Here is a 57,531-nt window from a genome sequence, read left to right on the forward strand (position 1 = left end):
TGTCGCTCGCCAAGCGCTACACGGGCCGCGGCATGCCGCTGCTGGACCTGATCCAGGAGGGCAACCTGGGCCTGATCCGCGCGGTGGAGAAGTTCGACTACACCAAGGGCTTCAAGTTCTCGACCTACGCGACGTGGTGGATCCGCCAGGCCATCACCCGCGGCATGGCCGACCAGGGCCGCACCATCCGCCTCCCCGTCCACCTCGTCGAGCAGGTGAACAAGCTCGCGCGGATCAAGCGCGACCTGCACCAGACGCTCGGCCGCGAGGCGACGAACGAGGAGCTGGCGAAGGAGTCGGGCCTGTCCGTCGACAAGGTCGCCGACCTGCTCGACCACGCGCGTGACCCGGTATCGCTGGACATGCCGGTCGGCACGGAGGAGGACGCTCCCCTCGGTGACTTCATCGAGGACTCGGACGCGACCGACGCCGAGAGCGCCGTCATCTCCGGCCTGCTGCAGGACGACCTGCGCCGCGTGCTGGCGACCCTCGAACCGCGCGAGCAGGCCGTGATCCGGCTGCGCTACGGCCTCGAGGACGGTCAGCCCCGCACGCTGGACCAGATCGGCAAGCGGTTCGGGTTGTCGCGGGAACGGGTGCGGCAGATCGAGCGCGAGGTCATGTCGAAGCTCCGCCAGGGCGAGCGGGCGGCGAAGCTGCGGGCGTACGCCTCGTAACTCACCCGTCCGGCAGTATTGACTTGTGACTCAACTCACGGCACGGTCGGGCGTTACCAAGCCACGCGACGCCCGTCGTCGCACACGAAGGAAGGTCGGGACGGCCGGGGGCCGCCCCGGCCTTCCGTGTCTGTGGGGCACGGAACACCGCGGTGGTCGGGGATCACATCGATACGTCCCATTGGTGGCGGTACGGTTTTCTGATCCGAACTGCACACCGTTGGAGTTGTGTACGACGTGCCCACCACTTTCGAGTACACCGACGTCCTGCCGCTCGCGAAGGACACCGAGACCGAGTACCGCCTCGTCACCTCCGACGGGGTGAAGCTGATCGAGGCCGGTGACCGCAAGTTCCTCGAGATCGCCCCCGAGACGCTGACGCTGCTCGCGAAGGAAGCCATCCGCGACATCCAGCACCTGCTGCGCCCGTCGCACCTCGCCCAGCTGCGCAAGATCATCGACGACCCCGAGGCCTCGGGCAACGACCGGTTCGTCGCCATGGACCTGCTGCGCAACGCGGCCATCTCCTCCGGTGGTGTCCTGCCGATGTGTCAGGACACCGGCACGGCGATCATCATGGGCAAGCGCTCGGAGACCGTCCTCACCGGCGGCGACGACGAGCAGGCGCTGGCCCGCGGCGTCTTCGAGGCGTACCAGGAGCTCAACCTGCGCTACTCGCAGATGGCGCCGCTGACGTTCTGGGACGAGAAGAACACCGGCACGAACCTGCCCGCGCAGATCGAGGTGTTCCACAAGCCCGGCCAGGAGCCCGTCTACGAGTTCCTGTTCATGGCCAAGGGCGGCGGCAGCGCGAACAAGACGTTCCTCTACCAGGAGACGAAGGCGGTTCTGAACCCGAAGCGCCTCGCGTCGTTCCTCGACGAGAAGCTGCGCTCGCTCGGCACAGCCGCGTGCCCGCCGTACCACCTGGCTGTCGTCGTCGGTGGCCTGTCCGCCGAGCAGAACCTCAAGGTCGCGAAGCTCGCCTCGGCCCGCTACCTCGACAACCTGCCGACCGAGGGCTCGCCGTCGGGCCACGCGTTCCGCGACAAGGACCTCGAGCAGCAGGTCCTGGAGCTCACCCGCAACTTCGGCATCGGTGCCCAGTTCGGCGGCAAGTACTTCTGCCACGACGTGCGCGTCATCCGCCTTCCCCGCCACGGCGCGTCCCTGCCGGTCGGCGTCGCGGTCTCGTGCTCGGCAGACCGCCAGGCCAAGGCCCGCATCACGTCCGAGGGCGTGTTCCTGGAGCAGCTGGAGCGCGACCCGGCCCAGTTCCTGCCCGAGGTGGAGGGCGAGGACCTGTCCGACGAGGTCGTCCGCATCGACCTCACCCGTCCGATGGCGGAGATCCGCGAGGTCCTCACCAAGCTCCCGGTGAAGACCCGCGTGTCTCTCACCGGGCCGCTGGTCGTGGCCCGCGACATCGCGCACGCCAAGATCAAGGAACGCCTCGACGCCGGCGAGGACATGCCGCAGTACCTCAAGGACCACCCGGTCTACTACGCCGGACCGGCCAAGACGCCGGAGGGCTACGCGTCCGGCTCGTTCGGCCCGACGACGGCCGGGCGCATGGACTCCTACGTCGAGCAGTTCCAGGCCGCGGGCGGTTCGCTGGTCATGCTCGCCAAGGGCAACCGCTCCAAGCAGGTCACGAACGCCTGCGCGTCGCACGGCGGCTTCTACCTGGGTTCCATCGGCGGTCCGGCGGCACGTCTGGCGCAGGACTGCATCCGCAAGGTCGAGGTGCTCGAGTACCCCGAGCTCGGGATGGAAGCGGTCTGGAAGATCGAGGTCGAGGACTTCCCCGCGTTCGTCGTCGTCGACGACAAGGGCAACGACTTCTTCGCCGAGACGTCCGCTCCGACCCTGCAGATCAGCTTCCGCCGCTGATCCACCCGCACACCGCAGCCGGGGCCAACCGATATATCAGTTGGCCCCGGCTGCTCTGTTTCACGGCCTTAGCAATGACTCTTTTGACGACGTCGTCAAAAGAGTCATTGCTAAGGGCCAGGTAGAAGGCACGGCAGGCCGCCGCGCCGGGCCGATGCTGGTTCTAGGTTCCGGGCGACCGGTGAGGTGTGTGTCGGGTGCCGAGGAGGACTTCCGGCCCGCACGCAACGCACATCCGGCGTTCGTGGTCGACGTCCAGCAGGGTCACCTAGGCGGTTTCTCGACGGCGCTTAAGCCATGCGCAGCCGGTGGTGAACCGCCCACGCGCCGGCCACGACGACCAGAGCCGCGAGTGCCACGAACAGACCGGCCTCGATGGCCTGGAACGACCAGAACCGGTCGTCCGGCTGGAACCCCACCCGCCGCACGACTCCCTGCGTGCGCATGCACTCGGGGATGCCCGTGGTGCAGGCGGCGGGTGAGAACGAGGCAGGATTGCCGGCCGCGTCCACGTAGGACGAGCTGACGATCCACGCACCGGCGGGCATCTTGTCGTCCGTCGACGTGACCGGTACCGCGTAGGCCGGGCGCAGCGCGTTGCCCACCAACCCGATCAGCGGGACGTACGCGACCACCGTGATGACCATGGCGGCCAGCGTGTTGCGCACCAGCAGTCCGATGGTCGCGCTGAGCGTGAAGGCCAGCGCCGTGTACGCGCCGAGGGTGAGGCCCTCGATCTCGAACGTCGGCGTCACCAGCCTCCCGCCGAACATCACGGCCCGCAGCGGCGCGGACGCCCACGAGTTGAGCAGCCCGAGCAGGGTCATGCCGACGATGACCGGCAACCCCGCCACCACGATCTTGCTCGCCCACCACCGGGTCCGGCCGATCGACTGGGTCAGGCTGAACACGTGTGTCCCGTGTTCGATCTCGCGGCCGAAGAGCGGGCCGCCGATGAACACGCCGAGCAACACCGGCAGGGCGAGCAGCACCAGGCGCAGGTAGTTGACGTACGTGCCGTACCGCTCGTCGACGAGCCGTTCGTCGGTGATCGACTGCGCGTCGAACCGGACGACCGTCATCACCGCGGCGAGCCCGGCGATGACGCAGAGGCCGAGGAGGATCTGCAGCCGTTGCTGCCGCCACGCCACCCAGGTCATGCCGCCACCTTCCTCGTGGAGCGCAGGTAGGCCAGAGCCAGCTCTTCGAGCGACGGCTCGTTGTTGTCCCAGCCGGGGACGTCGGAGGTGCGGGCGAGCACTGTCGCCTGACGTCCGGTCGTGCGCGCCTCCACGACACCGTCCGGCAGCACCAGCTCTCGCGATCCGACCAGAACCCGGTGCTGCGTCAGCAGATCCTCGACGTCGCCCTGCAACCGGACCTGTCCGTCGGCGAGCAGCAACAGGTGATCGCACACCCCGTCGAGGTCGGCGATCACGTGCGAGGACAGCAGCACCGTCATGCCCGTCTCGGCGACTTCGGCCAGCACGGCGTGCATGACCTCCTGCCGCGCGATGGGATCCAGGTCGGCCAGCGGCTCGTCGAGCATCACCAGTTCGGGGCGCCTCCCCATCGCGATGGCGAGTGCGACTCGGGTGCGCTGCCCGCCGGACAACGTGCCGATCTTCGCGCCGAACGGCACGTCCGCCTCACGCACGAGCCGTTGGGCGTACTGGTCGTCCCAGCCGGGGTTCAGCTTCGCTCCCGCCCGCAGCATCTCCTCGACGGTGAACGCTTTGAACAGCGGCTTGTCCTGGCCGAGGAACGCGAGCCGCCGGTTCGCGCCGTGCTTGCCGGGCACCTGCCCGAGCACCCTGATCTCCCCGCTCGTCTGGCGCTGCAGCCCGGTGGCGATGCGCATGAGTGTGCTCTTGCCCGCACCGTTGGGGCCGATCAGCGCCGAGATCCGGCCGGCGGGCAGCTCGAACGTGCAGTCGCGCAGCCCCCAGCCGCGTCGGTAGCGCATGGTGAGCGCCGTCGCGTCGAGCGCGATCGTGGTCAACGTCCATCTCCTTCGTAGTGCAGGTCCAGTTCCGCTTTGACAAGAGCCTCGACGTACTCGCGGTCCAGTCCGTCCTGCCGGGCCCGTCTCATCCAGCCGGCCAGTTCCGCTCGCAACTGGTCCGCCTCAGGCTGAGCCGGCGCGGCCGACACGGACACGAACGTCCCCACCCCGCGCCGCCCCTCCGCGAGGCCTTCGCGTTCCAGCTCCCGGTAGGCCTTCAGCACGGTGTTCGGGTTTATCGAGGTCGTGGTCACGACCTCCTTCACGGTGGGCAGCTGGTCCCCCGGCCGCAACAAACCCAGTCGCAGTGCGTGCTTCGTCTGGTTGACGAGCTGCTGGTAGGCGGCCACGCCGGAGCGACGGTCGATCCGGAACTCGATCACCCTTGCCTCTTTATCTAGTTAACTAGTTAAACCACTATCTACTCCGCAGCAGGGTGCCGTCAAGAAGACGAGCAGAAGTCGCTCGCCGGGACGCGAGCACTGGCGCTTGCCAGCGGGAAGCAGGCGCTCGAGGGCGGCCGCAGCGTGACCCAGAACTGAGGGCCCCGCCGTGGGCGCCCGTGCAGTAGAAGGGTTGATGCGACAGTGGAGGCGAGGTCGAAGCCCAAGCGTCACGTGGGCGCGGAAGTCGATCAGCGACCAGAGCCGTTCGCCAACGCGGATCCGAGACCCAGGCCGTCAGCGTCGAAAGGTGCCGGCGAGGGAGCGACGCCGACGGTCCTGCCGATTGCATCGGCGATATGCGATATATCAGCAGCTCAGGTGAAGATCCATATATCAGCGTTTCATCTTCAGGCAGTCTCTTCGCGAGACTCCAGGACCAGGCGACGATCGCCCAGCGGAGCGTCCAAGCGCACGGTCAGCGGCACCTGGCGGATCTCCTGGGTGCACACCGTGCCCGGAGGCTGCTTCGTGATCGTCACGAGCGTGATCTGAACGAGCTCGGCGGACTGGGCCGTCACCTCCGCGCGGGCTTCCTTGCAACCGCCGCCCACGCCGAAGACCTCGACGTCACGACCGTCGCCGAAGACGTACGCCTCGGAGCGGTAGAGGTCTGACAACGATGTCGTGATGACCTTTTCCTTGGGCACCGGCGTGACGTTGGGCGGGACGACCGGCTTCTCCTCCGAGATCGACACCGGAGGCTGGACGGGCGCCGTGGGGTTCGAGCCGGACGAACCGGTGGAGCCGGGCGCGGACGTACCCGAGGTGGGCGAGCCGGTTCCGGGCGCGCCCGGCTGCTTGTCCGACGGGGCGCCCGACGAGCAACCGGTCAGCACAACGGCGAGAGCAACGGCAGCCGCGACGTTTCTCATGCGCACCATCCTTGCAAACCGGGCCAAGGGGCCAGGTGAACCGAGAAAGAAGTGATGCCCGGCCGGCGGGGCAGTTGCCGACCGGGCACCGTGGGGAGGAGGTCTACTTCTGTTCCTGCCGGGACGTCAACGCGACCGTGCGCTCACCGAGGGGTTCGGCGAGCTGCACCGTGAGCGGAGGGAAGCGGATGTCCATGGTGCAGGCCTGCTTGTCCAGCGGCAGCGTCTCGACGAGCTCGATCTTCACCAGCGTCGCCGACTGCTCCAGCACGGACGCGCTGGCCTTCCCGCACCCGCCCTCCTGGGCGATGACACCGACGGTCTTCCCGTCTCCCTGTGTCCACACGGTGCGCGGATACTCCGACGACAAAGCGTTGGTGTCGAGCTTCGTCACGGGTTTGCCGTCCGGCGGGATCTCTCCGGGCGCGATGCCCGGTGGCACCCCCGGAGAAGATTCGGAGGACGAGGTGGCGGTCGGCAACGTCGGACCGCCACCTGCCCCAGTGCCCGCGTTCTGCGCACTGCCACAGGCCGAGATCACCAGCAGCAGGACGCCAGTGCCAACTACGGTTCCTATGTGCCTCATGGTCAAAGGACGGAACCGCGCTCACATCGGGTTGCAGCAGTTCGCTTAACAGTTACCGGCTAACGGCTGTTACAGCCTCTCGCAGAGCTTCCAACCGTGCAGCGGACGCGAGACCACCGTGGTAGAGGTGGAACTCCTCCACGCCGGCGTCGAGGTACGTCAGCCACTCCTTCGAGAGAGCCGCGCCGTCCGCGGGCTTCGGCGACAACCCCAGCACGTACGCGGCGATCCGCGTGTCCGGAGCGGCGGCGCGCAGAGCCTCGATGCCGGGCACCGCGACATCCGGGCCGGGCCAGCACATCGTCGTCAGCACGTCGACGTCCGCGCCCAGACCACCGGCGACGGTCGCGAACGGCCCGGTGCCCCACGGGTCCGCTGTCACGTGCACACCGATCCGCACCGACGGCGCCGCAGCACGAATTTCGCCGACCAGCTTCTGCCGCAACGACCGCACGACCCCGGTCCGCACGCCTTGAACATCCTCCGCGAGCGCACCGAGCGCTTCCTCCACACTGCCAAATTTTGGGGACGCACCGCGATCAACCCCGGCCCGGACCGCTTCACGCAGGGCATCCGGGTCGGCGTACAGGGCGGTGCAGGCAGAGCAGAAGCACAGCGACAACAGCTTCTGCTGCACCGCGTTCCAGTCCGTGCCATCGGTCTTCTCGTGGTGACCGCCGTGGGAGAACCCCAGCGGCCCGCAGGCCTCGAGGATGATCCCGTCCGGCGCACCGAGCTCCAGCACCTCGGACACCAGGACCGAGGTGTACTCGACGACATCGGGCTGGGCCGTGCACAACGCGTACGGGTAGCGGTCCCCGAACGCGTTCACCACGGTCACGTCCGGATGCAGGTCACCCAGGCGCGAGTTGTGCGTGAGCACGGTCCACGCGTACACCGGCAGTCCGGCGGCACGAACCAGCGCGGCCGCTTCACCGAACGAGTCGGAACCGTCCATCCAGGACGGTTCCGCGGGCACGAGCCGGCCGAAGTTCGCGGTGCGCACGGGAAGGTAGAACGCCGCGTGCCGCGCGTCGACCAGCCGGTGCGAAGGATGCAACGGCGTCGCCGCCCGCACGGTGTGGTACGACGCGGCGAGGGCGATGGCGTCGACACCGAGCTCCTGGTACCGCGCGACGGCGTCCGAGTCACCGATCAGGTCCCACGGATAGGCGTGGACAACCGACTTCACCACCGGGGACGCTTCCTCTCGTAGCTCGGGTCGAACTTCTGCATGTAACCCGTGTCGTCACGTGACGTGATGCCGCACTTGACGTAGTTCTCGGCCAGGCGCGCCAACGCGTCGCGATCCAGCGACACACCGAGCCCAGGCGACGTCGGCACCGGCACCGCGCCGTCCACAAAGGACAGAACGCCCGGTTCCACGACCTCGTCGGCCGCGTTCCACGGGTAGTGCGTGTCGCAGGCGTAGCTCAGGTTCGGCGTCGCCGCGGCCAGATGCGTCATCGCGGCCAGCGAGATGCCCAGGTGCGAGTTCGAGTGCATCGACAGGCCGATGCCGAACGTCTGGCAGATCATGCCCAGCTGCCGCGACCGCTGCAGCCCGCCCCAGTAGTGGTGGTCGGACAGGAGCACCTGCACGGCGTCCTGCTCCACCGACGGTTTGAGGTGCTCGAACGCGACCACGCACATGTTGGTGGCCAACGGCATCGGCGCCTTCGCGGCCACTTCCGCCATGCCGGAGATCTCCGGGGTCGGATCCTCCAGGTACTCCAGCACACCGTCGAGCTCTTCGGCGACCTTCAACGACGTGGCGGTCGACCAGGCAGCGTTCGGGTCGAGCCGCAGGGGATGGTCCGGGAACGCCTCGCGCAGCGCGCGGATCGCCTCGATCTCCTGCTCCGGAGGGAACACGCCACCCTTGAGCTTGATCGACCCGAACCCGTACTCGCCGATCATCTTCCGCGCCTGCGCGACGATGCCGTCGGGGTCGATCGCCTCGCCCCACTCGTCCGGCTCGGCACCGGGATGTCCGTCCCACTTGTAGAACAGGTAGGCGGAATACGGCACCGCGGAACGGATCGCGCCGCCCAGCAGGTCGTGCACCGGCCGTCCCAGCGCCTTGCCCTGGATGTCCAGGCACGCCACCTCGAACGGCGAGTACACGCGGTCGACGGTGCTCTCCGCGGTGATCTTCCCGGTCAGCCCGTGCTTGTCCGGCCCGACCTCACCGCCCAGCACCGCGGCCACGCGCGCGTGCATCTCGTTCAGCGCGAACACGTCGAGCCCGATCAGAGAGTCCACAACGGACCGTGAGCGCTCCAGGTGCGCGAGGTCGCCGTAGGTCTCCCCCAGCCCCGAAACGCCTTCGTCGGTGTGCACCTCGACGATCGTGCGCAGCGCCCACGGCTCGTGCACGCCGGCGGCGTTCAGCAGCGGTGGGTCGCGGAACGCGATCGGAGTCAGGACGATCTCGGTGATCTTCATGCCAGCAGAGCCTTGCCCGCAGCGATGATCTTGTCCAGAGCAGCCAGGTGCTCGTCGGCCGGGTCGACGAGCGGCGGCCGCACGCCACCGACGTCCAGCCCGTTCGCGCGCACCGCCGCCTTCACCAGGGCGACCGCGTAGCCGGGGACCTTGTCGCGCAGCTCGACGAGCGGCTTGTAGAACTCGTGCAGGAAGCGGTTCACCAGCTCGGTGTCGCCGGCCTGCACGGCGTTGTAGAAGCCGATCGAGATCTCCGGCGCGAAGCAGAACACCGCGGACGAGTACAGCTCGACCCCGATGCCGCGGTACGCGAGCTGGGTCATCTCCGCGGTGGGCAGGCCGTTGAAGAACTGGAACGGCTTGTCGACGCCCGCGCGGACCGACAGCACGATCCGCTGCATCTGGTCGAGGTCACCGATGCCGTCCTTGAAGCCCACGACGTTGGGGATCCGCGCGACCTCGACGGCGGTCTCCGGCGTGAACCGCGCGTTGTTGCGCTGGTACACGATGATCGGCAGCTCGGTGACCGCGGCGGCCTCCGCGACGTAGCGCACGAGGCCCGCGGCCGGGTTCGTCACGAGGTACGGCGGCAGCAGCAGGATGCCCTGAGCACCAGCACGTTCCGCCGCCTGGATGAACTGCTTGGTCGCGACGACCGAGCCGCCCGCCCCGGCGAACACCGGGACCTTGCCCGCGGTAGCCTCGACCGCGACGGCCACCGCACGCTCGAACTCCTCCAGTCCCAGCGCGTGGAACTCGCCGGTGCCGCACGCGGCGAACACCGCGCCCGGCCCGGCGGAGACACCGTGCTTGACGTGCTCAGCCAGCACGTCGTACGCGATGTTCCCCTCGGCGTCGAACGGGGTCACCGGGAAGAACAGCACACCATCGAGTTGCATACCAGACACTCATCCCTTGATCGCTCCGGTGGTGATCCCACGCAGGAAGGACTTCTGCAGCGACAGGTACACGACCAGGCTCGGCACCAGCGCCAGCAACGCTCCGGCCAGCACGATGCCCGTACCGACCATGTCGTCGGATCTGAGCGCGAGAAGTGCGACCGTCAGCGTGTAATCGGAGGGGTCAGCGGCGACGATCAGGGGGAGCAGGTACTGCTCCCAGATCATGTTGAAGCCGAACACGGCGATGACGCCGAGCGCGGGCTTGCACAGGGGGAGGATGATCTGCGCGAAGAGACGCAGCTCCCCCGCACCGTCCACTTTGGCCGCCTCCTCCAGTTCGGCGGGGATCTCCTTCATGAACTCCGTCATGACGAAGATGGAGAAACCCCACGCCCCCAACGGGAGGATGACGCCGAGCAGGGTGCCCTTGAGACTCACGTGCACCAGCGGTAGGTCTCCGATCACCAGCGACAGCGGGATCGCGATGACCTCCTCCGGCAACATCATCGTGGCGAGGATGACCAGCAGCGCGATGGCCTGACCGCGGAACTTCTTGCGCGCCAACGCGTAGGCGGCGAACACGCTCACCGACAGCTGCAACAGCAGCGCGCCGCCGGCGATGATCAGCGAGTTCGTCAGGTAGTGCCAGATCTTGTTCTCCGTCGCGACCTGGAAGTTGATCAGCGACGGGTTGTCCGGGATCACCGAGAGCTGGGTCGGGTCCGGGTTGTCGTCGAACGCACCGGAGAAGATGACCAGCAACGGGCCGCAGAAAAGGATTACAGCGAGGGCGCTCAAAAGGACCCGGATGCCCCTGCTGACCCACGCGTCCTGGCGGGTGGACCAGCCGATGGCGCTGTCGAAGCGGCTCGAGTTGACGCTCATCGCGCCTCCTTCCTCCGGCGGTACCACTGAACGCTGACCGTGAGAACGAGCGTAACGAGGAAAAGCAACACCGAGCCCGCCGATGCGAGACCGGCTTCCGACTGTTCGAACGCGGTGGTGTAGACGCGGGTCATCCAGACGTCGGTCGACCCCGCCGGGCCACCGCCGGTGAGCACGTACACCTCGGTGAAGACGCGCAGGCCGCGGATCGCCGCCAGCGTCAGCAGGATCGTGATGACCGGGCGCAACGCGGGGAGCGTGACGTTCCAGATCCGCTGCCACGTCGAGGCGCCGTCGATCGCGGCGGCCTCGTACTGCTGGCGGTCGATGCCGGCGAGCCCGGCGAGAATGAGCACCATGTCGTACGGCGCGTGCTTCCAGATGCCGACGAACATGACCGACACCAGCGAGGTGTCGGTGTCGTGGATGTACTCCCAGGGCCCGAGGCCGACCCACGAGATGACCTCGTTGAGGAAGCCTTCCGGTGCCGGGTAGAAGAACAGCCGCCAGATCTCACCGATGACCGCGGTGGCCGCCACGACGGGCAGGAACACCGCGGACCGCACGAACCACAGGGACTTGGTGTGGCCTTCCAGCAGCAGCGCCAGCCAGAAGCCGATGACCATGGCGCCGATCGTCTGACCACCGGCGAGAACGAGCGTGTGCCAACTGGCCGTCAGGAACTTCTCGTCGGACAGGATCGTCGCGTAGTTCTTGAAGCCGACGAAGATGTCGCCGAGGAACGGCCGGACCTCGAACAGCGAGAGACGGATGCCTTCCGCCATCGGGATGAACTTGAAGACGAGGAAGATCAGCGCGGCGGGCAGCAGGAACAGCCACGGGATGAAGGTGGCTCCCGTGAGGCGGCGCCGGCGGCGCCGCCTCACGGGGTGGGTTTCGACGGCACCGCCGCCACTAGCCGTCGAGCCCACGTCTCGGGTGTCGCTGGTTGACGCAACTGCCGTCACTGCGACGCCTTCTGGTTCTCAAGCTCCTTCTTCAGCGCGTCCGCCAGGGACTTGAGCTCAGCCGAGGAGTCGGCGGGGCACTTCGCGAAGATGGAGTTCAGGGTCTCCGAGGTCTTCTGCCGGAAGGGCGCGAAGTTCGGAACGCTCGGGAACGGCCGCGCCTCGCTCTTGTACACGCCCGCCACGGTCGCCCAGCGCGGGTCGTTGTAGGTCGCGTTGACGTCGACGTTCTTGTTGACGGGCAGGCGGACCACCGGCTGCGGGTCGCCCTTCATGCCCGCCTGCTGCGCCTCGGGCGTGATCAGGTACTCGGCGAGCTTCTTCTGGTCCGCGGTCTTGGCGGAGCCGGCCATCAGGTAGATGTCCTCGCCCTCGCCGAGCACCGTGGCACCGGCCGGGCCGCGCGGGGACGCGACGACCTCGTACTTGTCCTTGCCGACCGACTTGTCGAAGCGGCCGATCATGTACGGGCCGGTGAGGTAGATGCCGCTCTTGCCCGACTCGAACAGCGGGTGCGCGTCGTTGGTGCTCAGCGTCAGCGAACCGGGCTGCATGACCTTGTCCTCGCAGAAGAGCTTGCGCAGCCGCTCGACCGCCTTGGTCGACTCCGGCGAGTCGATGCCGACGGAGAACTTGCCGCCACCCTCCTCGTCCAGGATGTCGCCGCCGCCCTGCCAGATGTAGCTCGACGCCCACCACGCGAGGTAGCCGCGGTCGGTCGTGCCCGGCACGAGCATGCCGTAGGTGTCGTTCTGCCCGTTGCCATCAGGGTCGTTACGGGTGAACGCACGCGCTAGATCGTCTAACTCGTCCCACGTCGTCGGGATCGGCTTGCCGAGCTTCTCGCGCCAGTCCTTGCGGATCAGAGTGACCATCGCCTGGGTGGAGTACGGGATGGCGTAGTACTTGCCGTCCGCGCCCTTCCCGTTGTTCCACGCGCGGTCGACGATGTCGTTGCCACCCGCGACGTCCTCGCGCTTGATCTCGGTCGTCCAGCCCTGCTTGACGAAGTTGCCGAGCGAGCCGGTGTCGGTGATGACGACGTCGGGGAGGTCCTTCGACGCGGCGCGCTGCTGCACCTGCTTGTCGAAGTCGTTGAAGATCGGCTTGTAGTCGACCTGCACACCGGTCTTCTCGGTGAAGGACTTGAAGATCTTCTCGTAGACCTTCGCGGTCGCCTCCGTCGAGCGGGTCCACACCTCGAGGGGCTTGTTCGGGTCCTTGTTCGAGGACGCCGTGTTGCCACTGCTGCCGCAGCCTGCGAGCAGCAAGGCCACGCTGAGCGTGGCGACTGTTGTGGCGGTTCTACGGCGCATCGTCGGAGCCCTTCATGTTCAGATATATGAACTGGGGTCGTACTTGTGAACCTGATGCAGGACTGTAAGAATCAGCACAGCAACGTGTCAAGGGTGAGTTGGGCAAGTTGCTTACCGGTTTCCAGAAGACAGCCGAGGAGGCCAGGTGGCGTCGCCGATCGACAAGGGCACGGCCCGTCCGGGCGCGGTGAAGTCCGCGGACCGCACGGTCGAGCTGCTCGAAGTGCTCTCCGCGTCCGACCGCAGGCTGACGCTCACGGAGCTGCACCGCGAGCTCAGCTATCCCAAGTCCAGCCTGTACATGCTGTTGCAGACGCTGGTCGCGCGCGGCTGGGTGGAGGTCGACTCGGACCGCGGCACCTACGGCATCGGCGTGCGCGCACTGCTCGTCGGTACGTCCTATCTGGACCACGACCCGGTGGTGCGCGCGGCGATCCGCGTGATGGAGCAGGTCCGGCAGGAGATCAACGAGACCGTGCACCTCGCCCGTTTGGACGGCGCGGACGTCGTCTACCTGGCGAGCCGCGAGTCCGAGCACCACCTGCGGGTCGTGTCCCGCGTCGGTCGCCGGCTGCCCGCGCACTCGACGTCGCTGGGCAAGGCCGTGCTCTCGACGCGCACGCCGGAGGAGGTCGACCTGATCCTCCCGGACGTGCTGACGCCGTTGACCCCCAACACCGTGACCGATCGGGCCGCGCTGCACGAGCAGCTCGCCGGGTTCCGCAACGTCGGGTACGCCCACGAGCGCGAGGAGAACACGCCCGGACTGGGTTGCTTCGCGGTGGCGTTGCCGTACCGAAACCCCGTTCTGGACGCTATGAGTTGCTCGGTTCCTCTGGGCAGACTGGACCCCGAGCACGAGCGGCAGGTCGTCGCCGCTCTGCTGGACGCTGCCAGGACGATCACCGAGCTTCTCCGCCAGTTCGGTAGGTGAAAAGGTTTACTGAAACATCTGCACACGACGGAGGGGTCCAACCCGTGACCGCACGCATCCTGATCACCGGCGCCGGTGGCGGGGTGGGCACGCTCATGCGTACCCGCCTCGCGGCGCAGGGCCGCGTCCTGCGGCTGCTGGACATCGCGGAGCTACCCGCGGCAACCGACGGCGAGAACGTCGAGCTGGTCCAGGCCTCGGTGACCGACATGGCCGCGATGGAAGCCGCGATGAAGGGCGTCGACGCGGTGATCCACCTCGGCGGCCACAGCCTGGAAGAGGCGTGGGACAAGATCCTCAGCGTCAACATCGACGGCACGCACACGGTGCTGGAAGCCGCGCGGCGTCAGGGAGTTCGGCGGGTGGTCCTGGCCAGCTCGAACCACGCCGTCGGATATCTGGAGCGGGCCGACGGTGAGGCCGGTGACTACGTCTTCCCCCGCCCGGACACCTACTACGGCGTGTCCAAGGTGGCACTGGAGGCGTTGGGATCGCTGTACGCGGACCGCTACGGCATGGACGTGATCGCGGTCCGCATCGGTTCGTGCTTCGAGAAGCCACGTGACGTGCGGATGCTGTCGACCTGGATGTCACCGGACGACGGCGCGCGCCTGTTCGAGGCGTGTCTTTCCGTTGCGTCGCCGGGATTCCGGATCGTGTGGGGCGTTTCGGACAACACGCGCGGCTGGTTCTCGCTGGACGAGGCCCGCGCGCTGGGTTACGAGCCGCAGGACGACTCCGAGGTGTTCGCGGCCGAGGTGCTGGAGAAGCACGGCGGTGAGCTCGACCCCTCGTCGTACGCGGCCAAGTACGTGGGCGGGGTCTGGTGCGGCCCCGATTTCGACACGGCAGTCAAGGAGGCAGGGCGTTGAGCCACGTCGTGCAGGGCTACAACCCGCGCACCGGTGAGCCGTTCGGCGAACCGGTTGCGAAGACCCCCGACAGCGAGGTGGACCGGATCGCCTCGGCTGCGGCTGTGGCGTTCTCGGCGTGGTCGGTCGTTGCGGCGGCGGACCGCGCTGTGGTGCTGGAGAAGGTCGCGGACGCGCTGGACGCCGAGTCGTCGTTGCTGGTTTCCACGGCGGACGGCGAAACGGCGCTCGGCGTGCCGCGGCTGACGACGGAACTGAAGCGCACGACGAACCAGCTGCGGTTGTTCGCGGAGGTGCTGCGCGAGGGCAGCTACGTCGAGGCCACTTTGGACTCGGCGAACCCGGACATCATTCCGCCCCGGCCCGTTCTGCGCCGGGTTCTGCGTCCTCTTGGGACGGTTGCGGTGTTCTCGGCGTCGAACTTCCCGTTCGCTTTCTCGGTGGCCGGCGGTGACACGGCTTCCGCGCTGGCGTCGGGTTGTTCCGTTGTGGTGAAGGCACATTCGGCGCACCCGTCGACCTCGCGCGAGACCGCACGGGTGGTCGTGGACGCGTTGCGCGACGCCGGTGCGCCCGAAGGTGTGTTCGGCATCGTGTACGGCACCGAGGCCGGTGTGGCGCTGGTGCAGCACCCGGTCGTCCGCGCCGTCGGCTTCACCGGGTCGACCGGTGGCGGGCGTGCGTTGTTCGACCTGGCGCAGGGCCGGCCGGACCCGATCCCGTTCTACGGCGAGCTGGGCAGCGTGAACCCGACGGTGATCCTGCCGGGTGCGGCGACCCCGGACATCGCGGCCGGGTTCGCGCAGTCGCTGACGATGGGGGTCGGGCAGTTCTGCACGAACCCCGGCCTGGTGTTCGCGCCCGCATCGCTCGTGCCCGCGCTGGGTGAGGCCGTCGCGGCGGCCGCGGGTGGCGCGATGCTCAACGAGCGGATGTGCGACTCCTACACGGCTTCGACGGACGCGCTGGCCGCCTCGGACCTGGTGTCCGTCGTGTCCACCGGTACCAAGCCGGACGAGGCGTGGGCGGTGTCGCCGCGGCTGTTCAGCGTTGCGGTGTCGGTGTTCGAGGAGAACCTCGAGAAGCTGACCGAGGAGCACTTCGGCCCGGCCGCCCTGGTCGTGACGTACTCGTCGCCGTCGGAGCTGCACTCGGTGCTCGCGAAGCTGCCGGGCACGCTGACCGGCACGGTGCACGCCGCCGACTCGGACCACGCGGAGGCGGGTGAGATCGCCGAGATCCTGCGTCGCGTCGCGGGCCGGCTGATCTTCAACGCCTGGCCGACCGGTGTCGCGGTGGCGTGGGGCCAGCACCACGGCGGACCGTGGCCGTCGACGACGAACCCGCTGCACACCTCCGTGGGCGCCACGTCGATCCGCCGCTGGATCGCCCCGGTGACGTACCAGTCGTGGCCGGACGCGTTGCTGCCGGCGGAGCTGCAGGACGCGAACCCGCTCGGCATTCCGCGCCGGGTGGACGGCGTGCTCGGCGTGCACTGAACGGTTCTCTCGGGCGCTTGTTTCGGGCGGGGCTGCCGGCGTGACGTCGGCAGCCCCGCTTTTCGTTGTGGAGCGCTTGACCTTGGAGTGCACTCACAGGTTTAGCGTTGGTCGCATGAGAGTCGCCGAGCTCGCACGTCAGGTCGGGGTCCGGCCCGACACGGTCCGGTACTACGAACGCGCGGGCCTGATCGCACCGCCGCCGCGCACCTCGTCGGGCTACCGGCAGTACCCGTCGTCGGCCGCCGACCGGATCCGGTTCATCCGCGACTGCCAGCGCCTGGGACTGACCCTGCGCGAGATCTCGTCGTTGCTGGCGATCCGCGACACCGGCGAGTGTCCGTGCGAACCGGCCGAGGAACTGCTGCGGCGCCACATCGCCGAGATCGACGCGGAACTGTCCCGGCTGACGCGACTCCGTTCAGACCTGGTGGACATGGTCGGCACCGACTGTTCACCGTGGTGCCCACCGGAGGGGAGGTGAGAGGGATGGACGACTGCTGCACGAGCTGCGACTGCTGCTGACCGAACGCTCCGTTGACCGATCCGGCGAGGCGCCCGCCGGACTCACGGCAATATATTGGATACGAGCACCCCTGCACCTAGCTCTGGCCGACCCTCTCAGCGATCACCTTCGCGCACTCGACCGCCTCGGCCCGCCCGGTGTCGACCTCGACGTCGTAGGTCATCCCGCGATGCACCAGATCGGCCTGGGCCTCGGCCATCCCGGACACCCGATCCCCACGAGCGAGCTCCCTCCCCGCGGCGACGGCGGCGTCACAGCGGACCCCGACCCACAGCACGTCGAGCCCGTCCAGGGCCTTCTCCCACCGCTGCCGTGACTCGACCCCGCCGAGGAACACGTCGTCCACGATCACCCGCGCCCCCGCGCGCACCATCGCGCCAACGCCTTCCATCCACGCGTCCTCGAGCAGCCGGAACTCGGCCCCGACGCTCACCTCACCGCCGTCCGCGAACCCGATCCCCTCGGATCCGAGCCGCAACCGCGCGGGCATCACGTCGATCAAAGTGTCGACCCCGATTGCCAGCCAGGCTTCGGGCAACAGCGCCTGCAGACACCGCGCGATCCCTGACTTGCCCGAGCTGGACCCACCGTTGAGAACGATCACCCGAACACTCGACGACACAGCACCAGTCACCGGCCGACCGTACCCACGCAACCGCACCCACCACGATCGTTTTCGCCGCCCAACCGCTTCCGCCCCAGCTCAGAACCCTTCTGCCAACTGATATATCAGCTGATCCATCAGTCGTGGCTCGGCCACCCCCGGATGCAAAAAACGTTTGCGGACGAAGTCAAAAGACTCATTGCAAAGGTGCCGGGAGCGTGTCAGGGCGTTGATGAGCACCTCGCGGCCCTCCCCGCGGGCCTCGTCAGCGACGTGCCGCGCCCGCCCGACGCTCCTCCTGCAGCTCCCGCTGGTACCCGAGGAAGTCGACCTCCAGGGTGTGCCGCTTCGACTTCACGTACCGGCTCCGCAGCGACTCCCGGTACGTGGCGATCTCCGCCTTCATCTCCGGCACCGACGGCAGCGCCGCACGCCCGGACACGAGGTCGGCGATCCACTCGGACTGCGCCTCGGCGAGCGGCATGATCGCGCCGAGCGGCTGGATCAGCCCGAGGAAGTACAGCCCGGGATGGTCCGGATCCACGACCCGCTGGTACAGCGACACCTCGTTGTCCGCGGACGACACGGCGGGGTACGAGGCGGCGTCCAGGAACGGGAAGTCGACCTTGTACCCGGTGCAGTAGACGATCACGTCGACCTCCTCCCGGCTGCCGTCCGCGAACACGACCCCGGAGCCGTCCAAGCGCTCGATGTTCGGCTTCACGGTGATGTCGCCGTGCCCGAGCCGGGTCAGCAGGTCGTCGGACACCGTCGGGTGCGCTGCGAGGATGCCGTGTGAGGGCTCGGGCAGGCCGTAGCCGGAGAGCTTGCCGCGCGCGAGCCGCAGCATCGCCCGGAGCGACAGCGCCTGCAGCCAGGCCGGCGCGAAACGGGCGAGCGGCGAGGTCGTCAGGTGGTCGGTCGGCATTCCGAAGAGGTACTTGGGCATGATGTGCGCGCCGCGGCGCATCGCCAGGAACGTCCGTGCGGAGACGCGTGAAGACTCGACCGCGATGTCGCAGGCCGAGTTGCCGATGCCGAGCACCAGCACCTTCTTGTCCGCGAAACGCTCCGGCGTCTTGTAGAAGTGCGCGTGCATCTCCTCGCCGTCGAACGAGCCGGGGAACGCGGGTTCCGGCATCCGCGGTGACCAGTGATGGCCGTTCGCGACGATTACAGAGCCATACGTTCGTGAGAGCTCTTCACCGGTGTCGCGATCGCGCGTGGTGACCGAATAACCCCCGGATTCGGCAGTGACCGACGTGACCTCGGTGCGGAACCGGATGCGGTCGCGGAACCCGTGGTGTTTGACGAAGTCGTCGAAGTACTCGGCGATCTGGAAGTGCGAGGGGTACGCGGGCAGGTGTGCCGGCATCGGGAACGACTTGAACTCCATCATCTGCCGCGAGGTGTTGATGTGGAGCGAGCGGTAGGCGGAGGACATGCCGTTGTCGTTCAGGTAGCGCCAGTTGCCACCGATCTCGGACCCGGTCTCGTAGCAGTCGAACTCGATGCCGCGGGCGCTGAGCACCTGACATGCGGCGATGCCGGAAGAACCCGCCCCGATGACGCACACGCGATCCATGACGCTGAAGTATTTTCACGTTACACGCGGCTGTCAATCACCTGGACACGGGTAGGGCAGACGCGATCGTGGCGAAGCCCGGTCACACCAGGTCATCCCCGTGCCAGCGCGAACAAGCGGTAGCCCGCTGAGTGGAACGTAGTGTGCCGAGCCCAGCTTGAGCCAATACGTTGTGCCGCATGCGAAAGCTTCTCGTGGCAGTCACGTCGGTACTGGCCTTCACGGTCTCCACGGGCACGGCGGCAGGCGCACCGCTGCCGTGCCCGGAGATCTTCGCGACGAACAACACCGCAGTCATCACCGATCCGAACGACCCGCGCCTGCGGGACAGGCTGGTCGCGTTCGACCGCGAGGTCCGCGGCATCGTGCTCGCCAACGGCGGCGTCACCACCCGCTCCACGCTGCTCGACGGCGTGTTCTGGTCGAGCAGCCTCCAGCAGACGACGTTCGAGCGTTCCCGCAAGTTCGACGTCACGCTCGGCGAGGAGAGCCTGCGCCACACCGCCTCCACGATCAGCAAGCAGTTCCGGCAGGAGTCGGTGCTCACGTTCAGCTTCCTGCCGTCGAACTCGCCGAAGGTCGACGCCGTCCAGGTCGAGGTCGACGGCATCACCGCGAAACAGGTCCGCGAAGGCCTTCTCAACGACGCAGTCGCGCGCGAGAAGCTCGGCGGCGGAAGCGTCACGTTGCAGAACAAGGCGATCCTCATCGCGGACGTCAACGACCTGCCGACCGTGCGCGCGTTCGTCACGACCATCGGCGGCGACATGAGCAAAGCGAAGGTCCGCAAGGGCACGTGGGAATTCGTGTCCGGCTCGGAAGAAACTTCCCGTGAAACTCCTTTGTGGATCAACAAGAGCGCCGCCTAACCTGAAGTCATGGCAGCAACCCTGGTCCGCGGCCAGAACGTGGACATCCGCATGTGGACTCGACCGGACGAGGTCGAGGAGTTCGCCATGCGACAGCTCCAGAACATCTCCGCGCTGCCGTGGGCCGTCAAGCACATTGCGGTGATGCCGGACGTGCATTACGGCAAGGGCGCCACGGTGGGATCGGTGATCGCGTTGCGCGACGCCGTCTCCCCCGCGGCCGTCGGCGTGGACATCGGCTGCGGCATGACCGCCGTGCGCACCTCGCTCACGGCGAGCGACCTGCCGGAGACGCTGCGCGGCCTGCGGTCCCGCGTGGAGGCTGTGGTCCCCGTCGGTTTCGGCCAGCACAAGGCGACCGCGTTCACCGAGAGGGACGCGTCCGACTGGGGTGCGTTCTGGAAGCGGTTCGACGAGCTGACGCCGGCGGTCAAGGCGCGCGCCGACAAGGCGATGCACCAGATGGGCACGCTCGGCGGCGGCAACCACTTCCTGGAGATCTGCCTCGACACCGACCAGCGCGTGTGGGTCATGCTGCACTCGGGGTCGCGCGGCATCGGCAACGAGCTGGCGCAGCACCACATCTCGGTGGCGCGCACCCTCGCGCACAACGCCGAGCTGCCGGACCCGGACCTCGCCGTGTTCCTCTCGGGCACGCCCGAGATGGCGGCGTACCGGCACGACCTGTACTGGGCGCAGGACTACGCACGCCGTAACCGCGCGGTCATGCTGCGTTTGGTGTGCGACGTGCTGCGCGCCGAGTTCCCGCGGATCCTCTTCGAGGAGCCGATCTCCTGTCATCACAACTACGTGGCGGAGGAGACGCACTTCGGCGAGGACGTGCTGGTGACCCGCAAGGGCGCGATTCGTGCCGGACGTGGCGAGCTGGGCATCATCCCCGGCTCGATGGGCACCGGCTCGTACATCGTGCGCGGGCTCGGGAACCCTGACTCGTTCCAGTCGGCGTCGCACGGTGCCGGCCGGAAGATGTCGCGCAACAAGGCCCGTAAGACGTTCACCGAGCAGGATCTCGCCGCCCAGACAAGTGGTGTCGAGTGCCGCAAGGACTCCGGTGTGGTGGACGAGATTCCGGGCGCCTACAAGGACATCGACACCGTGATGGCGAACCAGTCCGACCTGGTCGAGGTCGTCGCGAAGCTCAAGCAGGTGGTTTGTATCAAGGGTTGATGTTTCCGCTGCGAGTACGCGGGAAAGCCTCCAGGACAGCAGAGTTATGGCCTGTCTTGGAGGTTTTCCATGTCAACGGGCGCCATCATCGGCCTGGTGGCCGCGGTTATCGTCGTGCTGGCGGTCCTCTTCTTCGTGCTGAGGCCCGCGATGCAGCGCAAGAAGCTGCGCGACCGCTTCGGCCCCGAATACGACCGCGCGGTCTCTGACAGTGACAGCAGAACCGCCGCGGAGAAGGAGCTCGCCGAGCGGGAGCACCGCCACAGCGAGTTCGACTTGAAGCCGCTTTCCCCTGCGGCGCAGGACAGTTACCGCCGGCACTGGGCGGACGTGCAGGCCAAGTTCGTCGACTCGCCGGAGAGTGCGATCGCGGACGCCGACCGGCTCGTGACCGATCTGATGTCCGAGCGCGGTTACCCCACCGAGGGTTACGAGGCGCAGCTGAGCGTGCTGTCCGTCGAGCACGCACGGACCCTCGACCACTACCGCAAGGCGCACGACATCTCCGAACGCCAGGAGATCGGCGAGGCGAGCACCGAGGATCTGCGCACCGCGATGGTGCACTACCGCGAACTGTTCACGGATCTGCTCGAACACGGCGCAGGCCCGCGCAAGGACCGCGAAGCCGCGCGGAAGGAGAAGACCGATGTCTGAGGCCCCAGTGAGGAAAGCTCCGGTGACCAACGATCCCGCGTCCGCTCCCCCGCAGCAGTCGGCTCAGGAGCAGCGGCAGATGCACGAGCAGCGCCAGGGAGACGACCAGCGCACGGCTGGGGAGCAGCGATCGGCCCCGGACCCGCGGTCGTCGCAGGACCAGCGCACCGTCCAGGATCCGCGCACTGCTCAGGACCAGCGCACCGCGCAAGACCAGCGCATGACCCAGGACCAGCGCACGGCCCGGGACCAGCGGACAGCACATGACGAGCGGACCGCCCAGGACCAGCGCACGATCCAGGAAGAGCGGCCGTCACACGAGCAGCACGCGACCGCACAGCAGTCGACTCGCTCCCAGCAGACCGTCGGCCGGCTGGAAGACGAGTGGCAGGCCGTGCAGTACGAGTTCGTCGACGACCCGAAGGCCGCCGTCCGCAAGGCCGACGACCTCGTGAAGCGGGCCATCGAGGAACTCACGACCCGTCACCGTTCGCTCACCGAGCAGCTCAAGGGAAACGGTAATCCGCAGACCGAGGACCTGCGACTGGCGCTCCACCGCTATCGGGAACTCTTCAAGTCGCTCGTCTCCGCCAAGTGACAACTGTGTTCGATCAGTGAACCCCGGCGTCGCGGCCGTAACAGGTGGCGGCGCCGGCTGGCGTGCGGAGATCAGCTGGGCAGTTCCCGGATCTCCATCTCCAGCACGTCGATCTCGTCGCTGATGGCCTCGTCGAGCATGTCGTCGAGCAGCTTGCGGCACTCCGCCGACCCGCAGCGCGGCAGACCCGCGCCGAACCGCGGCACCTGCTCCCACCACACCGCCGGGTTGTTCCAGAACGACCCCGAGCCCTGATCGACACCCTCGAGGCACCGCAGCTTCTGGTCGCTCTCCGGAAGCGCTCGCACGAACTCGATGAACAACGCGAGTGCGTCGGGGTTGCTCACCGGGACCGCGCCGTAGCCGCGCAGGCAGTCCTCGAGCTCAGCGAGGAACTCCGTCTTGAAGGACACGGCACACCCCCGCTCCTCCGCACCGTTGCGGACATCCAGAGTTCGTACCGTCAACAGTACCTCCGCGGCCTGAGCGGGAAACGAGTGCGAACGGGCGGTATCTTCCTGCGCTCACACGAGGTCCCGTGACCCGCAGTCACGTCACGGATCCGCTACGCACCCTCGTGCGTGACGTAATGAGATACGAGAAACCCGTTGTCCAGCTTGACGATCTGCCCCACGACGAGCTTGTCGGCCGGGTCCGCACCGGACAGGCCGGTTCCGCCGGGGCGGGCGAACGTCAGCCTCCCGGACGCGCCCGGGAAGTCACGCATAGTGCGCAGCTTCTGGAAAACGTGTTCCCGTGACGAACCAACCTCAGTCGAGCGCGCGACGACGCTGACGGCGTCGTAGGCGAGCAGGACGTGTCCGTTGGGGCCCGAAAGAAAAGCCCGTCTCGCATGTCGCTTCTGCGCTGCTTCGTAGGTGGTGAAGAACTGTTGCGTCGACTGGGGAATCGACTCGTGTCCGGGTGTCCACGCGAACGTCGTGAAGTAGAGCCTTCCGTCGGCGAATCGTTTGATGTCTTCCAGATCGGTGAAGCTGGTCGTCTCCAGCTGGGTCAGGTCGTCCCCGCCGAACACCACGGGGTCGGTGCAGTTGCTGTGGCTCAGCTCGGTCAGCAGCCCGCCGACCTCGGCGGCGCGGCCGGTGTAGAGGATCAACGGCTTCGGCGACTTGCCGCAGATGTTCGACACGACGGTGCCGAGCTGAGCGGTCACCGTGTTCGCGGTCTCGTCGTAGTCGTGCTGCTCGGGCTTGAGCACCTCGCGGAACTCGTCGGCGAGATCCGCGCTGTACTCGTCACCGGTGCTGCGCACGAGGTGCACCGGGCGGTCTCGCAGCGCTTCGGTGCGCTCGATGATCCGCGCGGCGACCTGGGCCTGGCGATCGTTGGCCGGGGCGATGCGGAAGAAATAAGGCTTCTCGCTGAAGTTCGTCGACGACAGGGACGAGCCGACCATCGGGATGCCGTTCGCGTGATCTTTCGACGGCCCCAGGATGCCGAGCGCCGACAACGTGGTCCCGCGGCTCTGCCCGAGTCCCGTCACCGCGATCACGTTCGCGTCACGCTCGGCGTACGCGCGGATCTCGCCCGCGACCCTTTCCGCGTACTTCGACTCACCACCGAAGTTCGCGAGAACGAGACGCACCAACGGGTTGCGGCCGAGCCCGTCGAGCTGGTTCCAGTCGCGCTGGGCGAGATAGGCGCCGCGCAGCTCGTTCACCCCGGCCGACAGGTCGCGCTTCACGCGCTCGTTGGAGCTGAGCATCGTGGCGACGACGATCGTGACGACGCGGCGGTCATTCACCTTGGCCGCGCGGTCGTTCTCCTCGGCGATGAGCTTCGCGAGCTCCTCGACCTCGGCGTCGTCGTTGTTCTGCAGCGCCGGGTCACCGTAGGCGAACCGACCTGGTTTCTCACTCAGGCCGACACACTGCACGCCATCCACTTTGGACAGATGAGGTCGCTTGCCCGCGAGGTCGGCGATGAGATCGACTGGGTCGTAAATGCCGTAGCGCAGACAGTTGTTGCTGCTCTGGAGGTAGAAAGCCGCGCCGTACAACACGAGCAGCACGGCGACGAGGTAGACCGCGACGCGGCGCAACGCGTTGCGGCCGGGCCAGCGTCGCGGGTACGGGTACCTGCCGATGGTGGACGAGCGCGGCAACGCCCCCGGCGGCGACGCGGGAATGTCGTTTTCGAGCACGCGTTTCGTTGTGCGGTAAGCGGTCAGGTGTTCCTCGGCGCCGTCGAGCTCCTGATGAGTGCGCAACACCCGGTCGTACATCTCGACGGTCGGGCGGACGATCCTGCTGCGGGAGCGCAGTTCCCACGTGGCGATGACCGCGTCCTCCAGCAGCCCGGTCTCAGGCCGCACCACGCGGTCGTAGCGGCGGTGGATGTTGCGTCTGGTACCGGTTCTGAGGCGCTCCCACCACGTGCGGGGCTCCTCCTCGAACTCCGGTTCGCCCTCCCCCGGCGGCATCGGCGCCTCGGCGACGGCCGCGAGCTCCGCGATCCAGCGGTCGCTGCGTTCGTCGACGTGGGGACGCAACCTGTGCGCGACGAGGTGGACTTCGCCGAGCGCGAGTGCGTGGTACAGCGCGTCTTCGCGTTGCCCGAGGCTGTCGTAGCGGTCCTTGAGCAGCCGATGGACCTTCCTGTGCGAGAACGGCTGATCCTCTGGCACCTCGCGAAGCCTGCGCACCAGCAGGTCGCGCAACAGCGGGTGCAGCACGAAGTTGTCGCCGTCCTGCCGCACGAAGCTGAGCTGTGCCAGCAAAGCACGCATGTTCTCGGCCGACCAGGACGCCGGCAGCAGCGCGCGGATCACGTGCCGGTCGAGCACACGCGGAGCGGCGAGGCGGGCGAAGATCTCGCGCGCCGCCTCGCGTTCCGGCATCTCCTCCGCGCCGGGAATCCGTTGGAAGAACCGGAGAAGCAGGTAGTCGCCGACCGTGGCATCCTGGAAAGTCGTGGTCTCGTCGACCGGCAACCGCTCGTCGAACACCGAACGCACCGACGGCAGCACCTGGTCGCGGGCGAACACGAACTGCACGAGCTGGATCGCGAGCCGCACCGCGAGCGGGTGGCCGTGCGTGACCTCCTGCAGCTCCTCGATGAGCGCCTCGGACTCGACGGTGCTGTTGCGGGTGCGGTTCCACTCGGCGAGGAACTGCCGTGTCTGCGCCAACGTGAACGGCTTCAGGCACACCGGCTTGAACACCGACGGCACAGCATCGGCCTGTGGCGGCGCCGACTGCTTGGTGGCGATGACGAGCAACGGCACGTGCGGTTCCTGAACGCGCCGTTCCGCGAGCAGGCTCAGGAAGTCCGTCGCCCGCGCGGTGGGTCGCGGACGTTTCGGTGGCAGGTAGGAGTCGATGCCGTCGAGCAGGTCGGCGCCGTCGAGGAGCAGCAGGCTGTTCATCCTGCGGTAGCCGCGGAACCGGTAGGCGGCCGTGATGTCGGCGAGGAACGCGGCGACCAGCAACCGGTCGATCTCCAGCGTGTCACCGGCCCGGTGGAGGCCCCACATGTGCACGAGCGCGGCGTCGAACTTCGGGCGCCCGACGTAGTTCTCGAACCACCGCAACGCACTCGCGACCCGCGGGCCGCCCAGCAGCCACCGCAAGGGGCGCGGCGCGACGACCGCGAGCCCGATGAGCCGCAGCAGGAGCGGCCGCAGCACCTTCCCGAGTCCCTGGGCGGGCGGCAGCATCTCGACGACCTCGGCGGCGTCGGCGACCGCGACCAGCCTCGTCATCTGCTTGGCGGCGAGCTCACGTGCCCGGTGGAGCGGGTCGTCACCGATGTCCGCATCCGTCTCCGCGTTCATCTCTGGGCGCAGCGCGAGGCGGGCGAGGGCGTAGCGCGGCAGCCGCATGCGGCCGAACTCGGCGTGCCGGTAGGAGCGCAGCTGCTCGGCCGCGACGTCGAGGATGTCCTTGCAGGAGCGGGAACCCGCCCGGTCGAGGTCGACCTTGGCCGTGGGGGCGTCGCGGTAGCGCCGGCGGACGTGGTCGAGCAGCGACGTCTTGCCGCTGCCGCCCGGCCCGTAGGCGACGATCACCGGCAGGGGGTGCTTGTGGCGGCGTTCGACCAGCGACTCCACCAGTGCGGTGATGTCGTCCCTGCCGACGAGCCCGATCTCCGGTTCCAGCGCCATGATCCTCAGACGCTTCGGGAACCGATCCTGTTCCGTCTCCAACGACATGGCCTAACGGCCGGCGTGCAGCCTCGCCACGAAGCTGAACCGATCACCGCGGTACAGCGACCGGGCGCGTTCGATCGGGTGCCCGTCGACGTCGTAGGAGACGCGGTGCAGCAACAGCATCGGCAGTGCGGGATTCGTTCCGATGAGCAGCGCCTCACGGGGCGTGGCGAGCACGGTTTCGACGCGTTCCTCGGCTTCGGCGAACCGCACGCCGAGCCGTTCGGTGAGGCACGCGTAGAGCGATCCGGCCGGGTCGAGCTTCTCCAGCAGGCCGGGGAAGCGGCCGAGGCTCAGGTAGGTCGACTCGAGGCCGATGCGCTCGTCGTCGGCGAGCAGGACCCGTTCCAGGTGCACGACCGGATCGCCGGGTTCGATCATCAGGTCGCGAGCCAGGCCGTCGTCGGCGCCGAGCTCCTCGACGGTGATCACGGTGCGGTTCGGTTCGACGCCCTGCCTGCGCATGCCTTCGGTGTAGCTGACCAGCGACAACGGCTGGACGAGCTTCGGCGGCGCCACGAACGTGCCGCTGCCCTGGCGGCGGATGAGCTTGCCTTCGAGAACGAGCTCGCTGACGGCCTGGCGGAGCGTCACGCGCGAGACGGAGAACCGTTCGGCGAGCTCGCGCTCGGACGGCAGGACGGTGCCTTCACCGAGGGTCTCGACGAGGTCGAACAGCTCTGCCTTGACCGCGTAGTAGCGCGGGACTCGGCCGTGTTCTGGGATGCCCGCGCGAACGGGTCGATCAGCGCGGTGCGGCGGGACGCGGTTCACGTGACGTGAGCCTACGTCACCTTCTGTGCGATCAGGGGGCCAGCTTCGGCGGGTCGGGGATCTTGTAGCCGGAAGATCCGATGTTGGCCTCCAGCGACTTGCGCCAGGCACCGCTGTCGATCATCTTCTGCAGTGCTGCCTGGACCTTCGACTTGCTGCTGGGGTCGTCGCGGTGCAGGCCGACGCCGTACTCCTCCTTGCTGAACGACTGGCCGACGACCCGCAGGAGCTCGGGATTCTGGGCTGCGTAGCCCGCGAGCAGGACGTCGTCGGTGGTGACGGCGTCGACGTTGTTGGCCAGCAGTGCCGTGACGCAGTCGCTGAACTTCGCGTACTCGACCATCTTCACGTCCTTGGCGAACTGGTCGCGCACGTACGCGGCGGAGGTCGAGCCGGCCGTGGAGCACAGGCGAAGGGTGCCGTTGAGCGACTTCGGGCCCTCGATGCGGGTCTCGTTCATGCGCACCAGCAGGTCCTGGCCCGCGACGAAGTAGGGGCCGACGAAGTCGACGATCTCCTTGCGCTTGTCCGTGATCGAGTACGTGGAGACGACCATGTCGGCTTCACCGCTGGTCAGCAGCGTCTCCCGGTTGCCGGGCTGCGCTTCCTTCCAGGTGATGTTCTGCTCGTCGACGCCCAGCTCGTTCGCGATGAACTTGGCCACGTCGACGTCGAAACCGCGGTAGCTGCCGTCGAGCCTGCGCACCGCCATACCCGGCTGGTCGTACGACACGGCGATGGTCATGCGGTCGTCGGCGCTGACCTTTCCCACCATGGTGGACTTGTCGCCGCCCGCGCACGAAGCGAGGAGCAGCACAGCCGCACATGTCGTCGCCACCAGGCGGAGGAGCGCTCTCGGCGTCATTCGTCCCTCTTACAACGGTTCTTCTGGTCCCACGGGCATGCGCCGACGCACCTTGGCAGCGTTGCTCGGCGATGCCGGAAACCTAGGCGGCGATGCGGCGCATGTCCATACCCCGGCGTGAATGAGACAACAGAATCGTTGCCGTAACACGATCAACGCAGACGGCGTGGACCGGCATCGTGCAGGGACGGAGGCGGGCCGATGACGATGCGCGCGCTGCTGACGAAAGCCCCTGCGGCAGAAGCAAGAACAGGTTCGAGCTTCAGCGAGCGCACCTCCGGAAGGTCCTCCGCCAGTGCCGCCAAACGGAGCACCAGATCCTGAAGTGCTTTCAGGTCCGCGGGTTCGTCGCCGCGGTAACCGGTCAGCAGAGGCGCCGCTTTCGGTGCCGCAACGAGTTCCGCCGCGTCGGTGTCGGTGAGGGGTACTGCCCGGTAGGCACGGTCGCCGAGGAGGTCGCTGACGAGACCTGACAGTCCGAACCAGACCAACGTGCCGAAGCTCGGGTCGTCCTGCAGGCCCAGCACGCAGCTGACTCCCTTGGGTGCCATGCGTTGCACGTACACACCCGGCTTGCCCGACAGCGCCGCGAGGTCGTGGTAGGCGGCCTTGACCGATTCCTGCTGGGCGATGTCGAGCCGGACGCCGACGAGGTCCGTGCGGTGACGCAGGCGTTCGCTGGTGGCCTTCATCGCGACGGGGTAGCCGAGCTCGTCCGCGGCCCGGGCGGCTTGCTCGGCACTGTGGGCGATGCGGAACGGAACGACGTCGATGCCGTAGCACGCGAGCAGTTCGACGGCTTGGTCGTCGTCGAGCCTGCGCTCTGCGCTCGTGCCGTCCACAATGGACCGCGCACGTTCGGTGTCGATGCCCTCCGGTCTGATGAAGGTGCCCTGGGGTGCCGCGCGCCAGTGGGCGTAGCGGACGGCGCGGGCCAATGCGAGAACGGCGCGTTCCGGACTGGCGTAGCTGGGAATCGAGCCCTTGCCGGGCATTTTCAGCTCGTCTGGAATGCCCTCGACCGCGAGGAACGTCGAGACGATCGGTTTCGTGCGGTGCGCGGCGTCCTTGAGCGCGCGGGCGTAGGCGGCGCCGGGGACCGCGATCGGCGGGACGAACACGACGACGAGAGCGTCGGTGTCGGGGCGGTCGAGGGCCTCCTTGACCGCTTTCGCGAACTCCTCGGGGGTGGCCTGGGCGCCGACGTCGACGGGGTCGCCCGCGAGGTCGAGGTCCTGGGCCAGCAACGTGTCGGCGGCGAGCAGGCCGATGGCGGTGGAGTTGCCGACGACGGCGACACGCTTGCCCTGCGGCAACGGCTGGTGAGCGAGCAGGAGCGCCGTGTCGAACAGCTGGGCCAGCGAGTCGACCCGGATGACGCCGGCCTGCTCGAACAGCGCCTGCACGCTCGCCTCGTCGACCTTGGCGCCGGTGGCGGCGAGACCGGGCACGACGGCGTGGCGGCCGGACTTCACCGCGACGATGGGCTTGGTGCGGCCGAGGCGGCGCGCGAGCCTGGCGAACTTGCGCGGGTTGCCGAACGACTCCAGGTAGAGCAGGACGACGTCGGTGGCCGGGTCGGTCTCCCAGTACTGCAGGAGGTCGTTGCCGGAGACGTCGGCGCGGTTGCCCGCCGAGACGAACGTGGACAGGCCGAGGCCCCAGCCCGCGGCGTTGGCCAGGATGGCGGTGCCGAGGGCGCCGGACTGGCAGAAGAAGCCGGCGCGGCCGCGTGCGGGGAGCTTCGGGGCGAGGCTCGCGTTGAGGCGGACCTTGGGGTCGAGGTTGAGCACGCCGAGCGCGTTCGGGCCGACGACGCGCATGCCGTGCGCTCTCGCCTCGGCCGCGAGCCTGCGTTCGGCGGACAGACCGTCCGGTCCCGTCTCGCCGTAGCCGGAGCTGACGACGACGAGCGCCTTCACGCCCTTGGCGAGGCATCCGTCCATGACCTCGTCGACGCTGGCGGCGGGGACGGCGACGACAGCGAGGTCGACGTCGTCGGGGATGTCGAGCACGGTCGGGTAGGCCCGCACGCCTCTGACCGCGCGGTGCTCGGCGTTGACCGGGTAGACGGGGCCGGTGAAGTCGGCTTCGAGGAGGTTCTTGAGGACCGCGTGGCCGATCTTGGTGGGGTCGGTGGAGGCGCCGATGACGGCGACGCTGCGCGGGTGCAGCAGGTTGTGCACGCTGCGGGCTTCGGCGGCCTGCTCGCGAGCCCTGGCGACGGCGACGGACTCGTCGGTGGGGTCGATGGCGAACTCCAGGTGCAGCACGCCCTCCTCGAACGCCCTGCTGACCTGGTAGCCGGCGTCGCGGAACACCCGGACCATCTGCCCGTTCTCGGCGAGGACCTCGGCCTCGAACCGGGTCAGCCCGACCTCCCTGGCCGCGGCGGCGAGGTGTTCGAGCAGGATGCTGCCCAGCCCGCGCCCCTGGTGGCCGTCCTCGACGACGAACGCGACCTCAGCCGAATCTCCCTGATGACCGCCTGGGTGATTGTCACCGTGCAGCCGGTCGAACCTGCCGACCGCGACGATGTCGTCACCGAGCAACGCGATGAGCGCCACCCGGTCGTGGTGGTCGACGGTGCTGAACCGCTCGAGGTCGCGCTGCGGGATCCGCGGGTAGGGCCCGAAGTACCGGAAGTACCGGGTCCGCTCCGAGAGCCTCCCGTGGAACTCCTTGAGCTTCTCGCCGTCGTCGGGCGTGATCGGTCGCAGGTGGACGGTGCCGCCGTCGCTGAGGACGACGTCCGCCTCCCAGTGCCGGGGGAAGTCGAACGGGTCCCGGCGCCCATCTGTGGAGCCCATTGGCTTCTAGTCCCTGGGGTCGTCCGGATCGAGTCCGTGCAACGGGAACACCGCACGACGCGTGTCCCGGATCGCCTTGTCCACCGGTTCCTCCGCGTCCCCGCCCCACGGCTGGTGCACAGGGTCGCATCCATCGGTCATCGACGCAGGCAAAGGCCAGTCGGGCGCGATCCGTGTCGCATGCGCCACCCAGTCCGCGGGCAACGGCCGCGCCGGGTCGACGTCGCGGTCCAGCACGGTCGCCAGCAGGTGCGTCCACGACCGCGGCACGACCCTGAGCAGCTCGTACCCGCCACCGCCGAGCGCGAGCCACTTGTACCCGTGCTCGTTGACCAGCTCGCGGAACGCCTGGTAGATCGCCCGGTGCCCGTCGACGCTGAGCGCCAGGTCCGCGAGCGGATCCTCCTTGTGCGTGTCGACACCGCACTGCGTGACCAGCACCTGCGGCCGGAACGCCTTGAGCAACGCCGGCACGGTGGCGTGAAACGCCCGCAGCCACCCGCCGTCCCGCGTCCCCGCGGGCAACGGCACGTTGACCGCACTCCCCTCGGCCCCCGCGCCACCGACCTCGCCGGCCCACCCCGTCCCCGGCCACAGGCTCATCGGATGCTGGTGCAACGAGATCGTCAGCACCCGCGGGTCGTCCCAGAACGCCGTCTGCACCCCGTCACCGTGATGGACGTCGACATCGACGTACGCGATGCGCTCGACCCCGCTGCGCAACAACCACTCGATGGCCACCGCGCAGTCGTTGTAGACGCAGAACCCGGCCGCGCTGTCCGGCATGGCGTGGTGCAACCCACCGGCGATGTTGACCGCCCGGTCCGCCTCACCCGACGCGATGGCCCGAGCCGCCGCCAGCGACCCGCCCACGACCAGCGCCGAAGCCTCGTGCATCCGCTCGAACACGGGGTTGTCCGGCGTCCCCAGCCCGTGCCCGACGTCCCACCCGGCCGTCGGCGCCGCCTGCACGGCGCTCAGATATCCGGGCCGATGCACCAGTTCGATCTCTTCGTCGCTGGCAGCCGCGGGCACCCGCAGGTCGACCCCGTCCAGCACCCCGAGCGCCGTGGCGAGCCGAACCGTGAGGTCGAGCCGGACGGGGTTCAGCGGATGGTCGCCACCGAGGTCGTACCCGAGGAAGGACCTGTCCCAGACAACAGCGGCTGGCTTACCCATGGCCAGCAACCTACCCACCGATCGGCCGAGCCGGTGATCACAGGTTGGCCGCCACCCGCGCCCGACACCCCCGAGCCGCCTACAGTGCCACTTCTCCGGGCCACCTCGCCGGGCCACCTCGCCGGGCCACCTCGCGGGGTCCACCTCGCGGGTCCACCTCGCCGGGGCCCGAATCCGGAACCGATCTCACCGAACAGGGGTCAGAGGCGACATGCACCTGCGACCAGCGGCCATTTTCCTCGCGCTGACCCTGACCCTCGCCGCCGTCACGGGCTGCAGTGAACAGGTCAAGGGCAGCGCGGTGGCGAACACCAACGCCGCCCCCGAACCGGCCGACCCCACCTCGACCTCGAAGAAGCCGCCCACCAGCACCTCGTCCACGAAACAGGCGGACCCCACCGCCCAGAAACCGGGCGACGTCAAGATCACCACCAAGAAGAAAGCCTCGGGCCTCGAGACCTGCGGCGTCCTCAAACCCGCGGACATCGAAGCCGCCACCGGCGGCAAGTCCTCGGCGGACGGCGGCTGCATCCAGACCACCACCGGCCCGTCCACCGTCATCACCCAGATGGTCACGGTCCCGGACGTGACGGACCAGGAGGGTGAGAAGAAGCAGATCGAAATCGGCGGCAACACGGCATGGCAGGTCAGCGCCTCCAAGGAGGACTGCCAGTTCACCGTCATGCTGACCGACGACCCGGCCGTCATCACCCCGGCCTTCTCGGTGAGCGTGCTGGCGATCGAGGAGATCGACACCTGCGCCACCGCCCTGAAGCTCACCACCCAGGGCTTCGAACGCATCCCGAACGCCTGACCCGCCGCCCGCATCAGCCGCCAGTAGCGACCTCGCGGTCCAGCGCACACCAGTTGGACCAAGACCCGGCGTACAGCGCCGCGGGCTTCTCGGCCGACGTGATCCCGGCAACCTCCAGCGCCAGCACCACGGACGAAGCGGTCACCCCCGACCCGCAGTACGCCCCCACGGCCAGGTCACCCGACACCCCGATGCCGGCGAACCGCTCAGCCAGCTCCGCCGCATCGAGCCACCGCCCGTCCGCACCGACGTGCCCGGAGGACGGCGCGTTGAGCGCACCCGGAACGTGCCCGGCCTTGGGGTCCACCGGCTCGGTCTCACCGCGGTACCGAGCCGCCGCCCGCGCGTCGAGCAGCACGCCCTCCTGAGCGAGCGCCGCCGCCTCGTCCGCGTCCAGCACCGGCATCTGCCCAGGCCTCACCACCACGTCACCAGCCGAGTCACCCGACCGCACCTCAGGCTCCTCCGCGGTGACGGGCAACCCGGCCGCCTCCCACGCGGCGAACCCGCCGTCCAGCACCGCGACCTCGCCGTACCCGGCCCACCGCAACAGCCACCACACCCGCGCCGCGACCGAGCCGTCCCCCGCGTCGTAGGCCACGACCTGGCCGCCTTCGCGCACACCCGCGCGGCGCAGCACCTCCTGCAACCGCTCCGGATCCGGCAGCGGATGCCTGCCGCCGACACCGGGCGGGGCCGACAGCTCGGTGTCCAGATCCACGTACACCGCGCCGGGCACGTGGCTGACCTCGTAGTCTTGGCGTCCGGGTGGCCCGCCAAGACGCCACCGGACGTCCAGCACGACGGTGGCCGGTCGCGCACTCAGCGCGTCGGCGAGGGCCTCAGGAGTGATCAAGGGATGCACGGCTCACATCCTGCACCCGCGCGGACACCTGTGTCCCCCGGCACGACTACCATTGACACCATACGAAGGGGAGCGGGTGTGAACGACCTCATCGACACCACGGAGATGTATCTCCGCACGATCTACGAGCTCGAAGAAGAGGGCGTCGTGCCACTGCGCGCCCGCATCGCCGAGCGTCTCGGCCAAAGTGGACCGACGGTGAGCCAGACCGTCGGCCGCATGGAGCGAGACGGCCTGGTGGTCGTGGCGGAGGACCGCCACCTCGAGCTCACCGAGCAGGGCCGCAACCTCGCGATCGCCGTCATGCGCAAGCACCGGCTCGCCGAGCGCCTCCTCGTGGACATCATCGGGCTCGAGTGGGAGCACGTGCACAGCGAGGCATGCCGCTGGGAGCACGTGATGAGCGAGGCGGTCGAGCGCAAGCTCATCAAGCTGCTCGGCAACCCCACCACCTCGCCCTACGGCAACCCGATCCCCGGCCTCGACAAGCTGGGCGACGGCGAGCCCGCCCCGCCCGCCGAGGCAGACCTGGTGCGTGTGGACGAGGTGGCCCGCCGCGGCGGCGGCCGCGTCGAGGTCCGCCGCATCGCCGAGCACGTCCAGCTGGACCCCGACCTCATGGCCGAGCTGAAGGACGCAGGCGTCGTGCCGGGCGGCACCGTGCAGGTCGAGGCGCTCGCCGGCGCCAAGGTCGTGCAGGTGCGCGGCGGCAACGGCAACCTCGCCGAGCTCGACCCCGCGGTCGCCCACGCCGTCCTGGTGCTCGCCCGGTGACTCAGACGACGACACCGGCGACGAAGGCGGCCGAAGCGTTCCAGCGCCTTCACGGACGCACTCCCGAGGGAGTCTGGTCGGCTCCTGGCCGCGTCAACCTCATCGGCGAGCACACCGACTACAACGACGGCTACGTGCTGCCGTTCGCGTTGCCCCACCGCATCGCGGTCGCGGCATCGGCCCGCACCGACGGCGTGCTGACCGTCAGCACTCTCGGCGACGACGGCGGCGTGCAGGACGCGGACCCGGTCGTGGTGAGCGACCTAGTTCCGGGGACCGTCAAGGGGTGGGCCGCGTACCCCAGCGGCGTCGCCTGGGCCCTGCGCGAGCAGGGGATCGCCGTCACCGGCGGGGCTGACCTCGTCATCGCGGGCGACGTCCCCGCGGGGGCTGGTCTCTCCTCGTCGCACGCCTTGGAGTGCGCCGTCGCGCTCGCGCTGCTCGGCCTCGCCGGCGTCGACGCCGAGCGCACGGACATCGCGCGCTGGGTGCAGAGCTCCGAGAACGACTTCGTGGGTGCGCCAACCGGCATTCTGGACCAGACGGCATCGCTGTGCTGCGTCGAAGCGCACGCCCTGTTTTACGACGTGCGCTCCGGCAAGCCGGAACAGGTCGCGTTCGACGCGGCTGCCAGCGGGCTCGAGGTGCTGGTCATCGACACCCGTGCCAGCCACGCTCTCGTCGACGGCGGCTACGGCGCCCGGCGGGCGGGCTGCGAACGTGCCGCCGAGATCCTCGGCGTCCCCGCGCTGCGCGACGTCGACATCGCCGAACTCGACCAGACGCTCGTCCGGCTGCCCGAAGAGCTGCGTCCGCTGGTGCGGCACGTCGTGACCGAGAACGACAGAGTCCTGCGCACCGTCGAGCTGCTCCGTGCGGGCAAACTCGCTGACATCGGCCCCCTTCTCTCGGGATCGCACGCGAGTCTCCGGGACGATTACCGGGTCTCCTGCCTCGAGCTGGACGTCGCCGTCGACTCCGCCATGGCGGCCGGTGCTCTCGGCGCTCGGATGGTCGGCGGCGGCTTCGGTGGCTCGGCCATCGCCCTCGTTCCCGTCGAGCGGCACGACGAGGTCGAACGGTCGGTGCTCGCCGGCTTCGCCTCGCGCTCGCTCACGCGGCCGAGGCTCTTCACGGCGGTTCCGTCCGCGGGCGCGGGCAGGGACCGGTAGCGAACAACGATCTTGATCAGGAATGCGAGGACTGTGGTGAAGCTGCTCGTGACGGGCGGAGCCGGATACGTCGGCAGCGTGTGCGCTGCCCGGTTGCTCGAAGCCGGGCACGAGGTGGTCGTCCTCGACGACCTCTCCACCGGCCACGAGGACGCCGTCCCTTCGGGCGCGCGCTTCATCCAGGGCGACATCGCCGAGGTGATCGGCGATGTCCTCGCTGAAGGGTTCGACGGCGTTCTCCACTTCGCGGCGAAGTCCCTCGTTGGCGAGTCCATGCAGGACCCCGGCAAGTATTGGACGGGCAACGTTCTGACGGCGATTCGCCTGCTCGACGCGATGAAGCATCACGGCACGCCGAAGCTCGTCTTCTCCTCGACCGCCGCGACGTACGGCGAGCCGCGGGAGGTGCCGATCCCCGAGACCGCTCCGACCGCCCCGACCAACACCTACGGCGCCACCAAGCTCGCCATCGACCACGCGATCACGTCGTACGCCGCGGCGCACAGCCTTGCGGCGACGAGCCTGCGGTACTTCAACGTCGCCGGCGCCTACGGCAGCATCGGCGAGCGCCACGCGACCGAGACCCACCTCATCCCGCTCGTCCTCCAGGTCGCGCTCGGGCAGCGTGAGCACATCTCGATCTACGGCGAGGACTGGCCCACCGAGGACGGCACCTGCGTCCGCGACTACATCCACGTCACGGACCTCGCGGACGCCCACCTCCTCGCGCTCGACCACGCCACCGCCGGCGAGCACCGGATCTACAACCTCGGCAACGGCACCGGCTTCTCGGTCAAGCAGGTCATCGACACCTGCCGCGAGGTCACCGGGCACCCGATCCCCGCCGTCGTCGCCCCCAGGCGCGCCGGCGACCCGGCCGTTCTGGTCGCCTCCGCCGAGCGGGCTCGTACCGACCTCGGATGGAAGCCCGAACGCGCCGACCTCACCGGCATCGTCCGTGACGCGTGGGAGTTCACCCGCGCCCGCCACGGAGCCTGAGCCGGGATGACCGACTTCGCCTCCTTCGAGAGCTACAACGCCACCCCGCGACTCGCGTCGCTCGCGCTGTCCCCGGACGGCACCCGGCTCGTCACCGTCGTCTCGTCGCTCGCTCCGGACGGCAAGACCTGGCAGGGCGCTCTCTGGGAGGTCGACCCCTCCGGCGAGCGGGAGGCCGTCCGCCTCACCCGCTCCGCCAAGGGCGACTCCTCCCCCGTGTTCGCGCCGGACGGATCGCTGCTGTTCCTGTCTTCTCGCCCCGACCCGCTCGCGAAGCCGGGCGAGTCGAAGGACCAGAAGGCGCTGTGGCGGCTTCCCGTTCGCGGCGAGGCCGAGGAGGTCCTGCGACCGGGCGGCGGAGTCGGCCAACTGCGCGCCGCGGGCGAGACGGTGTTGTTCACGTCGTCGACGTACCGCTTCACGCAGTTCGGCGACGAGGACGACGCCAAGCGCAAGGCCCGCGAGGACGCAGGCGTAACAGCGATCCTGCACGAGTCGTACCCGATCCGGTACTGGGACTCCGACCTCGGCCCGGCCTACCCCCGCCTGTTCTCCGCGCCTCTCGCGGACGTCCGTGCAGGGAAGGTCGCCACCCTCAGCGAAGACTCCGAAAGCAGGCTCAGCGACGAGGACATCGCGCTGAGCCCGGACGGGAAGTGGGCCGTTCACGGCCACGCCGTCGACGTGAGCGCCTCCTACGGCCGCCGGATCGAACTGCGGCTCGTGGCCACGGACGGCAGCAGCTCGCGTGTCATCGCTTCCGAGGACGGCTACTCGTTCGGCGACGCCACGTTCACTCCGGACTCCACCGCTGTCATCGCGATCCGGTTCCGCGAGTCCACTCCGGACTCCGCGTACCGGCGCGACCTCGTCCGCATCGACCTTGCCGGCGACTCGATCACGCCACTGGCGCCCGACTTCCAGGAGGAGCCGGACCACCCGGTGGTGAGCCCGGACGGGTCGGCAGTCTTCTTCGCCGCCAGCCACCTCGGTCACCAGCCGATCTGGCGACTGGACCTGGCGACCGGCGAGATCACGAAGCTGACGATCTCCGGCTACTACAGCGATCTGGTTGTGAGCCCGGACGGCCACACGCTCTACGCACTGCGCAACTCGATCGACCACCCACCACAGCCCGTGCGGTTCGCCGCCACGGGAGCCGATCAGGATCCGGAGCGTCTCCGCGCACCAGGTGCCATCGAGTCGGTGCCCGGCACTCTCACCGAGATCTCCACCGTCGTCGCCGACGGCAGGACCGTCCGCTCCTGGCTGGTGCTGCCGGAAGGGGCCTCGGCCGAGGCCCCCGCCCCGCTGGTCCTGTGGGTGCACGGCGGACCGGTCATGAGCTGGAACGGCTGGACCTGGCGCTGGAACCCCTGGCTGATGGCCGCCCGCGGCTACGCCGTCCTGCTGCCCGACCCCGCCCTGTCCACCGGGTACGGACCCGACTTCATCCAGGCCGGTTGGGGCCGTTGGGGTGCCGAGCCCTACACCGACCTCATGGCCATCACGGACGTCGCGGTCGAGCGAGCCGACATCGACGCCTCCCGGACGGCGGCCATGGGCGGTTCGTTCGGCGGCTACATGGCCAACTGGATCGCCACCCAGACCGACCGGTTCCGCGCGATCGTCACCCACGCTTCCTTGTGGCACCTCGACGCGTTCTCCGGTGGCACGGACAGCTCCTACTTCTGGATGCGGGAGATGGGCGACCCTCTCACGCAGCCGGAGCGGATCCTCGCCAACTCCCCGCACCTGCGGGTCGCGGACATCAAGACCCCGATGCTCGTCATCCACGGGGACAAGGACTACCGGGTTCCGATCGGCGAGGGGCATCGGCTGTACTTCGACCTCATTCGCCACGGTGTGAATGCGAAGTACCTTTACTACCCAACCGAAAACCACTGGATTCTCACCCCCGGAAACTCTCGGGTCTGGTACGAGACGGTGTGGGCGTTCCTCGCCGAGCACGTCCTTGATCAGGACTGGGAACGACCCGAGCTGCTCTGAGAGCCGGACAGCAACCGACGGGCGCTGTCCAGGTAGTTGATGGACAGCGCCCTCATCTGAGCCGGAGGAAACGCGGCACTGAGGGCGGCGCGCAGGAGTTTGGTCAGCGTGTGACCGGGACATGCCTCCTCCGCCGCGTCGAGCGCGATGGACGCGATCCCGCCGTCGCCGCGCTGATACGCGTAGAACGCCAGCAGACAAGCGGGTTCCGCGCGTTCCGGCGCCGGGCACGACCTGGTGAGCTCGAGCCACAGCCGTTCGGCCGGCCTGGACTTCGCCTGGGCCGCGAAACCCATGCTGGCATCCCGCACCTCGGGCACCGCCAAGGCCCTTGCCAGCGCGACGATCTCCGCGTCCGGCAACGGTCCCTTGCGCTCCTCCACTGCGTCGATCGCGCCGCGCACCCGGCGCAGTTCGACGCTCGGGTCAGGCTCATCCGAGTTCGTCATGAGCTCGTCGAGCAACGCGGATCTGCGTTCCAGCGCCTCGGGTGGATCCAGGGCAGCGATCGCCGCCAAGGCCGCTCGTGACTCGAACGTCACGTTGCCCTCGTGCGCCGACGCCGCGGCCACAGCGGACAGTTTGGGATCCGGCAACGTCCCGTGGCAGTCGAGGTCGAAGTAGCAGAGCCACGGTGCGTTCTTCTCGCAGGACGGAAGCCAGACCGCCTCGACGACTTCGATTCCGACGCCGCCCAGCCTGTGTTGGAGCGCGGTGACGAGCGGCTCGTGCGGCAGTTCCTCCGGCATGTTCGCGGACGGCGCGCACACGACCACGAGGACCACCTCGGCCGCGTCCTGTTCCAGCAGCGGTGCTTCGAGCTGGGCGGCCAGCATGCCCCTATGTCGCGGGCGCGGCAGGTCGACGCGCATGGTCATGCTGACCAGGTGGTCCTTCAGCACCAGCACGACCAGGGAGTCGGCTGGATGGAATCCCATCAGGTGCGGGATCGCGGCGTAGAGGTCGCCTGCAGCGCGGAGGCGGATCGGTTTCGGGAGGGTTGTGGGCATGGGCCCACTGTGGAGGGTGGGATGGGGTGGGAGCCGGGGTGGCTGGGAAGTTGTGGACAACTCAGCGGGTGTGGACAGGTTGAGATCTTGGGTCTGTCTGGCGCGGGGTTTTGTCGGGGGTGGGTGCTACGTTGTCGCGCTTCGGCCCCAGACGAGGAGCCGAAGCGCGACATCACGTCAGAACGTCTGGAACAAGGCCCGCCAGCCCCCGACGACAGGCAGTTCCACGGACGTCCGGGCGAGGTCCAGCGACAGGCCGGCACCCGGCTTCGGGCGCAGCGTGTAGTCGTAGTCGCTGGAGATCAGCACGAACTCGAGCCGGTGACCGGCCTGCAGGATGTAGTCGTCGGGCACGATCGGCACGTCGACGTCGTAGAACTTGCCGGGCTTGATCGGCGAGGTCTTGTCCGGCCGCTCACGGTTCTGCGGGTCGGTCGAGCCACGCGTGATGACGTGCGACTTGCCGTCCGGGGCGCGGTCGACGAGCAGTGTCGTGACGTTGGCCGCGGGACGGTCGAAGGCGATCCGCAGATGCGCGGTCGACTTTCCGGACAGCCGCAACGACTTCTCGGTCGGCTTGGAGGTGTAGGAGAGCCGGTTCGGCGAGGTCGACTGGTCGATCAACGACTCGGCCGTCTTCGTCGCGTCGTCGGTCAGCTTCTCCACGCCACGGCCGGGCAGAATTCCGAGGCCGCCCTTGGCAGATCCACCCGCCGACAGCCGCAGCCGCACGTCGGAGGTGCCGGGAGCCGGCCAGTCCTTCTCGTCTACCCACGTCTTGTCCTCGCGCTGCAGAGTCGCCTTCGGCTCCTTGTCGACGCCGTTGCGGTGACCCCAGAGGTACTGGGTGAACCAGCGGTTTAGCGTGCGCCGCCACTCGACGGAACGCAGCGTGTCGGCGTCCGTGTGCCCGGACTGGTGCAGCCAGATCTTGTGCGGCACACCGACCTTCTTCAACGCCGAGTACCACTGCTCGACGTGCGTCATCTTGACGTTCCAGTCGTTGAGGCCGTGGACCGCAAGCACGGCCGCACGAACCTTGCGGACGTCGTTGAGGTAGTTCCGCTTGTCCCAGAACCTGCTGTAGTCACCGGTGATCCGGTCCTGGTCCTTCGCGATCTCCGCGATGATCGGCTTGCAGATTTCCCGGTCAGCGCGCGTGTAGACGTACTCGGCGAGCACGTCGGCGTCCTCACCCTGGAACGTGCCGGGCGCGACGACAGCGCCGTCCGCGCGGTAGTAGTCGTACCAGCTGGAGATCGCGGCGATCGGCACGATGGCTTCAAGACCGCGCACGCCCGTGGAGGCGACCGCATTGGGCAGCGTTCCGTTGTAGGAGACGCCCATCATTCCGGTCTTGCCAGTGGACCAGGTCGCCTTGATGGCTTCACCCGTCGCGGTGCGAGCAGGCGCACGGCCGTTGAGCCAGTCGACCACGACACGCGCACCGATGGTCTCGTTGACGTCGCCCGTCGTCGGACAGCCCGTCGACCTGCCTGTGCCGAGCGATTCGGCGTAGACGACGGCGTACCCGCGCGAGATGAAGTACGCCTCGTACCGGCCCGAGGTGATCGGGTTCGGGCCGAGGGCGGCGGTGATGCGTTCGTCGGAGGAGGACTTCAGCAAACGGCCGTTGCGCTTGTCCGGCACGTACAGCTCGACGTCGACGTTGTGGTTGGCGACGTCGTTGCCGCCCGAGAAGTACGGGCTGACCATGTAGACGACAGGAACCTTCAGACCGCGTTCGGTGGCGCGTGGCCGGACGACCTCGGTGTAGACCTCGTCGTCCTTGCCGTCGCGGTCGCTGTCGACCGGCGCGCGGACCCAGAGGCTCTCCTTCACCACGTCCTTCGGGTCGAAGACGGGTTGCGCCTCGCCGTCCTTGAACACCGGCCCCTCGGCTGCGTGGGCGGTAGTGGGCAGGAATGGCAGAACTAGCACCGCGGTCAGCAATGCGACTCTTCGTGCGCCCCTCACGAGGCACCCCCAATGCGGAATCCAGTGACAGGAATTCGCCATGCACCCTTCCCCTTGACTGCAAGACATGTCACCCCTCGAACGGCTCTTGACCTGAGAGCATGGGCCGTGCACATTTCCGACTTCGTCCACGCGCTGCCGAAAGCTGAGCTGCACGTCCATCTCGTGGGCGCGGCCTCCCTCGACACCGTCCTCACGCTCGCCCGCAACCACCCTGACGGGCCGGTACCGACGGACGAGGCCGCGCTGCGAGAGTTCTACGAGTTCACGGATTTTCGGCACTTCATCAACGTGTACGGCGTCGTCAACGACCTCGTCACCACGGGCGAGGACGTCCGCACTCTCGTCGTCGGATACGCCCGCGACGCCGTGCGGACCAATATCCGATATGCGGAGCTGACGATCAGCGCGACGAGCCACCTGCGGGCCGGCATCGCGCCCGACGAGCTCGTCGAGGCGCTGGAGGCCGGGCGCGACGAGGCGCTCGCGGAGCACGGTGTGGCGTTGCAGTGGATCTTCGACGTGCCCGGTGTCTGGGATCGCGACTGGGGCATGACGAGTGCGCGGTTCGCGACCGAGTACCGGCCGGAGGGGCTGGTCGGGTTCGGGCTGGGTGGGTTCGAGTCGGACTCGCCGAGGACGAAGTTCCGGGAGGCGTTCGCGATGGCGCGCGACGCGGGGCTGCACATGGTGCCGCACGCCGGAGAGACAACGCCGCCCAGCGAGATCTGGGCCGCGCTGCGCGATCTGCGTGCCGAACGGATCGGGCACGGCGTCAGTGCTGTGCAGGACCCGGCGCTGCTGCGGCATCTCGCCGACGAAGGGGTCTCCGTCGAGGTGTGCCCAACGTCGAACATCCGCACCGGTGCTGTGAAGTCGCTGGACGAGCACCCGTTGCCGCGGCTCGTGGAGACCGGGGTGCCGGTGACGATCAGCACCGACGACCCCGGCATGTTCCACACCGACCTCGACCGCGAGTACCTCCTGTGCCACGAGCGCTTCGGGTTCACCCGCGATGAGCTCGCCGGCCTCGCACGAGCCGCAGTGCGCGCGTCGTTCGCGCCGGCTGAGATGAAGGACCAGTTGCTGAAGGAGATCAACGCGCTATGACCGGTGCGAGCGTGGTGACGACGACGGTCGACTCCGCGGAGGCCGCGGAGTCGCTGGCGAAGGGCATCGTCGAGGCACGGCTGGGCGCGTGCGTGCAGATCGTGCCGATCCGGAGTGTCTACCGGTGGGACGATGAGGTGCGCGTCGATGCGGAATGGCAGTGCGTCGTGAAGACGTCTGCCAACCGCGCCGACGAACTCGTCGCGCACATCAAGGCGCATCACACCTATGACGTTCCCGAGGTCATCGTCACCCCCGTGGTCGGGGGCAACGACGACTACCTCGCGTGGGTCTCAGAGGAGACTTCTTAGATGGCGGGGCAACGGCTCTGTGTGCAGGACACCGAGCCGTTGCGTCGCCCTCGTCAACGCCACGTACAGCTCACTGGGTGACATGCGTTGTGGTTCGACGACGAGGACGATGTCGAACTCCAACCCCTTCGACGCACGTGGCGACATCCAGCCGTCGCCGATGACGGCGATCGTGCGTCCGCTGTGTGCGTCGGCGTGTGCGTCGAGTTCGTCGCGCACAGCCGCCGATATATCAGTCACGCGGCGAGCCCACGGCCGGACGCCGGTCTTGCGCACCGACACCGGCGCCGACGCGTCGGGGTCGACGAGCTTCAGGACCGGTGTGGCGACGGCCATGATCTCGCCGGGCGTGCGGTAGTTGACCTCGAGCCGGCGGTAGGTGAACCTCTCGAACACCGAACCCCAGCTCCGGACGCCACCCGCTGCCTGACGCTGGGCCAGGTCACCGACAACCGTCATGGACCTGTTGGGGCACCGGCGCAGCAGCACACGCCAGTCCATTGCGGACAGTTCTTGGGCTTCGTCGACGACGACGTGGCCGTACGTCCAGGTGCGGTCGGCGGCGGCGCGCTCAGCGAGAGAGCGATGATCGCGCACGTCATGCCGGGCGGCCAGCACTTCGGCGTTGACGAAGTCGGTGACGACGTACTCGTCGTCGTCTGCCCGCTCGTCGATCGACAGGACGTCCATGACGCCGCGGGCGTACTCGAACTGTTGCGCCTCTTCGCGTTGTGCCGCCCGTTCCGCAGAGCCGTCCGAGCCGAGCAGTTCCGCCAGCTCGTCGAGCAGCGGCACGTCGGACACCGTCCAGGACTCGGCGTCCTCCCGGTACAGCTCCGGCGCACCGATCCGGAAGCACCGGCCCGCGTACAGATCGGCGAGCAACCGCTCCGGTGTGAGCTGCGGCCACAACCGGTCGACGGCGTCGCGCAACTCCGGGCTGTGCCGGAGCTCGTGGCGCACGTCCTCCTCGATCTCCGGCCAGTCGACGCCGATCAACCGCATCGCCGGCGCGACGAGCTCCTCGGCGAGCGCGAGGAAGAAGTACTTGCGGGCGGCGTTGTGCGGCAGTCCGTAGTAACGCGTCTTCTCGCGCGCGACTGCGGCGACGTGGGCATCGAGCGGAACGACGACGTCCCCGAGTTCGATCTCGATGGGTTCGTCCGGGAGCTCCTGCCGATCGGCGACAGCGACGGCCAGCAGGTCGAGAACTGATATATCGCCTTTCAGTCGTTGCAGCGGCTCGGTGTCTTCGACGTCCGTGACGACGCCGGGATACAGCTCGCCTGGCGTCCCGAACACGACGTCGGTCTCCCCCAGCGACGGCAGGACGTCGCCGACGTAGTGGAGGAAGCCGGTGTTGGGCCCGACGATCAGCACGCCATGCCGCGAGAGGCGTTCACGGCGGGTGTACAGCAGGTATGCCACGCGGTGCAGCGCCACGGCGGTCTTGCCGGTGCCGGGACCTCCTTCGATCACCAGGACGCCGGAGCCCGAGAAGCGGATGATCTCGTCCTGCTCGGCCTGGATGGTCGAGACGATGTCGCGCATCGTCGCGGTGCGCGGTGCGTTGAGGGCCTCGAGCAGGGCGGTCGCGTCGCTCAACAGTTCGTCGTCGTGGAAGTCGCGCAGTTCGCGGTCACGAACGCGGAAGTGCCGCCGCAGCACGACGCCTTCCGGATTCGCCGCGGTCGCCGTGTAGAACGGGCGCGCCGCTGGTGCGCGCCAGTCCAGCAGGAGCGGTTCGAAGTCGTCGTCGAACAACCCGACGCGCCCGATGTAGGTGCAGTCACCCTTCTCCGAGTCGATGCGGCCGAAGCACAACCCGTCCTCCGCCGCGTGGTACTTCCTGACCTCTCCGGTCAGCATCCCGACGGCGGCCTCGCGATCCAGCCTCTGGGTGGTGGTGTCCCGCAGCGCGTCCGCAAGGTTCGCGGCCGCTTTGTTCCGTTCTTGGTCGAGCCTTTCATACAGAGAGGTGATCCGTGCCTGTTCGCTCGCCAACACCTTGCCCCCTGTGATACAATAGTACTGTCTTCCCGGAAAATTCATTCCGAAAATACAAAGCCATTCTTTGTATCACAGTTCATCGGCGCACGGAACCCTTCGTGAGATTCGTGATGAATTCGCGTGCGCCGACACCCATGCGGTTGAGCTGGATCAACGCCTCCCCGCACTGCGGTCGCCAGGATCGACCAGCGCTACCACGGGCGATGAGGTGCCCCGTTCCAGTCGTGGACGAGCGTGACCATCTCAGCCAATGCAGGTGATCAAACCGGAACCTCCGGCAATTCGTCGTCCATCGCATCTGAAATGTACGCTTCAACAATGCGGAATGGACCTGGTCGCGGCATGAAGCTGGTCATCCTGGGAGGCGGCGGCTTCCGCGTGCCGCTGGTGTACCGCGCACTGCTCGCCGACAGGTCCCCAGGTCGCATCACCGAGGTGGTGCTGCACGACATCGACGCTTCCCGGCTAGCAGCCGTCGGCGGCGTCCTCGCCGAGCTGGCGACTGATATATCGGATGCGCCGACGGTGACGACTTCGACAGATCTCGACGAAGCGTTGCGTGGGGCGGACTTCGTGTTCTCCGCGATCCGTGTCGGAGGGCTCGCAGGACGCGCAGCCGACGAGAGCGTCGCGTCGGGGTCCGGCGTGCTCGGGCAGGAGACCGTCGGTGCCGGCGGTGTCACCTACGGGCTGCGCACCGTGCCTGTCGCGCTCGACATCGCGCGCCGTATATCAGTTCACGCGCCGGACGCGTGGGTCATCAACTTCACCAACCCCGCCGGCATGGTCACCGAAGCGATGTCGGCACACCTCGGCAACCGGGTCATCGGTATCTGCGACTCCCCCGTCGGGCTCGGCAGGCGGGTCGCGCGTGCTGTCGGCGTACATCTCGAGGACGCGTGGCTGGACTACGCCGGACTCAACCACCTCGGCTGGTTGCGCGGGTTTCACGTGCGGGGCAGGGACGTGCTGCCGGATCTGCTGGCCGACACGGACCGGCTGGAGTCGTTCGAAGAGGGCAAGCTCTTCGGTGCGGAATGGTTGCGGACGTTGGGCGCCATCCCGAACGAATACCTGCACTACTACTACTTCACGCGCGAGGCGGTGGAATCCGGCGCGTCGCGGGGTGCGTTCCTGCTGGAGCAGCAGAAGCGGTTCTACGCCGCGCCGTCGTTCGAGAGCTGGGATCGGACGCGACTCGAACGCGAACAGACCTACATGGCCGAGACACGCGACGATGAACGTGACGCCGACGACCTCGACGGTGGCGGCTATGAACAGGTCGCGCTCGACCTGATGCACGCCATCGCGTCCGACAACCGCGCCACGTTGATCCTCAACGTTCCGAACCGGACAACACTGTCTTGCCTGGACGCCGACGCCGTCGTCGAGGTGCCGAGCCTCGTCGACGCCAACGGCGCCCGGCCTCTCGCGGTCAGCCAGGTGCCGGACGAGGGCGTCGGACTCGTCACCTCGCTGAAGGTCGTCGAACGTGCCACCATCCGAGCCGCCATCAGTGGCGAACGTGCGCATGCCGTGAAGGCACTCGCGCTTCACCCGCTCGTCGACTCGGTCAACGTCGCGCGCAAGATCGTCGAAGCCCATCCGTTCCTGTCGGAAGCGTTTCGTGCTTGAAGCGGTTCGGCGAGCGCGACGGTGGATTCATGGCGTCGATCGACGCCGACAGCGTCGCACCGTTCAGGGCGTGACCAGGGTCTGATGCCGAGTGGCGGTGTCCTTAACTACGCTCGTCCGCAAATGGACACCACCACCTCTCGCCGCGTGCCGCTCGTGATGGGCATCGCCGTGCTCGTGCTGCTGCTGGATCAGGCCACGAAGTTCTGGGCCGAGAGCGCGCTGACGGGTCGCGCGCCCATTCCCGTGCTCGGGGAGTTCCTGCAGCTCAGGCTCCTCTACAACCCCGGTGCCGCGTTCTCGATCGGTGCGGGGTCGACGTGGATCTTCACCATCGTCGCGGCCGTCGCTGTCGTGCTGCTCGCCCGGTACGGCATGCAGCCGCAGACCAAGCTGCGGGCGTCCGCGCTCGCGTTGATGCTGGGTGGCGCGACGACGCACCTGCTCGACCGGCTGTTCCGGCCACCGGGCTTCGCGCGTGGGCACGTCGTCGACTTCATCGACTACAACGGCTGGTTCGTGGGCAACGTCGCTGACATCGCCCTGGTCTGCGGCGCGATCCTGCTGGTGCTGCTGAGCTTCACGCCGACGAAGCAGCCTGCCGCGTGAGCGTGTCGGCGCGGCGGGTGGGCTCGGGCAAGCGGTAGCGCGGAGCGAGACGCAGCACTTCGGCGCACGTCCGGTCCAGGTCGATCTTGTGCCCGACCGAGACGAAGACGGGCTTCACGTCGTCCTGCGTCCGCAACGCCCTGCCGACGACCTCGTCGTCCATGAGGAGGTCGCTCATCGAGCCGCGAGTGCGGCCAGGCTGCTCAAACGTTCCCATCGCGTTTTTCGCGACGCCGATGCTCGGAATCCCCGTGTGCACGCCGAGGTGACATGCCAGACCGAACCTGCGTGGATGCGCGAGGCCCTGACCGTCCGCAACCAGCAGGTCCGGCGTGACCGTCACCTGATCGAGAGCGCGCAGCAGAACGGGCATCTCCCGGAACGCGAAGAGCCCGGCAATATATGGGAAGTCGGTGGTGTCCTCGACGACCACCTCGTTGAGGACGACCAGCGTCTTTGCATCGAACACCACGCAGACGCCGACAACTGTGTCATTGCTACGGTAGCCGACGTCCAGGCCTGCGACGGTGTTGATGTGCAGGTCAGGGGCACTGGTGGTGATCACTTGGGTACGCAGGCGCTCTTGCAGTGCGATGGCTGCGTCGATCCTGGGGTCAACCGTTCTGGGCCACTCCACGGGCGACAGTGTGCCGTGACGCGTCGTAGTGAGCGGCAAGCAGGTCGTCGCCGAAGTCACCCGAATGACGACGCCACACGGTGTGGACGTGGTTGGCCTCGTTGGCCGTGTTGTCGTACTCGATGAGCAGTTCCGGGCCCTGGATGCGGTAGTAGTGGCCTTCACCGCGACGTAGCGAGCCCTCCCACGAGAAGTGCAGGCGCTCCGGGTCGATCCGCGCGAACTCCTCGTCGGCTAGCTCGAACGCCAGCCGGTCGAGGTAGAAGCGGACGATGTCGACGAGGATCTCGCCCGCGGACTTGCCGAGTTGGGCCGGCGTGACACCAACCGGTTCAGACGGGCTGATGCGCGGGGCGTTCCCGGTGCGGATGTCTTGCGGTGCGGTCTCCGACACGACGGCCAGTCGGCGGGCGGTCGGGCCCATGCGGTCGAGCAGTTCTCGGGCGAGTTCCTCTTCGAGCCGCAACGGATGGCCGACGACGCGGCCGCGGTAGGTGACGCGGGCAGGGTTCGCGCCGAGGAAGAACGGGGTCGCCGAGACACGGCCGTCGGCGACGACCACGTTGACCGACAGGTGGTGTCCTTCGACGCGCCATCCCCATGGCTCGTCGCCGCCGGGCGTGCCGAAGAGCACTGTCCAGAAGTCGCCGCTGTGCCGGTCGCGGTTCCCGCCCTCGCGGTGGTCGAGCACATCTTCCAGCGCCATCACCGCCGCGGCCTGTGCATAGGCGTGGGGGCTGAGCACGGTCGCGAGCATGCCGTGCACTGCCTTGCGCTGGTCACGCCTTAGCTCGCCGAGCACGAGACCTGGTCGAGCACCGGGCGTGTACGCCCAGCGATGCCTGAGGTCGTCGTCGGTGACAGCGCGAATGGCGTGTTCGCGCTGGCCCCCGTCGAGCAAACCAATATATTGGTGCGTGGCGTCAGCGACGTCGTGCAGCATCATTCGAACTTATAGGCCTTCAGGTTGCGCAGCAGCAGGTAGCAGTTCTGCAGTGAGCCGGAAGTGTCGCCGAGTGAGCGGTAGATGCCCCACTTCGGGCGCAACCGGTCGTCGAGCCACGTGTCGACGTTGTTCTTCGTCGCATCGAGCACGGTGCGGCCGCCTTCGCGGACGACCCAGCGGACGCGCCCTGTGCCGTTGCCGACCTTGATCTCGACTTCGGTGTCGATCCACTTGTTGTGCAGGGGCTCGAGGTCGACGTCGCCGACGAGGACGTTGCCTTCGGTGACCTTGAACTCGATCTTCTGCACGCCACCGGTGCGGCGCAGCGACATGACCGTCACGGGTGCGGAGCCGAGGCCGGGCATCTTGGTCTGCATGATGTGCGTGAAGGACGTCGTCGACTTCAACGAGCTCGGGATGAACATGGAGTAGGTCCACTTCCACGTCTCGCCGTTGTCGATCTCCAGGTTGCTCCCGCCGGCCTTCATGCCACGAACCTCGTTGCGCTGCCGGTCGGTCGACGTGTCCCGGTCGCGGGTGTGCATGTCGAACCGGTAGTCGTTGCCCGACGCGTAGATGTGCTTGGTGCCCGGATGCGAGCCGGCCCGGTCGTCCTCGACGCCCTCGAAGGCACCGAGCCCGTCCTTATTCGCCTGCGGGCTCCACTTGAGCTTCCAGGTAGCGGCCTGAGCAAGCCCGGAAACCGTCATGAGCAGCGGAAATGTCGCCGCTCCGCCGATCAACGCCGAACGCCGAGAGATCTCCACGTTCGTTCCTCCCCACGATCCAGGGCGGCGGATTCAGGGAAAAGGTCTGCACCAGTTCGGGTGCGGGCGTGATCACATCACTGGTTTGACTCCCGAGTCAATGTTCTGGCCGACCCTCGGAGTCAGCGGCAGAAGGGCCAGCGGAATCAGCACGACACCGACCAGCGAGACCACGTTGCCGACCTGGTCGACCAGCGTCATGTGCGACAGGTGCCCCAGGTGGAAGATCAGGTGCGGAACGGCGAACACCAGATAGCCCACCAGAGCCGCCTGGATCAGCCTGCGTTCCATCGTCACCACCGCGAACACCAGCACCGCGCACAACGCGAGGTTGAGCGAGCCGAAGTCCCGCAGCAGGTGCTCGTTGAACGGCGGGAAGTAGGCCACCCACCGGTTCGTCGGCGACGGGAAGTTGTCGTAGAAGTTCTGCGGCCCCAGCAGCGACCAGCCGCCGACGACCGCCTGGACCAGGGCGAGGAACGCGAGACCTGCGCGAAGAGTGCTCATACCCGTACGGACGAGACACGCCCTCGACCTGTGACCGGAACAGGTGTTAGAAATATTACGTAATGAAGATGCCACATGATGACGACGCCATCTGGCGCGCCCTCGCGAACCCGCTGCGGCGCGCGATCCTCGACGTCCTGCGCACTGGCCCGCGCACCACGGGTGAGCTGGTGGAGGCGCTGGAGACCAGCCGGCATGTCGTCATGCAGCACCTCGGCGTGCTTCGCGAAGCCGATCTCGTGCTCGTGGAGCCGCGGGGCCGGAAGCGGGTCAACCACCTGAATCCCGTGCCCATCCAGCAGATCCACCAACGGTGGGTCTCGCACTACGAGGAGAACTGGGCAGCGGCGCTCGTCGGCCTGAAGCACGCGGTCGAGAGCGCCGGACAGGAGGATGAGGACGTTGGCTGAACCCGGCACCGAGCTGGTGCACAGCATCGTGATCGCCGCGTCCATCGAGAAGGTGTGGGCGGAGATCACCAAACTCGACGGCAAACAGCGCGCCATGATGGACGCGGTGCTCGACTCCGAGCTCAAGCCGGGCGCCCCGCTGTACTACCGGTCGACCGATGGCAAGCGGGTGTTCGTCGTCGGTCGCGTCGTCGAGGTGGATCCGCCGCGACTGCTCTCCCACACGCAACGGCTCACGATGCGCGACGATCCGTGGACTGTCGTCTCGTGGGAGCTGGAAGAGGTCGACGGCGGCACGCGCGTCACGCTGCGCAACTCCGGCTGGCCCGAGGGCGTCAAGCGCCTCGACAAGGTCGACGCCACTTGGAAGGGCATCCTCACCGCGCTCAAGCAGGTCGTCGAGTTCGGCGACGTCGGTACCGGCCTGAAGCTCCAGTACGTGATGATGCGCGCCTTCATGTGGGCGATGCCGTCGGGCACCAAGTCCGAGAACGTCGCCGAGCCGCCCGCCATCGACCCGAACGTCGGCAGGGCCGGCTGAACGTGAATCCGTCTTTAGCAACGAGTCTTTTGACGACGTCGTCAAAAGACTCGTTGCTAAGGGGCTAGTCAGGGTGGGTTGATGAACCGATATATCAGTTGAGCGGTGTGGCGCGCGCGGATGGAACTGTCCTGCGGCTCGGTGAGGCCGTTCAGATACGGGGCGGTGAAGGCCAGAAAACGGCATGCCGCGGGTTCGAGCAGGTGCGGTGGTGGTGTGAGCGGGCGCCGGGGCTCATGATCTTGGCGGGTCCGGCGGGCGTGCAACGGACACCGTCGCCACCGAGCGCGGTTGCGTGGCTCGGTGGCGACGGTGTCGACGAACAGCGATGAGTTGGAAGGACGCGGTGTCAGCCCTGGGCGATGTAAGCCTGCAGCTGGTCCTGCGACTGTTCCAGCTGTCCGATCCGGCTCTTCACGACGTCACCGATGCTGACGATCCCGACCAGCTGCCCGTCCGACAGAACAGGCACGTGGCGGAAGCGTCGTTCGGTCATCACGACCGTGAGGCTGTCCACCGTGTCCGACGGCGAGCAGGTGAACACGTCGGTTGTCATGATCGACGAAACGGGTGAAGACAGCAGGTCAGCGCCGTGTTCGTGCAAGCGGCGCACGACGTCGCGCTCGGACACGATCCCCGTCACGCCGGACGGACCGACTACGACGATGGCGCCGACGTTGTGTTCGGCGAGCGTTCTGAGCAGTTCGGACACGGGGACGTCCGGGTCGATCGTCGCGACCGCCGATCCCTTGGTGCGCAAAACGTCAGCGATCCTCATCTGGCGCCTCCGATCCTGTCGGTCCGGTAGCACCTCAGGCTAGATCGGATCCGGACAGAACGGGAGATCAAACCCCGAAGGGAGCAGGGGGGCATTCGATCGAATGCACCCCCTGCGGTGTCGCGCCCGGTTCGGCGTCGGCTACGCGGATCCTCCGCGGCGACGGGTCACGAACTGGCGCGGCTGGACTGCCGGAACACGCTGCTGCGGCAGCTGGAAGTGCGTGTTCTGGTCGTTCTTGCCTCGCTTCTGCGCACGGCGGGCGGCGCGGTTGCTCGGCTCTGGCGGGGTGGTGGCAGGCATGCGAAGGCCTCCTCGTGAAGAGGGCGTGCAAGGGCACGGCGGAAACGGCCGTGAGAGAAGGACCCGCGGAAGGGTCATCTGGGCGACTTCAGGTCGCGGAGGCAGCGGCCAGAGCGCTGCGGGCTTCATCAGATGAAGAACATGTCCGCAACGCTAGCGACGTCGTCTCGGCGCGCCAACCGATTTATTTGCGGGCTCGGGCGGCGGCTGCCCCGGCACCGAGCATCACGAGGATGACCGTCACCATCGCCCACTTGCGGGACTTCGTCAGCGGCGTCGTCTCGGCTTCGAGCGGAAGGTCCTTGCGGGGCTCGGTTTTCTGTCGCGCGGCGCGCACCGGCACCGGAACCGGTTGCGGGGGAACGGAAGACGGCGCGGCCGTCGAGGGCGGAGACGGCGACGGAACGGCAGGCGCCGGAGCAGGCGGCGCCTTCGGAGGCGGAACCGGAGCCGGTGGCGGCGCCGGCACCTCGGGGCGGGGCGCGGGTGGTTCGACACGGGGCGGCATCGGCGCCGGCAGGCAGCCCGCCGCGTCGATCATGCCCATCGCCGGGCCCGGCGCGAGCTCCACGGCGGCGGCACCGGTGATCCGGTAGGCACGGCTGAGGCCCTTGTAGTTGTTGTTGATGGCGAAGACGGTGCCGGTCGAGTCGATCACGACAGCGCCGTAGGTGGATCCGCCGGGCAGTGCCGCGATCTCCGTCCTGCCCAGCACCCTGCCGGACACCGGGTCGAACGTCACCACCTCGCCCGGTCCCCCGCCCGCCGCCGACACACCGGTCAGCCTGCCGTTCGGGTCGGCCGCGAAGTCGTCGAGCGCGAGGGCGGGCCAGCCCAGGACGACTGTCCGCACGATCTTGAGGTACGACGGGCTGGCCGGGTCGATGTCGATGGCGTGCAGGCGGGCGTTGTCGCGCACGTAGAACGTGGTGCCGACGACCGCGCCCGCGGACACGTCGTCCGTGCGGAACCAGTGCGCGTCAACGGGTCCGAGGTCGTTGACCACTCCGTTGGTGTCGATCAGCACCACGTGCGACGGGTTCTTCCACCAGGCGTGCCCCTTCGACGTGAGACCGACCAGGCGGCGCAGCGCCGACGAGTACCCCAGCGCGTTCACCGCGTAGTCGAGACGCGCAACCTCTGTCACCCCACCGTATGACACATCCACCTTCGTGAACGTCGACAACTCGCCTCGGTGAAGTGAGCGGACCCCGAACGCCTCACAGCTCGGCGATGCGGCATGAACAACAGGGCTGGTGAACGGCGCGGAAAGCACCAACAGCGACGAGATGGCACCGAGAGCGAGACTATTCCGTCGCAACCGGAATGGAGTAGCCCAATACGACAACCGGGTATTTCTGCTGTTGCCGCGCATTCCCACCTGACCATTACTCGTTAACCAGACCGTGCTGTACCGGCCACAGTAGACCGTGGTCTAATCCCACACCAGAAAGGAGCCGAATTGAGCATTTACCTCAACGGCACGCTCTGGGTTCTCGGTGCCGCGGTCATCTCGGCCGTCCTCGTCGTCATCACCCGCCGGTTCGGCTCGGACGAGGTGGCGGAGAAGAACCTCGGCGCCGGCGGCTCGGTGTTCAGCATCGTCGCGGGCCTGCACGCCGTCCTGGTCGCCTTCATCCTGATCTCGCTGTTCGACGCCTCCAACGGCGCGGAGGAACAGGTGCAGAAGGAGGCCAACGCGCTCGTCGCGGTGACCTGGGCGTCCGGCTCGCTCCCGGAACCCGCGAAGTCCACAGTGGACCGGCTGGTGCGCGACTACGTGTCGACCGTCGTCGACGACGAATGGCCCCGCATGCGTGAGGGCGAAGACGTCGACAACAAGGGCTGGACCACGTTGAACCAGCTCAGGGACACGATCGCCACCGCGGCGCCGGACGGTGACTGGCAGCAGGACCGCAAGGCCGAAGCCGCGAACCAGCTGTGGCAGGTCTACCAGGCCAGGCAGGAACGGCTGGACGCGGCGGGCAACGGCGTCAACCCGGTCGTGTGGCTCGCGTTGCTGATCGGCACCGGACTGTCACTGCTGTTCCCGTACCTGTTCGGCGGCCCGAACCTGATCTCGCAGCTGCTGATCACCATCACGCTGAGCTCGACGCTGGTTCTGCTGCTGTTCGCGATCTACCAGATGCAGAACCCGTTCAGCGGCGGCGTGCACATCCCGCCGGACGCGTTCAGCGCCGCACTGGACCGGCTGAGCTAACGCGAATCGGTCATTCCGTCCGCTTCTTCGATCTCGACGGAGAGCACTTCGCCGTCGATGACCTTCGGCAACACGTCGGTGCGGCTGAAGTAGCGATTCGCGAATGCGCCGACCGCTCTGGTCGAGGCGGCGTCGACGCCACCACCGATGACGCCGCCCAGCACCGGAACACCCTTCACCGCGATGCTGCCGAGCTTTTTTGTACCGTATTTTGTGATGAGTGCCGACGCGGCCTTCTTGGTGAACTGCTTGATGCCGACCTTTTTGAACAGCTCGGTTCCGGCATTGCCGAGCAGGCACAGCAGGATGGCTGTCTGCACCTCTTCGCTGTCGACGTCGTGGCCGCGCAACGACGCGATGGACGCGATGAGGTGCGTCTGGATCACGTAGGCGGCCGCGACGTTCGACGGCAGCGAGATCGGCAACGTGATCAGGCCGCCGAGGTTCGTGATGAAACCCTGCGCGCCGGCCAGCGCGACGTGGGTGCGGATGAGGTGCTTGATCGCGTCGGTCTCGTCGCCCTTCTTGACGAGCGCGTCGGACGCGGCCTCGCGGGCACTCTTGAACGGGCCGAACCCGTCCACGCCCGCACGCAGCAGGTAGTCGGCGATGCCCTGCTGGACCTTGTTCAGCTCACCCTTGGACTCAGCCACGAACCCGACATTACGCGTCCAGCTCGCGCCACGCGGCGTCAACGGTCTGTTCCAGCAGAACCGCAATCGTGGTGGGACCGACTCCTCCGGGCACGGGCGTGATCAAGGCGTCCTTCACCGCGTCGAAGTCGACGTCGCCGACGTTGCCCTCGTTGTAGCCGGCGTCGATCACCACCGCGCCGGGCTTGATCCAGTCGCCCTGGACGAACCGCGGCTTGCCCACCGCCGCGACCACGACGTCCGCGGTGCGCACGATGTCAGCGAGGCCAACGGTCTTCGAGTGGCAGATCGTGACCGTGGCGTCGCGGGCCAGCAGCAGCATCGCCGCGGGCTTGCCGAGGATCGGGCTCCGGCCGATCACGACCGCGTGCTTGCCCGCGACGTCGACCTCGTACGCGTCCAGCAGGCGCATGATCCCACCGGGTGTGCAGGACACGAACTCGTTGTGGCCGAAGGACATCCCGGCGAACGAGTGCATCGTCACGCCGTCGACGTCCTTGTGCGGCACGATCGCCTCGAACGCGGCGCGCTCGTCGACGTGGTGCGGCACCGGGTGCTGTAGCAGGATGCCGTGCACCGCCGGGTCGTCCGACAGCTCACGGATCTTCGCCACGAGTTCCTCGGTCGTGGTTTCGTGCGGCAGCGCCACGTGGCGGGACTCGAGTCCCGCCTTGTGGCACCGGTTCTGCTTCATCCGCACGTACGTGACAGACGCGGGGTCGTCGCCGACGATCACGGTGGCCAGGCACGGTTTGCGGCCTGTGCGCGAGGTGTAGTCGGCGGCCTTTTCGGACGCCCGCGCAACGATGTCGCGCGCGAGCTCGGTTCCACGCATGAGGTTCGTCATCAGTTCTCGAGTGTAGTGACCGCTCCCGTGCTGCCGTCCACAGTGATCCGCTCCCCGGTCTTGATCCGCGTCACAGCCTCCCGAACCCCCACCACCGCGGGGATTCCGTACTCGCGGGCGACGACCGCGCCGTGCGAGTTCGCGCCGCCCATCTCCATCACGAGGCCGCCGGCCGTCAGGAACAACGGCGTCCAGCCCGGGTCGGTCGACGGGGCGACGAGGATCTCGCCCGGTTCGAGGTGCGCGCCGACCGGGTCCATCACGACGCGCGCGATACCGGTGATCGTGCCCGCCGACGCCGGGGTGCCGGCCAGGTCGCCTTCCACCGGGCCCCCGTGGTGCACGGCTTCGGCATCGGTGCCGTCCGACAACAGCACGCGCGGGATGTGCCGGCGCCGCATCTCGCGGTCGTACACCTCGCGGCGCGCGGCCACGACCGAGCGCAGATCTCCTTCCGCGGAGCGCATTTCCTCGAAGGTGAGGAAGTACACGTCGTCGGTCTGGGCGAGCCTGCCCCGGGCCACCAGTTCGGCGCCGAGGTCCGAGATCCGCTTCCGCAACGCGCCGAACAGGGTGATGATCAGGTACTTCGGGTACTCCCGCAGGCCGGCGAGCAACCTGGTGCGGCGCAACGCGAAGCGCACGAACCAGCCGCGGCCCCACGCGCGGCGGGCCAGCGTTTCGATCATCGCCTCGGCTTCGGCGGCACCGCGCGCGAAGACCGCGTCCGGGGCGGCGTCGTCGTCTTCGAGACGCAGGAAGTTCCGCACCACGCCGGTGACGTACGTCGAGTCGTCGGACCACCGCGGCAGGCCCAGGTCGATCTCCGCGACGGCGCGGTGACCCCACTTCGCCAGGAAGCGATCGAGCTCCTTCGGTCGCTCGCCGTCCTGGAACTGCCGCAGGGCAACGGGATCGCGCCGGATCTCCTGCGCGAGGTCCCACATCGCCATGTCCATCTCGGTGGTGATGTTGTTCGGCAGGCCGCGCAGAACGGTCTGCAGCTCGCCCGGCCGCGTCTTCACGATCTTGCTGACGAGGCCGAGCATCGCGAACCCGACGAGCGCGGTCGGCGCGAGTCGCGGCATCACCGGGACGACGCACTGCCGCAGTGCCTGCTCGATCGAGAGGTTCGCGGACATCTCCAGGATTTCGCGTTCCATCAGCAACGCGTTCCGCACGGCTTTCTCCGGGTTCGCCACCGCCTTCCAGATGGTCACCGGCACGCGGAACCGGCGCGCGAGCCGCAGCACGCGCTTGATCGCGGGCCCCGGTGAGGAGTTCGTGATCGCGAACCGCGGGTCGTCGAACAGGCCGCGAAGCACCTCCGACGAGCGCGCCTCCATCACACCGAGCAGGCGCGTGACGAACTCGCGGCCCACCTTGCTCCGCAGCACCTTGGTGACGTCGAAGAAGATCCGCTCGCCGTTCTCCACGTAGGACCGGCTCGCCGGATCTCCGATGATGATCTCGAAGGCCGACTTGGCGACCTCGCCGAA

55 protein-coding genes (2 of these 55 running past the window's edge) are annotated in these 57,531 nt (G+C 68.0%); 22 read left to right on the top strand and 33 right to left on the bottom strand.

The genetic code is table 11. The features are described 5' to 3' along the window. Together AOM45_RS08565 and AOM45_RS08570 are read left to right on the top strand one after the other, a co-directional pair. Positions 1–677: the 3' portion of a sigma-70 family RNA polymerase sigma factor gene (locus tag AOM45_RS08565; protein ID WP_030464855.1), read on the top strand. The gene continues 310 nt to the left of window position 1, outside the view; the window shows 677 of its 987 coding nt (coding positions 311–987); the start codon falls outside the window, past its left edge; its stop codon occupies positions 675–677. 228 nt (positions 678–905) lie between these two features. Next, a complete protein-coding gene (locus AOM45_RS08570) occupies positions 906–2,570 on the top strand; it encodes a fumarate hydratase (protein WP_372497416.1) in 1,665 nt (554 codons plus the stop codon). A 290-nt stretch (positions 2,571–2,860) separates the two neighbouring features. Here AOM45_RS08570 and AOM45_RS08575 read toward each other — a convergent pair whose 3' ends face one another. The 11 genes from AOM45_RS08575 to AOM45_RS08625 form a co-directional block, all read right to left on the bottom strand. Then, positions 2,861–3,730, bottom strand: a complete 870-nt coding sequence (locus tag AOM45_RS08575) for an ABC-2 membrane transporter-related protein (protein WP_030464857.1) — start codon at positions 3,728–3,730, stop codon at positions 2,861–2,863. Next, on the bottom strand, positions 3,727–4,572 hold the full coding sequence (locus AOM45_RS08580) for an ABC transporter ATP-binding protein (RefSeq protein WP_030464858.1): 846 nt from the start codon (positions 4,570–4,572) through the stop codon (positions 3,727–3,729). The genes AOM45_RS08575 and AOM45_RS08580 overlap by 4 nt, the downstream gene beginning before the upstream one ends. Then, complete coding sequence (locus AOM45_RS08585) at positions 4,569–4,958, bottom strand: GntR family transcriptional regulator (protein WP_030464859.1); 390 nt, start codon at positions 4,956–4,958, stop codon at positions 4,569–4,571. Before AOM45_RS08585 ends, AOM45_RS08580 begins: the two co-directional genes overlap by 4 nt. A 410-nt stretch (positions 4,959–5,368) precedes the next feature. Then, positions 5,369–5,893 (bottom strand): hypothetical protein, encoded by a 525-nt coding sequence (locus AOM45_RS08590; RefSeq protein ID WP_156093527.1) that lies wholly within the window; start codon positions 5,891–5,893, stop codon positions 5,369–5,371. Between the two features lie 103 nt (positions 5,894–5,996). Beyond that, a complete protein-coding gene (locus AOM45_RS08595; RefSeq protein ID WP_030464861.1) occupies positions 5,997–6,479 on the bottom strand; it encodes a hypothetical protein in 483 nt (160 codons plus the stop codon). 52 nt (positions 6,480–6,531) lie between these two features. Continuing rightward, entirely contained in the window at positions 6,532–7,671 is a 1,140-nt protein-coding gene (locus AOM45_RS08600; protein WP_236703243.1) for a hypothetical protein, read from the bottom strand. After that, positions 7,668–8,927, bottom strand: coding sequence for a glucarate dehydratase family protein (locus AOM45_RS08605; protein ID WP_030464863.1), 1,260 nt, complete (start codon positions 8,925–8,927; stop codon positions 7,668–7,670). The genes AOM45_RS08600 and AOM45_RS08605 overlap by 4 nt, the downstream gene beginning before the upstream one ends. Further along, positions 8,924–9,826: a 5-dehydro-4-deoxyglucarate dehydratase gene (locus AOM45_RS08610; RefSeq protein ID WP_030464864.1), complete on the bottom strand. Its 903-nt coding sequence runs from the start codon at positions 9,824–9,826 to the stop codon at positions 8,924–8,926. Before AOM45_RS08610 ends, AOM45_RS08605 begins: the two co-directional genes overlap by 4 nt. Positions 9,827–9,835: 9 nt before the next feature. Next, positions 9,836–10,714, bottom strand: a complete 879-nt coding sequence (locus AOM45_RS08615) for a carbohydrate ABC transporter permease (RefSeq protein WP_030464865.1) — start codon at positions 10,712–10,714, stop codon at positions 9,836–9,838. Beyond that, the gene (locus AOM45_RS08620) at positions 10,711–11,601 is read right to left on the bottom strand and encodes a carbohydrate ABC transporter permease (protein ID WP_030464866.1); all 891 of its coding nucleotides are present in this window, start codon (positions 11,599–11,601) and stop codon (positions 10,711–10,713) included. Before AOM45_RS08620 ends, AOM45_RS08615 begins: the two co-directional genes overlap by 4 nt. Positions 11,602–11,678: 77 nt before the next feature. Next, positions 11,679–12,998, bottom strand: coding sequence for an ABC transporter substrate-binding protein (locus AOM45_RS08625; protein WP_030464867.1), 1,320 nt, complete (start codon positions 12,996–12,998; stop codon positions 11,679–11,681). Positions 12,999–13,143: 145 nt separating this feature from the next. On the opposite strand from AOM45_RS08625, the gene AOM45_RS08630 reads away from it, so the two are divergent. The 4 genes from AOM45_RS08630 (at position 13,144) to AOM45_RS08645 (ending at position 16,787) form a co-directional block, all read left to right on the top strand. Next, a complete protein-coding gene (locus AOM45_RS08630) occupies positions 13,144–13,932 on the top strand; it encodes an IclR family transcriptional regulator (protein WP_236703245.1) in 789 nt (262 codons plus the stop codon). Positions 13,933–13,976: 44 nt separating this feature from the next. Further along, positions 13,977–14,804, top strand: coding sequence for an NAD-dependent epimerase/dehydratase family protein (locus AOM45_RS08635; protein WP_030464869.1), 828 nt, complete (start codon positions 13,977–13,979; stop codon positions 14,802–14,804). Next, positions 14,801–16,303 (top strand): aldehyde dehydrogenase (NADP(+)), encoded by a 1,503-nt coding sequence (locus AOM45_RS08640; protein WP_030464870.1) that lies wholly within the window; start codon positions 14,801–14,803, stop codon positions 16,301–16,303. Before AOM45_RS08635 ends, AOM45_RS08640 begins: the two co-directional genes overlap by 4 nt. A 115-nt stretch (positions 16,304–16,418) precedes the next feature. After that, positions 16,419–16,787: a heavy metal-responsive transcriptional regulator gene (locus AOM45_RS08645; RefSeq protein ID WP_030464871.1), complete on the top strand. Its 369-nt coding sequence runs from the start codon at positions 16,419–16,421 to the stop codon at positions 16,785–16,787. Positions 16,788–16,905: 118 nt separating this feature from the next. Here the strand turns inward: AOM45_RS08645 and cpt are convergent, their stop codons facing one another. Continuing rightward, entirely contained in the window at positions 16,906–17,463 is a 558-nt protein-coding gene (cpt, locus tag AOM45_RS08650; protein WP_236703246.1) for a chloramphenicol phosphotransferase CPT, read from the bottom strand. Positions 17,464–17,698: 235 nt separating this feature from the next. Beyond that, a complete protein-coding gene (locus AOM45_RS08655) occupies positions 17,699–19,018 on the bottom strand; it encodes an NAD(P)-binding domain-containing protein (protein WP_030464873.1) in 1,320 nt (439 codons plus the stop codon). A 179-nt stretch (positions 19,019–19,197) separates the two neighbouring features. On the opposite strand from AOM45_RS08655, the gene AOM45_RS08660 reads away from it, so the two are divergent. The 4 genes from AOM45_RS08660 to AOM45_RS08675 all read left to right on the top strand — a co-directional run bounded on the left by AOM45_RS08660 (position 19,198) and on the right by AOM45_RS08675 (position 22,327). Next, positions 19,198–19,887 carry a hypothetical protein gene (locus tag AOM45_RS08660; protein WP_051782704.1) on the top strand — a complete coding sequence of 230 codons (690 nt, stop codon included), beginning with the start codon at positions 19,198–19,200 and terminating at the stop codon, positions 19,885–19,887. Between the two features lie 9 nt (positions 19,888–19,896). Then, positions 19,897–21,075, top strand: a complete 1,179-nt coding sequence (locus tag AOM45_RS08665; RefSeq protein ID WP_030464875.1) for an RtcB family protein — start codon at positions 19,897–19,899, stop codon at positions 21,073–21,075. 69 nt (positions 21,076–21,144) lie between these two features. Next, positions 21,145–21,729, top strand: a complete 585-nt coding sequence (locus AOM45_RS08670) for a hypothetical protein (RefSeq protein ID WP_030464876.1) — start codon at positions 21,145–21,147, stop codon at positions 21,727–21,729. Between the two features lie 22 nt (positions 21,730–21,751). Further along, on the top strand, positions 21,752–22,327 hold the full coding sequence (locus AOM45_RS08675; RefSeq protein WP_051782705.1) for a hypothetical protein: 576 nt from the start codon (positions 21,752–21,754) through the stop codon (positions 22,325–22,327). A 71-nt stretch (positions 22,328–22,398) separates the two neighbouring features. Here AOM45_RS08675 and AOM45_RS08680 read toward each other — a convergent pair whose 3' ends face one another. The 6 genes from AOM45_RS08680 to AOM45_RS08705 form a co-directional block, all read right to left on the bottom strand. Further along, a complete protein-coding gene (locus AOM45_RS08680; protein WP_030464878.1) occupies positions 22,399–22,740 on the bottom strand; it encodes a hypothetical protein in 342 nt (113 codons plus the stop codon). Between the two features lie 152 nt (positions 22,741–22,892). Then, complete coding sequence (locus tag AOM45_RS08685; protein WP_030464879.1) at positions 22,893–26,501, bottom strand: ABC transporter substrate-binding protein; 3,609 nt, start codon at positions 26,499–26,501, stop codon at positions 22,893–22,895. A gap of 3 nt (positions 26,502–26,504) precedes the next feature. Further along, positions 26,505–27,272, bottom strand: a complete 768-nt coding sequence (locus tag AOM45_RS08690; protein WP_030464880.1) for a GntR family transcriptional regulator — start codon at positions 27,270–27,272, stop codon at positions 26,505–26,507. 31 nt (positions 27,273–27,303) lie between these two features. Further along, a complete protein-coding gene (locus AOM45_RS08695) occupies positions 27,304–28,137 on the bottom strand; it encodes a glutamate ABC transporter substrate-binding protein (RefSeq protein WP_030464881.1) in 834 nt (277 codons plus the stop codon). A gap of 152 nt (positions 28,138–28,289) precedes the next feature. Continuing rightward, positions 28,290–30,947 (bottom strand): bifunctional acetate--CoA ligase family protein/GNAT family N-acetyltransferase, encoded by a 2,658-nt coding sequence (locus tag AOM45_RS08700; protein WP_030464882.1) that lies wholly within the window; start codon positions 30,945–30,947, stop codon positions 28,290–28,292. Positions 30,948–30,953: 6 nt separating this feature from the next. Next, positions 30,954–32,126 (bottom strand): acetoin utilization protein AcuC, encoded by a 1,173-nt coding sequence (locus AOM45_RS08705; protein WP_030464883.1) that lies wholly within the window; start codon positions 32,124–32,126, stop codon positions 30,954–30,956. A gap of 211 nt (positions 32,127–32,337) precedes the next feature. Here AOM45_RS08705 and AOM45_RS08710 point away from each other — a divergent pair, with 211 nt between their 5' ends. Beyond that, complete coding sequence (locus AOM45_RS08710) at positions 32,338–32,940, top strand: hypothetical protein (RefSeq protein WP_030464884.1); 603 nt, start codon at positions 32,338–32,340, stop codon at positions 32,938–32,940. A gap of 13 nt (positions 32,941–32,953) precedes the next feature. Here the strand turns inward: AOM45_RS08710 and AOM45_RS08715 are convergent, their stop codons facing one another. Continuing rightward, positions 32,954–33,805: a sulfurtransferase gene (locus AOM45_RS08715; protein ID WP_030464885.1), complete on the bottom strand. Its 852-nt coding sequence runs from the start codon at positions 33,803–33,805 to the stop codon at positions 32,954–32,956. 78 nt (positions 33,806–33,883) lie between these two features. Between AOM45_RS08715 and AOM45_RS08720 the strand changes: the two genes are divergently transcribed. Genes AOM45_RS08720 through AOM45_RS08735 form a run of 4 tightly spaced genes read left to right on the top strand, consistent with a single transcriptional unit; the run spans position 33,884 to position 38,760 of the window. Further along, the gene (locus tag AOM45_RS08720) at positions 33,884–34,579 is read left to right on the top strand and encodes an iron-dependent transcriptional repressor DtxR (protein WP_030464886.1); all 696 of its coding nucleotides are present in this window, start codon (positions 33,884–33,886) and stop codon (positions 34,577–34,579) included. After that, positions 34,576–35,751 (top strand): galactokinase, encoded by a 1,176-nt coding sequence (galK, locus tag AOM45_RS08725; protein WP_030464887.1) that lies wholly within the window; start codon positions 34,576–34,578, stop codon positions 35,749–35,751. Before AOM45_RS08720 ends, galK begins: the two co-directional genes overlap by 4 nt. Positions 35,752–35,787: 36 nt before the next feature. After that, entirely contained in the window at positions 35,788–36,750 is a 963-nt protein-coding gene (gene galE / locus AOM45_RS08730; protein WP_030464888.1) for a UDP-glucose 4-epimerase GalE, read from the top strand. Between the two features lie 6 nt (positions 36,751–36,756). Continuing rightward, positions 36,757–38,760, top strand: coding sequence for a S9 family peptidase (locus tag AOM45_RS08735; RefSeq protein ID WP_030464889.1), 2,004 nt, complete (start codon positions 36,757–36,759; stop codon positions 38,758–38,760). Here AOM45_RS08735 and AOM45_RS08740 read toward each other — a convergent pair. Next, positions 38,730–39,770 (bottom strand): DUF4192 domain-containing protein, encoded by a 1,041-nt coding sequence (locus tag AOM45_RS08740; protein ID WP_059362303.1) that lies wholly within the window; start codon positions 39,768–39,770, stop codon positions 38,730–38,732. The two genes, AOM45_RS08735 and AOM45_RS08740, sit on opposite strands and share 31 nt — an antisense overlap. 177 nt (positions 39,771–39,947) lie before the next feature. Next, positions 39,948–41,747 carry a Xaa-Pro dipeptidyl-peptidase gene (locus AOM45_RS08745; protein ID WP_030464891.1) on the bottom strand — a complete coding sequence of 600 codons (1,800 nt, stop codon included), beginning with the start codon at positions 41,745–41,747 and terminating at the stop codon, positions 39,948–39,950. 108 nt (positions 41,748–41,855) lie between these two features. Here AOM45_RS08745 and add point away from each other — a divergent pair, with 108 nt between their 5' ends. Both add and cutA read left to right on the top strand, forming a co-directional pair. Next, on the top strand, positions 41,856–42,857 hold the full coding sequence (gene add / locus AOM45_RS08750) for an adenosine deaminase (protein ID WP_030464892.1): 1,002 nt from the start codon (positions 41,856–41,858) through the stop codon (positions 42,855–42,857). After that, a complete protein-coding gene (gene cutA / locus AOM45_RS08755) occupies positions 42,854–43,168 on the top strand; it encodes a divalent-cation tolerance protein CutA (RefSeq protein WP_030464893.1) in 315 nt (104 codons plus the stop codon). The genes add and cutA overlap by 4 nt, the downstream gene beginning before the upstream one ends. On the opposite strand, the gene AOM45_RS08760 is transcribed toward cutA, so the two are convergent. Continuing rightward, complete coding sequence (locus AOM45_RS08760) at positions 43,151–45,175, bottom strand: UvrD-helicase domain-containing protein (RefSeq protein ID WP_308202548.1); 2,025 nt, start codon at positions 45,173–45,175, stop codon at positions 43,151–43,153. The two genes, cutA and AOM45_RS08760, sit on opposite strands and share 18 nt — an antisense overlap. 345 nt (positions 45,176–45,520) lie before the next feature. Between AOM45_RS08760 and AOM45_RS08765 the strand changes: the two genes are divergently transcribed. Together AOM45_RS08765 and lspA are read left to right on the top strand one after the other, a co-directional pair. Further along, positions 45,521–46,813: a 6-phospho-beta-glucosidase gene (locus AOM45_RS08765; RefSeq protein WP_030464895.1), complete on the top strand. Its 1,293-nt coding sequence runs from the start codon at positions 45,521–45,523 to the stop codon at positions 46,811–46,813. Positions 46,814–46,936: 123 nt separating this feature from the next. Then, entirely contained in the window at positions 46,937–47,422 is a 486-nt protein-coding gene (gene lspA / locus AOM45_RS08770) for a signal peptidase II (protein WP_030464896.1), read from the top strand. On the opposite strand, the gene AOM45_RS08775 is transcribed toward lspA, so the two are convergent. The 4 genes from AOM45_RS08775 to AOM45_RS08790 all read right to left on the bottom strand — a co-directional run bounded on the left by AOM45_RS08775 (position 47,394) and on the right by AOM45_RS08790 (position 50,279). Next, positions 47,394–48,119, bottom strand: a complete 726-nt coding sequence (locus tag AOM45_RS08775; RefSeq protein WP_369406687.1) for an endonuclease V — start codon at positions 48,117–48,119, stop codon at positions 47,394–47,396. The two genes, lspA and AOM45_RS08775, sit on opposite strands and share 29 nt — an antisense overlap. Further along, positions 48,037–49,002, bottom strand: coding sequence for a DUF3500 domain-containing protein (locus AOM45_RS08780; RefSeq protein ID WP_030464898.1), 966 nt, complete (start codon positions 49,000–49,002; stop codon positions 48,037–48,039). Before AOM45_RS08780 ends, AOM45_RS08775 begins: the two co-directional genes overlap by 83 nt. Next, positions 49,002–49,772: a hypothetical protein gene (locus AOM45_RS08785; protein WP_030464899.1), complete on the bottom strand. Its 771-nt coding sequence runs from the start codon at positions 49,770–49,772 to the stop codon at positions 49,002–49,004. The genes AOM45_RS08780 and AOM45_RS08785 overlap by 1 nt, the downstream gene beginning before the upstream one ends. A gap of 72 nt (positions 49,773–49,844) precedes the next feature. After that, a complete protein-coding gene (locus AOM45_RS08790; protein WP_030464900.1) occupies positions 49,845–50,279 on the bottom strand; it encodes a hypothetical protein in 435 nt (144 codons plus the stop codon). 68 nt (positions 50,280–50,347) lie between these two features. On the opposite strand from AOM45_RS08790, the gene AOM45_RS08795 reads away from it, so the two are divergent. Together AOM45_RS08795 and AOM45_RS08800 are read left to right on the top strand one after the other, a co-directional pair. Then, a complete protein-coding gene (locus AOM45_RS08795) occupies positions 50,348–50,689 on the top strand; it encodes an ArsR/SmtB family transcription factor (protein ID WP_156093529.1) in 342 nt (113 codons plus the stop codon). Continuing rightward, positions 50,673–51,230 carry an SRPBCC domain-containing protein gene (locus AOM45_RS08800; protein ID WP_081901783.1) on the top strand — a complete coding sequence of 186 codons (558 nt, stop codon included), beginning with the start codon at positions 50,673–50,675 and terminating at the stop codon, positions 51,228–51,230. Before AOM45_RS08795 ends, AOM45_RS08800 begins: the two co-directional genes overlap by 17 nt. Positions 51,231–51,579: 349 nt before the next feature. Here AOM45_RS08800 and AOM45_RS08805 read toward each other — a convergent pair whose 3' ends face one another. The 3 genes from AOM45_RS08805 to AOM45_RS08810 all read right to left on the bottom strand — a co-directional run bounded on the left by AOM45_RS08805 (position 51,580) and on the right by AOM45_RS08810 (position 53,458). After that, positions 51,580–52,008 carry a CBS domain-containing protein gene (locus tag AOM45_RS08805; RefSeq protein WP_030464903.1) on the bottom strand — a complete coding sequence of 143 codons (429 nt, stop codon included), beginning with the start codon at positions 52,006–52,008 and terminating at the stop codon, positions 51,580–51,582. 141 nt (positions 52,009–52,149) lie between these two features. Beyond that, positions 52,150–52,311, bottom strand: coding sequence for a hypothetical protein (locus AOM45_RS50655; RefSeq protein WP_156093530.1), 162 nt, complete (start codon positions 52,309–52,311; stop codon positions 52,150–52,152). A 184-nt stretch (positions 52,312–52,495) separates the two neighbouring features. After that, positions 52,496–53,458 (bottom strand): DUF6923 family protein, encoded by a 963-nt coding sequence (locus AOM45_RS08810; protein WP_030464904.1) that lies wholly within the window; start codon positions 53,456–53,458, stop codon positions 52,496–52,498. Positions 53,459–53,773: 315 nt separating this feature from the next. Here AOM45_RS08810 and AOM45_RS08815 point away from each other — a divergent pair, with 315 nt between their 5' ends. Continuing rightward, positions 53,774–54,532 carry a bestrophin-like domain gene (locus AOM45_RS08815; protein WP_030464905.1) on the top strand — a complete coding sequence of 253 codons (759 nt, stop codon included), beginning with the start codon at positions 53,774–53,776 and terminating at the stop codon, positions 54,530–54,532. Here the strand turns inward: AOM45_RS08815 and AOM45_RS08820 are convergent. The 3 genes in view from AOM45_RS08820 to AOM45_RS08830 are tightly spaced (at most 10 nt apart) and all read right to left on the bottom strand, a layout consistent with a single transcriptional unit that may run on beyond the window. After that, the gene (locus tag AOM45_RS08820) at positions 54,529–55,185 is read right to left on the bottom strand and encodes an EcsC family protein (RefSeq protein WP_030464906.1); all 657 of its coding nucleotides are present in this window, start codon (positions 55,183–55,185) and stop codon (positions 54,529–54,531) included. The two genes, AOM45_RS08815 and AOM45_RS08820, sit on opposite strands and share 4 nt — an antisense overlap. A gap of 10 nt (positions 55,186–55,195) precedes the next feature. After that, complete coding sequence (locus AOM45_RS08825; protein ID WP_372497419.1) at positions 55,196–56,035, bottom strand: bifunctional 5,10-methylenetetrahydrofolate dehydrogenase/5,10-methenyltetrahydrofolate cyclohydrolase; 840 nt, start codon at positions 56,033–56,035, stop codon at positions 55,196–55,198. Further along, a protein-coding gene (locus AOM45_RS08830; protein ID WP_030464908.1) for a PEP/pyruvate-binding domain-containing protein crosses the window boundary here: on the bottom strand, positions 56,032–57,531 show its 3' portion. The gene runs 984 nt beyond the window's last position; the window shows 1,500 of its 2,484 coding nt (coding positions 985–2,484); the start codon falls outside the window, past its right edge; it ends in the stop codon at positions 56,032–56,034. The genes AOM45_RS08825 and AOM45_RS08830 overlap by 4 nt, the downstream gene beginning before the upstream one ends.

Origin of the sequence: Lentzea aerocolonigenes (assembly GCF_000974445.1) — a bacterium.
GTDB classification, from domain to species: domain Bacteria; phylum Actinomycetota; class Actinomycetes; order Mycobacteriales; family Pseudonocardiaceae; genus Lentzea; species Lentzea aerocolonigenes.

What these genes read in the sequence shown, in the direction of transcription:
- AOM45_RS08615 (WP_030464865.1), bottom strand. Translation starts at nt 10,714, where the DNA reads ATGAGCGTCAACTCGAGCCGCTTCGACAGCGCCATCGGCTGGTCCACC.
- AOM45_RS08735 (WP_030464889.1), top strand. Translation starts at nt 36,757, where the DNA reads ATGACCGACTTCGCCTCCTTCGAGAGCTACAACGCCACCCCGCGACTC.
- cutA (WP_030464893.1), top strand. Translation starts at nt 42,854, where the DNA reads ATGACCGGTGCGAGCGTGGTGACGACGACGGTCGACTCCGCGGAGGCC.
- AOM45_RS08765 (WP_030464895.1), top strand. Translation starts at nt 45,521, where the DNA reads ATGAAGCTGGTCATCCTGGGAGGCGGCGGCTTCCGCGTGCCGCTGGTG.
- AOM45_RS08800 (WP_081901783.1), top strand. Translation starts at nt 50,673, where the DNA reads ATGAGGACGTTGGCTGAACCCGGCACCGAGCTGGTGCACAGCATCGTG.
- AOM45_RS08710 (WP_030464884.1), top strand. Translation starts at nt 32,338, where the DNA reads ATGCACCTGCGACCAGCGGCCATTTTCCTCGCGCTGACCCTGACCCTC.
- AOM45_RS08705 (WP_030464883.1), bottom strand. Translation starts at nt 32,126, where the DNA reads ATGGGTAAGCCAGCCGCTGTTGTCTGGGACAGGTCCTTCCTCGGGTAC.
- AOM45_RS08740 (WP_059362303.1), bottom strand. Translation starts at nt 39,770, where the DNA reads ATGCCCACAACCCTCCCGAAACCGATCCGCCTCCGCGCTGCAGGCGAC.
- AOM45_RS08595 (WP_030464861.1), bottom strand. Translation starts at nt 6,479, where the DNA reads ATGAGGCACATAGGAACCGTAGTTGGCACTGGCGTCCTGCTGCTGGTG.
- AOM45_RS08660 (WP_051782704.1), top strand. Translation starts at nt 19,198, where the DNA reads ATGCGAAAGCTTCTCGTGGCAGTCACGTCGGTACTGGCCTTCACGGTC.
- AOM45_RS08670 (WP_030464876.1), top strand. Translation starts at nt 21,145, where the DNA reads ATGTCAACGGGCGCCATCATCGGCCTGGTGGCCGCGGTTATCGTCGTG.
- AOM45_RS08590 (WP_156093527.1), bottom strand. Translation starts at nt 5,893, where the DNA reads ATGAGAAACGTCGCGGCTGCCGTTGCTCTCGCCGTTGTGCTGACCGGT.
- AOM45_RS08805 (WP_030464903.1), bottom strand. Translation starts at nt 52,008, where the DNA reads ATGAGGATCGCTGACGTTTTGCGCACCAAGGGATCGGCGGTCGCGACG.
- AOM45_RS50655 (WP_156093530.1), bottom strand. Translation starts at nt 52,311, where the DNA reads ATGCCTGCCACCACCCCGCCAGAGCCGAGCAACCGCGCCGCCCGCCGT.
- AOM45_RS08610 (WP_030464864.1), bottom strand. Translation starts at nt 9,826, where the DNA reads ATGCAACTCGATGGTGTGCTGTTCTTCCCGGTGACCCCGTTCGACGCC.
- AOM45_RS08655 (WP_030464873.1), bottom strand. Translation starts at nt 19,018, where the DNA reads ATGGATCGCGTGTGCGTCATCGGGGCGGGTTCTTCCGGCATCGCCGCA.
- AOM45_RS08790 (WP_030464900.1), bottom strand. Translation starts at nt 50,279, where the DNA reads ATGAGCACTCTTCGCGCAGGTCTCGCGTTCCTCGCCCTGGTCCAGGCG.
- AOM45_RS08685 (WP_030464879.1), bottom strand. Translation starts at nt 26,501, where the DNA reads ATGTCGTTGGAGACGGAACAGGATCGGTTCCCGAAGCGTCTGAGGATC.
- AOM45_RS08780 (WP_030464898.1), bottom strand. Translation starts at nt 49,002, where the DNA reads ATGCTGCACGACGTCGCTGACGCCACGCACCAATATATTGGTTTGCTC.
- lspA (WP_030464896.1), top strand. Translation starts at nt 46,937, where the DNA reads ATGGACACCACCACCTCTCGCCGCGTGCCGCTCGTGATGGGCATCGCC.
- AOM45_RS08695 (WP_030464881.1), bottom strand. Translation starts at nt 28,137, where the DNA reads ATGACGCCGAGAGCGCTCCTCCGCCTGGTGGCGACGACATGTGCGGCT.
- AOM45_RS08605 (WP_030464863.1), bottom strand. Translation starts at nt 8,927, where the DNA reads ATGAAGATCACCGAGATCGTCCTGACTCCGATCGCGTTCCGCGACCCA.
- AOM45_RS08665 (WP_030464875.1), top strand. Translation starts at nt 19,897, where the DNA reads ATGGCAGCAACCCTGGTCCGCGGCCAGAACGTGGACATCCGCATGTGG.
- AOM45_RS08575 (WP_030464857.1), bottom strand. Translation starts at nt 3,730, where the DNA reads ATGACCTGGGTGGCGTGGCGGCAGCAACGGCTGCAGATCCTCCTCGGC.
- AOM45_RS08645 (WP_030464871.1), top strand. Translation starts at nt 16,419, where the DNA reads ATGAGAGTCGCCGAGCTCGCACGTCAGGTCGGGGTCCGGCCCGACACG.
- AOM45_RS08795 (WP_156093529.1), top strand. Translation starts at nt 50,348, where the DNA reads ATGCCACATGATGACGACGCCATCTGGCGCGCCCTCGCGAACCCGCTG.
- AOM45_RS08625 (WP_030464867.1), bottom strand. Translation starts at nt 12,998, where the DNA reads ATGCGCCGTAGAACCGCCACAACAGTCGCCACGCTCAGCGTGGCCTTG.
- AOM45_RS08700 (WP_030464882.1), bottom strand. Translation starts at nt 30,947, where the DNA reads ATGGGCTCCACAGATGGGCGCCGGGACCCGTTCGACTTCCCCCGGCAC.